A 57,671-nucleotide genomic window follows, 5' to 3' on the forward strand; every position below is an offset into this window, starting at 1 on the left:
CGATCACGCGCCAGCGCGAGTACTACCGCCTGGTGACATACGGCGTTCTCCACGCCGATTTCGGCCACCTGCTGGTCAACATGCTCACGCTGTTCTTTTTTGGCCGGGTGATGGAGCAGTACTACACCCATACGTTGGGTACGTTCGGTTTTGCGCTGTTCTATCTTGGTGGGCTGATCGTCTCGATTCTGCCGACCTATCTGTCCAACCGCGGCAACGCCAACTATCGCAGCCTGGGGGCCTCAGGCGCCGTGTCCGCGGTGCTGTTCGCGTCCATTCTCTTTCAGCCCTGGGCGAAGATCCTTCTCTACTTTGCTCTTCCGATTCCGGCCATCCTCTACGCCGTGCTTTACGTGATTTATTCGGTCTACATGGACCGGCGCGGGCAGGGCAATATCAATCACAGCGCGCACCTGTGGGGAGCGGCTTACGGCGTGGCTTTTACGCTGATGGTGCAACCGGAACGACTGTCGATTTTCATCGATCAGCTGATGCGGCCGCGCTTTTGATGTAAAACATCACAGTGCGTTGCATCGGAGAGCGTAAGATTCGCTCATTCCGGATACATCTTGCCGGTGCTAATGCTCAGTCATCTGACGTAGAGGAGACACGTCGGAGCCTTTTGTTAACCGCAGGAGTAAAGACGCATGGCAACGACCCGCAAGTCTGCCGCGAAGAAGTCCGCGGCAAAAAAAGCAGCAAAAAAGGCCGTATCTCGTAAAAATACGGCTACGGTAAAAAAGCCCGCCAAGAAAGCAGCGGCCCGCAAGAGCCCGGTAAAGAAAGCCGCCGCACGCAAGGCGCCGGCCAAGAAGGCAGCGGCAAAAAAGACCGTGGCTAAAAAGGCAGCGGCAAAGAAAGCCGTTCGCAAAGCGGTTAAGAAAACCGTAGTGCGTAAAGCTGCCGTCAAGAAATCCGTCGCGAAGAAAACCGTTGCACGCAAGGCCGTCGGCAAGAAGGCCGCCGTCAAGAAAGTCGCCGTAAAGAAGACGGTCACCAAGACGATGCCGAGCAAGCCAGCCGCCACCAAGGCGCCTGTCGCGAAGAAAGCAGCGACCAGGAACGCGGCACCGCCCAAGCCGGCTGTCGTAAAGCAGTCCGCGCCGAAGCCTGCAAAGCCCAAGCCTGCTGCCGAAGCCAAGGCCGAGCCGGTCAAGCACATCAGTCCGGAAGAGGCGGTAGCGCATATCCAGGCGCTGCTCGTCGCCAAACAAGAGCGCGTACGTCAGGGGCCCAACTGGCCCGGTGCCGATCAGCAAGCCCATCCCACGGAAGAAAGTCATCCGCCGCAAAACGGCGGCGATACCTCCGCGCAGGATTCAGGGCTTGGCCAACCCGTGCATCTGCAAGGCGATCTCAATCGGCGCAGCAAGATTTAGCGTGCGCATGGCCATCAGATAAATGGCTGTGTCTATATGGCCGGCGGGTAAATGCCCGCCGGCTTGTTTTTGTCCGGCTCAGTACCCATTCAACGGGGTGGACTTAGCGTGATGTCGTAGCGACCGGGAGGTCCTTGTATGAAACGCTTACTAGCCGGATTGATGCTTGGTGGTGCCGTCGCAACGCTTTCGGGCTGTTACTACGACCCTGGTTACAGCTACGTGCGCAGCAGCGCTTACGTAGGCGACGCGTATTACGGATCGGGCAGTACGGTGGTCTACGACGACGCCTATTACGGCGGCGTGCCGGGCTATTGGTATCCGGGTTACGGCTACGGTTATGGCTACGCGCCGGGTATCAATGTCTGGTATGGGCGCGGTTATTACGGTCGCGGCTACTGGGGCGGCCGCGGTTACTACGGTCATGGTGGTTACTACGGCCACGGTGGCTACCATGGTCGCCCCGGCGGTGGTGGGCATTGGAGCGGCGGCCATGGCGGCTGGCACGGCGGTGGCGGCGGCCACGGGCGTTAAGTAACAGGCACAATGGCGGCATGTCGAAGCGATATCGCATGCCAACCGGGTTATCCCGTATCGCAAGGCTCGTGGTGTTATCCGCCGCGGGCCTTTTGTTTGTCGGCTGCCAGACGCTGGGTTACTACGCGCACATCGCGCGTGGACAGTCGGCCCTGGTGCTGGATCGCAGGCCGGTTGCCAAGCTGCTTGGCGACCCGCAGGTCGATCCCAAGCTGAAAGCACGGCTCGCGCTATCCCAACAGGCCCGGCGATTTGCGTCGAGCCAACTGGGGCTGCCGGACAATCGCAGCTATACCGGCTATGTCGCGCTGGATCGCCCCTATGTGGTGTGGAACGTGTTCGCGACGCCGCCCTATTCGGTCGATGCCGTGCGGCAATGCTTTCCTTTTGCCGGCTGCGTGCCTTATCGGGGCTATTTCACCGAAGCCAAAGCCAAGCAACGGGCGCAGCAGCTGAAAGCCGATGGCGATGATGTCTGGGTCGGTGGTGTGGCGGCATATTCGACCCTGGGCTGGTTCGCCGATCCTATTCTCAGCAGCATGTTGCGCTGGGACGATGACGAACTGGCCAGCACGATTTTTCATGAGCTGGCCCATCAGCTGATCTACGTCAAAGGCGACAGCGCCTTTAACGAATCTTTCGCAAGTTTCGTTCAAGACGAGGGCTTGAGGCAGTGGCGCCAATCACGTGGCCTGCCCCCGCAGAAGGGGCGCAGCGAAGCGATGGACGATGGCTTCACACAACTGGTTCTCGACCTGCGCGACCGATTGCGCAAGGCGTATGCGCAAGGCGGCGATGAGACAACGCTGGCTGCGGCAAAACAGCGCGAGATCGAGGCCTTTCGCCAGCGTTATGCGCAATGGCGGGATCACGACTGGCCAGGCCAGCATGGCTACGACGCCTGGGTAGCCGCGCCGATCAACAATGCGCGGCTGCTGCCGTTCGGCATCTACGATCACTGGCTGCCTGCGTTCACCGAGCTGTTTCATCGCAGCGAGTCGCAATGGCCCGCGTTCTACACGGCAGTGCGCACGCTTGCGCAACAGCCGTTCAAGCAGCGCAACGAGTCCCTACAGACACTGCTGGATGCGGCCCAAAAGGAGCCGCCAGTGCAGGCGGCTGCCCCCTGAGACTTACGGCGCCGCCTTTCGGCCTGCCATATGCCGCAAATACGCCAGCAGATCGTCCAGGTCCTGATCCGATAGCGAGTCGCGCGAGAAGCCGGGCATCTTCGCCTCAGGCCAATGACGCAGCGACTGCGGGTCGCGCACGTAAGCGCGCAGCAGGTCGGCACGGATGTATTCGGTCGGGTTGTGCGGAATGTTCAGATCGGGGCCGAGTTTGGCGTCGCCGCTGCCATTGAGCGTATGGCAGGCCAGGCAGGTGCGCTGAAATACCGCATAGCCTCGACGAATCGGGCTGTCGGCGGGCAGGGCGGAGTCAGGCCGCATGGCGGGAAAGCGCTGGGAGACATCCGCCAGCTTGCGGATCGAGGCAACTTGGTAGGGCCATTGCTCCTGGCCGATGTGCGCCGCCTGCGGGTGCGTCCAGACGATGTAGAAAGGGCCGGCGCTGGGCTTTCCCGGGCCCAGTGCGGGCCAGGGTTGGGTTGGGGATTCGACCGCCAGCCAGGCCTCGCTGCCGCGTTCGTCCAGCAACAGGGAGGCCGGAATCTCCGCCGCGAAGCCGTCGCTGGCGACAAATTGCAGATGGTCTTCGGGGCCGATGCCGTTGAGCAGGGCGCGCAGGGGAATGGCCCGATAGTGCATGGAGCGCTTGTAGGCGACGTCGCTGGGGATATCGATCGTGCGCAGGTCCTGGCGCGCGATCAGCTGAGCGGTCTGGTAGGTCTGCGGTGCGCCCTGGCCGAGATCGATCTTGAGTTCCGCGGCTGAGGCGCCGAGGCCTAACCATCCCAAACAAAAACCAAACAAAACGCGACGCATGGATATCTCCTTTCCCATGGTGATCATTGTAGCGATGTGGCGAAAGCGCTCGGTCGCTTGAAAAATATCTGGCTGGCCCAATTAACCGACGAGAGCGATGGCGCATGTCCTCGATGAACGATTGTTCATGTAGGTGCCCTTGAACTTTTCCAAGGGAACGCCATCTAAGTTTCATGATCGCCGTGATGGCGACCCGAAGTGACCTGGCTAGATCGGTCACTGAGGGGCTGGATCTATCCTTCCCCAAGGATCCCGGCCCGACAAACCCCGGCGGCCCCTCCCCTGGCCCCCGGGGTTTTTTTTGCCTCGCGTTTACGCCTGCTCGCTTAGACGGGGACTTCCAGCTCATAATCGTTCGTCCTGTGCGCCAGAGTGTCCGATGATCATCAGCTCGTTGCTCGATACCGACCTGTACAAGTTTTCGATGATGCAGGTGGTGTTGCATCACTATCCGGCGGCGCAGGTCGAGTACCGTTTCAAGTGCCGCAACCCCGGCGTGGACCTGGTGCCGTATATCGAAGAAATCCGCGCCGAGCTGGAGGCGCTGTGCAGCCTGCGTTTCACCAACGACGAACTGGATTACCTGCGTAGTTGGCGTTTCATCAAGAGTGACTTTGTCGACTTTCTCGCGCTGTTTCATCTCAATGCGAAATATGTGCAGATCGAGCCCTCGGCGGCGGGCAACGGCGAGATTGAGATCCGTATCGTCGGCCCCTGGCTGCACACGATCCTGTTCGAAGTGCCGCTGCTGGCGATCGTCAACGAGGTGTATTTTCGCAATACGCAGCCGAAGCTCGATCTGGCGGAGGGACGTCGCCGCTTGCGCGACAAGATCGCGCTGCTGCGCGATACCGCCGATTACAGCGGTTGCCGGATCGCCGATTACGGCACGCGCCGGCGTTTCTCGCGCACCTGGCAGGAAGAGGTCGTTACCGCGTTGCGCGACGGGCTCGGCGAGCAGCTGACCGGCACCAGCAACGTGTGGCTGGCGCGTCAGCTCGATCTGCGCCCGCTAGGTACGCTGGCACATGAGTATCTGCAGGCGCATCAGGCGCTGGGGCCGCGGCTGCGCGATTCGCAGGTGGCCGCACTGGAAACCTGGGCCAAGGAATATCGCGGCGATTTGGGCATTGCGCTGTCGGACGTCTATGGACTCAGTGCTTTCCTGCGCGATTTCGATATGTACTTCTGCAAGCTGTTCGATGGTACGCGGCACGATTCGGGAGATCCGTTCGAATGGGGCGAGCGTGTGCTGGCGCACTACCGCGCCAATCGTGTCGATCCGAGCAGCAAGGTGCTCGTCTTCAGCGATGGCCTGGATATTCCGAAGGTGATGCAGCTGTACGCGCATTTTCGCGGCCGTTGCCAACTCGCATTCGGCGTGGGCACCAACCTCACCAACGACGTCGGCCCGACGCCGCTCAACATCGTGATCAAGATGGTTCGCTGTAACGGGCAACCGGTGGCAAAGCTGAGCGATTCGCCGGGCAAGAACATGTGCGATGACACCGCTTACGTGGCGTATCTGCGGCAGGTGTTTGATATTCCGGTGCTGGCTGGGGAATAGCGCTATCGCAAAATCCGAAGTCCAACACCACTGGGTCCCGGCCTACGCCGGGATGACGGCTAGATAAGTGGCAGAATTTCTTCAACCCTCATGCTCGTCATTCCGGCGTAGGCCGGAACCCAGTGACTTGGGTGTGCGGTTATCGCGATAACACCCAAAACCTCAAAACGCCGGCAGTACCGCGCCGTGATACTGCTGCTCGATATACGCCTTGATCTCCGGGCTGGTCAGCGCCTTGGCCAGTGCCTGCACGCGCGGATCGTCCTTGTTATCGGCGCGACTCACCAGGACATTCACATAGGGCGAATCCTTGTCCTCGATCAGCAACGCGTCCTTGGTGGGGTTGAGCCCGGCAGCCAGGGCGTAGTTGGTATTGATCAACGCAAGGTCGACCTCGTCGAGGGTGCGCGGCAGGATCGCCGCTTCGAGCTCACGGAACTTCAGATTCTTCGGATTGGTCACGATGTCCTTGGGCGTGGATATCGGGCTGGTCGGATCCTTCAAGGTGATCAGGCCATGCTTGGCGATCAGCAGCAAGGCACGGCCGCCGTTGCTGGGATCGTTTGGCAGGCTGACCGTGGCGCCATCCGCTAGTTGGTCGAGCGATTTGATCTTGCGCGAGTACGCGCCGAAGGGCTCGATGTGCACGCCGGTCACGACGGTCAGGTTGGTGCTGTGTTGCTTGTTGAACTCATCCAGATAGGGCTTGCTCTGGAAGTAGTTCGCATCGACGGTCTTTTCCAGCACCTGGGTATTGGGCTGCACGTAGTCGGCAAATACCTTGATATCCAGCTCGATGCCTTCCTTCGCCAGGATCGGCTTCACCTGCTTGAGGATTTCAGCGTGCGGAACCGCGGTGGCAGCGACCGTCAGCGTCTTGCTATCGGCATTACCGCCGCCGGAACCTGACGAGCAGCCGACCAGCAGGAGCAGGGCGGCGAGGGGAGCGAGAAGCTTGATCATGGAATTTGAGCCTTTTGTGCGTCGCACAAGAATAGCCGTCTATACCGCTGATGGCAAAGAACTTGATGGCTGTTCGATATGCCTTTTCAGCGTTGACTGAAATGGGCCACCACGCGGTCGCCGATCATCTGCAGCAATTGCACCAGCACGATCAGCAGAAACACCGTCACGACCATGTAGTCGGATTTGTAGCTGAGATAGCCATAGCGATAGGCCAGGTCGCCCAGGCCGCCCGCACCGATGGCGCCACCCATCGCGGTATAGGCGACCAGGGCGATCGCGGTGACCGTGATACCGGCGATGATGCCGGGACGGGCTTCGGGCAACAGTACATGACGCACGATCTGCCAGGTGGTGGCACCCATGGCCTGGCTTGCTTCGATCACGCCGCGCTCGACTTCGCGCAGGGCGGTTTCCACCAGACGCGCGAAGAACGGCGCCGCGCCGATCACCAGGGGCGGGATCGCACCGCGGATGCCCAGCTTGGTGCCCACCAGAATATGGGTCAGCGGCATCAGCACGATCATCAGGATGATGAAGGGAATCGAACGCAGGATATTCACGACCAGAGACAGCAGCCCGTAGAACTTCGGCATCTCGCGTATCTGGCCCTTGCCGGTGAGGTAGAGCAGCACACCGAGCGGCAGGCCGATCAGCACGGTCAGCGCAAGCGAGCCGCCGAGCATCAGCAGCGTATCGATGCAGGCATGACCGAGTTCGCCCCAGTCGTCGATATTGGGGAACAGTTGATGCAACGGCGTAGCGAAAGCGAATGTCATCGAGCGATTTCCTCTACGTCGATACCGGCGGCACGCAATGAACTCAAGGCCTGATCGACGCCCGCGCCCTGCATGGCGAGTGTGAGTTGGCCGTAAGGCAGGTCCTTGATGCGGTCGATGCGCCCGGCCAGGATATTGAAATCCACGCCGGTCTCGCGGGTGACGCGCCCCAGCGTCGGCGACCAGGTCGCTTCGCCACGAAACGACAGGCGCAGGATGCGTCCGGGGACCTGGGCGTAGATCGATTTTCCGCCGGCCGCTTCCTCGGGCAACGCTTCATCGACAAAACGCCGGGTGGTGTCGTGTTGTGGGTGCAGGAATACATCGGCGACGTTGCCGTGTTCGACGATGCGTCCGCCATCGAGGACGGCGACGCGATCGCATACCCGTCGTACGACATCCATTTCGTGGGTGATCAGCACGATGGTCAGTTTCAGCTCGCGATTGATCTGCGCCAGCAGTTCGAGCACGGATGCGGTGGTTTGCGGATCGAGTGCGCTGGTGGCTTCGTCGCACAGCAGGATCGATGGATGGTTGGCCAGGGCCCGTGCTATGCCTACGCGCTGCTTCTGTCCGCCGGAGAGCTGGGAAGGGTATTTGTCCGCATGTGCAGTCAGGCCGACACGTTCGAGCAACTCGTCGACCCGGCGGCGGATCGCACCCGGGTCGCGCTCCCCGGCCAGACGCATCGGGAAGGCGATATTGTCCGCTACCGTCTGCGAGGACAGCAGGTTGAAGTGCTGGAAAATCATGCCGATGTGACGACGCTGAGCCCGTAACGCGGCATCGTCCAGGGCGGTCAGCTCCACGTCCCCGATCAGGATCCGGCCGCCGCTGGGGCGTTCGAGCAGGTTGATCAGCCGTATAAGCGTCGATTTGCCGGCGCCGGAGTGGCCGATGATGCCAAAGACCTCGCCGTCGGCGATGTCCAGGCTAAACGGCTGCAATGCGGGAATGTCCTTGCCGTCGACGCGATAGGACTTGTGAACATCGACAAAGCGGATCACGGCAGGCCTGAAAAGGAAGTGGTCGGGGCGGCATTATGCCAGTCGGCGGGGTAGGAGGCTTGTCGGCGCAGGGCGAGCGGGACTGGCGTAAACTGCGGCTTCTTTACCGGAGCCTAGAGCCATGACTTCCGTTTACGACTTTTCCGCACGCGATATTGACGGTAACGAGCGCTCACTCGCCGAATGGCGCGGCAAGACCCTGTTGATCGTCAATGTCGCCTCCAAGTGCGGTTTTACACCGCAGTACAAAGGCCTGGAGGAGCTGTGGCGTCAATACGGCGGCCAGGGCGTGGCGGTGCTGGGCTTCCCCTGCGACCAGTTTGGTCATCAGGAGCCGGGCAACGAGGACGAGATCAAGAACTTCTGCTCGACCAGCTATGACGTCAGCTTTCCGATGTTCGCCAAGATCGAGGTCAATGGCGACAACGCCCATCCGCTTTATCAGTGGCTGAAGAAAGAGGGCAAGGGCATCCTGGGCAGCGAAGGGATCAAGTGGAACTTCACCAAGTTCCTGGTCGATGGCGAAGGGCAGGTGGTGAAGCGCTACGCACCGACGGATACGCCGGAGAAGATTGCGCGGGATCTCAAGCTCGGGGCGTGATTCCTCGCTTACCCTATCTTGTAGGAGCGACTTCAGTCGCGACCCACCGTGACGTCACGGCCGGTCGCGACTAAAGTCGCTCCTACAAGCTAGCTGGATTCTTGCTTAGTTGGGCCAGCATCACTGCAATCGCATCCACATCCCGGCTGGCACTCGGCGCACCTTCCGGTGGCTCGTAATTGTTGAGCATGATGGCGAAGGCCAGGCGTTCGCCGGAGGCGGCGGTGACATAGCCGGCCAGACAGTGCACCAGGCTCATGCTGCCGGTCTTGGCGCGCACATTGTTTTCCGCTGCCGTCTTGCGCATCCGCCATTGCAGGGTGCCGTCCACGCCAGCCAGCGGTACGGCGTCGTAAACCACCTTGGCATAGGGTTGCGCGGCAAGAAAGCTGAGCACGCGTGTCATGGTTTCCGGCGTGGCCAGATCGCGCCTCGACAGACCCGAGCCTTCTTCGATCAGGCTGGCCCGTGCCGGTACGCCGATGCGATCGAGCAGATTGCGCAGGGCGCGGATGCCCCAGGCCTCGGTGGTGATAAAACCAGTCGGTGGTGAAGGCTGCTGCATGGCATCGGCCTGCGCCTTGGCGCCAGCGACGAGCAGCAAATTCTGCATGTACAGATTCTGCGAGCGCTTAAGGCCCTGATGCAGAATGTCCGCAACGGCGGGCGACAGCACCTGTGCCAGTACCACGGTATCGTTGCGATACGCGGCGTCGCTTTGTGGCCAGTGCACGGTGCGCAATACGCCATCGACATGTACACCGTGACGTGCGAGCGCATCGAGCAGACGTTGGCCAGCGACACGCGCGGGGTCGACCATCGCCAGCTTGTAATTGAGCATCGGCGAACCCGCTGCGATCGCACCAAATACATGCAGGGTGTTGCCGCCAGGCGCGCGATAGAGATTGATGTCGTTGCGCGTATGCGCCGCGCCGGTTGTCATGTCGTTGGCGAGCGAGGGGGCGGCATCGGTCGGGTCGAATGCGACCTGGACGGGCTTGTCGGTGCCGCGGCCCGGGCTGATCGTGATACCGACCAGATTGTCGTCCACGCTCAGTGCCGAGGTGGGCATGCCGAACCAGCTTTGCAGGTCGATCGCTTCCCAGCCCGAGCCCATCGACGGTGTCTGAAAATACGTATCGTCGGCGATGAGGTCGCCGGTCACCTTGCGCAAACCGCGTGCGGCCAGCTGTGACGCCAGTTGATCGGCCCAGTCGGCGGTGCTGGCATCGGCGCCCAGGGTCGGGTCGCCCATCCCATAGAGCAGCAGCGGACCATCCAGCTTGCCGGCCTGGATATCGTCCTTGGCCAGCACTTGTGTGGGAATGCGGTAATCGGGCCCCAGGCTGCTCAAGGCCAGCGCGGTGGTGAACAGCTTGGTCGTCGAGGCGGGCTGGAACAACTGGTCGGCGTGATGCACATACAACATGCGACCGCTGTCGAGCGAGACCACCGCGATGCCCCAGTTGGCCGCGGCAAAGCGGGGCTGGGCGATGAACGTGTCGATCTGGACGCCCAAGGGTACGGTGGCGCTGCCATCCGGCTGATCGGCGAAGGCGGGCGCGATCCATGCCAGGGCAGGCAGGATGCCGAGCAAAAGGGCGGCGAAACGGCGGCGCCCGAGGCCTCTGAGCGAAATCATGACGGGAGTATTCCAGATCGGCCGGGGGCCTGCATGACCGGTCCTGCACATGGGGTCTGTTACGCTTAGCGTTCGCGTCGGCTCGGATGAGCCGGCACCACCAAAGATATGAACGAGAACATCATGCAGATTGCCCCCCATAGTGTCGTTTCTTTCCACTACACGCTGACCGATGACCAGGGTCAGGTCGTCGACAGCTCGGACGGCCGCGAGCCGCTCACCTATCTGCAGGGCAGCGGCCAGATCGTGCCGGGCCTGGAGAAGGCGATGGAGGGTCGTCAGGCCGGTGACCAGTTCAAGGTCGACGTGCCCGCCGCCGAAGGCTATGGCGAGCGTCACGAGGAACTGGTGCAGGAAGTGCCGCGCGAAGCGTTCCAGGGCGTGGCCGATATCCAGCCCGGCATGCAGTTCCAGGGACGTGGCCCGCAGGGCGTCATCAATGTCACCGTGACCGCCGTCGACGGCGAAACCGTGCATATCGACGGTAACCATCCGTTGGCCGGCCAGACCCTGCATTTTGCGATCGAAGTGACCAGCGTGCGTGAGTCTTCCCAGGAAGAGCGCGAGCATGGCCACGTGCATGGCGAAGGCGGCCATCACCACTAAGCTTCAGTGCCTGGTGCTTGAAAGACGCCCGGCCATGCGCCGGGCGTTCTCTATCTGAGGGGATTGAATGCAGGGACGCTTACGTATCGCCATCGTCGGTTATGGCACGGCCGGTCAGGCCGCCGCGCTTTTCCTGAGCGCGCAAGGTCATCGCCTCAGTATTTTCGAGCAGGCACCCGTGCTGGGGCCGGTCGGTGCGGGCTTCTTGCTGCAGCCGACCGGGTTGGGCGTGCTCGATCGGCTGGGCTTGAGCAAGCCGATACTCGAACGGGGTCAGCGCATCGAGCGCCTCTACGGGGCAACGCCGAAAGGCCGCAGCGTGATGGACATGAGCTATCGGGACCATGCGCCCGATTGCTTTGGCCTCGGGCTGACGCGTGGCAGCCTGTTTGGTGTACTGCACGATGCTTATGCCGACGCGTCAGAGATTGCTGTCGGTACGCGCATCGACGCCATCGATAGTGGAGATACGCTTCTCGATAGCGAGGGGCGCAAGCATGGCCCGTTCGATCTTATCGTGGTCGCCGATGGCGCCCACTCGCGTCTGCGCGGACTCCACCCGAACAACATAAAGCGACAGAAGCTCTATCCATGGGGCGCCTTGTGGTGCCTGCTTCCAGCCGAATCCTGGGCCTATCCCGATCAATTGCAGCAGCGCTACGCGGGTACGCGCGAAATGATCGGCATGCTGCCGGTCGGGCAACGTACGGAGCATGCAGGGCGCTGGTTGACGTTCTATTTCAGTGTGCCCGGCGAGCAGCTCGACCACTTCGACGCGGCCGCACTGGCGCAGTTGCGAGAGCGCGTGGCGGCACTTTGGCCTGAGGTGGAGCCCTTGCTGGCGACGATTGCGGCGCCTGAGCAGATGCATCGCGCCCGCTATCGCGATGTGTTGTTGCGCGAACCGGCACAAGGAAAGGTCGTGTATATCGGCGATGCCGCGCACGCGATGAGCCCGCAGTTGGGCCAGGGTGTGAACATGGCTTTGCTCGACGCCGAAACGTTGGCCGATGCGTTGGCGCAATCGCCAAGCACTGATGACGCGCTAATGGCGTATCGCGATCGTCGTCGCGCGCATCTGGCGATCTACCAGCGCCTGAGTCGCTGGCTGACACCGTGGTTTCAGTCCGAGCGCAACAGCCTGGCCGGGGTGCGCGATCTCGGTTTCGGTCCGCTGGGAAGGTTCGCACTGACACGCGGGCACATGCTGCGCATTCTTACGGGAACCAAACAGAGCTGGTGGCACTGACTCGCCACCAGCCCCGCACTCAGTACCAATCCAGCAACGACACGCCGACGCCCAGGTAGGTGGCATTGTGGTTGTAATCGATCAGGCTTTCGCCATAACCCTTGAACAGTTCCGTATAGCCGCGCAGGTTGCCGATCAGCGGGAAGCTCCAGGTGAACTGCCCGGCACCATGGCTGCGACTGCCGCCGCGTAGCGAGTGGCGCAACATCAGGCCAAACTCCTGGCCGTTCCATTCATGGATGATCTGCATGTCCATGCGGCCCATGTAGTCGCTGATATTGGGGTTATCGTCGGTCTTGCTGTCCTCGGGAACACGCCACCAGGGGCGGAACATCACCACCCAGTCGTCGCGCTCGAAACCGAAGTTGGCGATCACCCGATTCCAGCTGCGCGAGAGCGGATTGGATCGGCCGTTCGATTGGTGATTGAAGCCGATGCCTGCCAAGCGCCCATCCCAGCCCAGCACCGAATAATCGGTGTTGAACATCAACATGGCTTCGGGTTCGTAGTTGGTTTCGCGGAAGGGCCGCGAGATCTGCGAGTTGTAGACCTGCCAGCGCGAGGATTGTGTGTAACCCACCCACAGGTCGCCGTTCTCGCCGAAGATGTTCTGCCAGACCTTGGTCTTCAGGCTCAGCTGAAACTTCGCTTCGACATTCTGCAATTGTTGCGGCGAGGTGACGTTGTTATCCGGGTTGGGGCTGCTTGGCTGGTCGTTCTGATTGCTGGTCGCAAACACCGGCATCACATAGACCGGCTTGTAGCCGCGGATATTGAACGTGCCCAGCTTGCTGTCGGGCGATAACTCCCAGCGCGAGTCGAGCAAGGAAAGCGGCTTGGACACTTCGCTGTTGCCGCTCGCTACCACTATTTTGTGGTCGCTGCGGTCCTTGGCGAAGATGCCCGGTATCTCGGTACTTTCGTCCTTGCGCTTTTGCGCGGCCGGCAGATTGTCGCGACCGGTGGCATGGTCATAGCAGGCCAGTCGCTGTGCATCGCTTTCGATGCCGGTACAGGCACGGATATCCAGCGGATTGGGGTTTTGGGCGTGGGCGGTATGCATCGCACAGGCAAGCATCCCCGCCGATACGATGGCAGTCGTTCGCTTCATCAGCTGCTGCTCCTTGAATCCCCTCAGGGGGCGCGAGCCTCGGAGTCTAACGCGTCGTCAGCTGGTCTCACAAAGAAAGCGCCGGTATGGCCGGCGCTTTCTGTGCAGCTCATCGCATCCATCGAATCAGACGTGCATCACTTCTTCACCCAGGCTTCGTATTCGCTCTTGCTGATACGGCCGTCGTGATTGCGGTCGGCGTATTTGAAGTCATTGGCGAGCAGCGGATAGGCCGATGCCTGAGATTCCGAGATCGACTTGCCGCCATTGGCCAGCTGCTCGAAGCTCGGTGCCGGCCCCGATGCTACCGGTGGCATGGACGAATTCACCCTTGCCGGTTGACCCTTGTCGGTGATCGTCTGCGTGGTGGATTGGCCCGGTTGCGGGGGAGGCGGCGGTGGCGGCTGCATCTGCTGCTGATCGCCAGAACTCGGCGGGGGAGGAGGTGGAGTTGCCTGCGTCTCCATCTGCTGCGGATCGGTCGATCCCGGCGGCGGAGGCGGTGGCGTGACCGATTGACCCTGCGGCGGCGGAGGCGGCGGCATCAGCGGTTGAGATTGCGGCTGCGGTGGTGTCGGCGGCTGTTGCGGCATGGATTGATCCTGTGCCCACAACGTTCCGGCAAACTGCAGCGAGCCGATCGCCAGAGCCGATAAGAGCATCTTTGAATGTTTCATCGTCGTCGCTCCGTGCCAGAATGCTGGCCTGTGAACTAGAGAGTTCATGCTGACGGATCGGAAGTGCATGCAACGTGTCCTCGGCAGCGCTGGATAAACGCAAGCTCAACAAACGCATCGAGGCCACGTGAAGTCATCGTTATCGTTGCATCAGCCTTCAGCGAATTCGTTTCCTGGTTTGAGCATTCAACAGGCACGTTGCCTGCAACTTGTCGCACAGGGCCTGCTTAAACCGTTGGGAAAGCGTACGCGGCGCGAGGACGTGGTGACTGCGATCGAACGCATGCGTCTTTTGCAGATCGACAGCATTCATGTGATTGCACGCAGCCCATACATGGTGCTGCATTCGCGCCTGGGAGCCTACGATCCGCAATGGCTCGACGATGCGCTCGAGCAAGGGCGCATCGTGGAGTGTTGGGCGCACGAAGCCTGTTTCGTGCCCGCATCCGACATCGCCTTGCATCGTGACTGGCGTTCACAACGTGGCATGCATTGGGCATACAAGAACGCAGAGCGCATGCAACGCGAACATCGTGTGGGCATGGACGACGTGCTGGCACATATCCGTGCCAAGGGCGCCGTTCGTACCGCTGATTTCACCGAAGGCGAGCGTCCGAGCGGCGCCTCCGGCTGGTGGTCGTGGAAGCCGGAGAAGCGCTGGCTGGAAGCGTGGTTTGCGTTGGGTGAGTTAATGGTGACGCGGCGGGAGCGATTTCAGCGTGTCTACGATCTGGCCGAACGCGTGCTCGAAAAGCTCGATCCGCCGTTCGATGCCGCGGCTTCAGCCCTGGATCATCCCAGTTTGCGTCGACGTTTTATTCTCGACGCGGTGCGCGCGTTGGGTGTCACTCAGGCGCGCTGGATTGCCGATTACTATCGTCTGAAACCCGCGGTGACCGAGCGGGAGTTGGCGCCGCTGTGCGCCGAAGGCGAGATCATCGAAGTTCGCGTCGACGGCTGGCCGGTAGCCGGTTATGTCCATCGCGATCACGCGTCGTCACTTGAGCAAGCCAGCCGGGGCAGGTTGCGCGCAAGCCACACGGCCTTGTTGTCGCCGTTCGATCCGCTGGTTTGGGATCGCGCACGTGCCTTGGCGATGTTCGACTTCGAGTACACGATCGAGTGCTATACGCCGCCGGCCAAGCGTACCTATGGTTATTACGTCCTGCCGATCCTGCATCGGGGCAAGCTGATTGGGCGCCTGGATGCGAAGGCGCATCGTGCCGAGGAGATGTTCGAGGTCAAAGTGCTTTACCTCGAACCTGGCGTCGAGGTGGATGAACGTCTGGTCGACGAACTGGCTGAGGCCATCCAGCTGACGGCGCGCTGGCATGCAACGCCCAAGGTGCGCATCGCGCGTTCGCGGCCGGCTGGTTTTGCTGCGGCGTTGCGTCGGCGCTTGGCCGGGGCTTGAGGGATTAAAAGCCCCCCCTCACCCCAACCCTCGCCCCCGGCATAGCCAGGGGAGAGGGAGTCGACTGAGGTGAACTTCGGTATTTCGCACTTGCGTAACCTGCCCCTTCTCCCCTGGCTATGCCGGGGAGAGGGCTGGGGTGAGGGGGCACAACAGGCGATGCGAAGCGAGCCTGCAGCTTTATTGGCCGCCGCCATTTACCACAGCCCCACCGCTACAGGATTTGCCATGCAGCACCTGATGCAGCTGGTTGGCCAGGGCGACACAGCGCGTGCCCAATTGAGGCCGCATGTCGGGATCCTGGGAATCTTCGATCAGGCTATGGCGCATCTGGTCGTAGCGGCTTTCAATCTGGTCGGGCGCGTAGATACCGGCAGCCCGGTGGCAGGCGACATAGCTGGCCAGGTAGTCGTCGCAGGCGGCAATGCCCGTCTTGGCCGGCAGGTCCGAGGACATTTCCGGCTGGGCTGGTGCCGTCGGCCTCGGTCTGGTTGAGGCACCGGAACGAGCGCTCGCGCCGGTCACCGTGGTGTGTGTGCTGCCGGTGGAGGAGGTATGGCGGGCGGGTTTGTCCGCACAGCCGGCCACGGTCAGGCCAGCGATGAGCGCCAACAAGGCAAGTCGAGCTGAGGAAGTGAACATGCGCGCGCTCCTGCGTAGCGGTGGATGCTTTGGCGGCGTCAGCATACCTGTCGCCGCCCTGTCGGCCACTAAACTATGCTCGTGGTAAAGGAAAACTGAAGGAAAACCTGTCGCACGAACGTGTTTAGACCGATCTTAAGCCGATCCAAGTCTCGTTATCGCATAAATAAATTCGCAATGGCGCGAATCTGGGCTATGATTCGCTAGCTGTGTTTGCCAGGGGTCACCAGAGTTTTGTGACCCGATGCCTCAGATCTGCGATCTGCCTCATCGCCTCACCCCTAGGGTTTCCTTAGCACACCAGTAAGCCGTCCGGGCCGTATTTTGTGGTTCGGACTGAGTCTTTCTATACCTTTAGGAGTGTTTTACATGTCAGATCGTCAGATCGGTACCGTCAAGTGGTTCAACGATGCCAAGGGTTTCGGCTTCATCAGCCGTGACAATGGCCCGGATGTTTTCGTGCATTTCCGCGCGATCCAGGGCAATGGCTTCAAGAGCCTCGCCGAAGGCCAGAAGGTTAGCTTCAAGGTCGTGCAGGGCCAGAAGGGCCTGCAGGCAGACGAAGTCAACGTCGCCTGAGCTAGCTCAAAAGTTGTAAGAAAAAGCCGGGCAGCAATGCCTGGCTTTTTTTATGACCAAATGTGAAGACGATTAATTGCACAAATAATCGGCCAATACCCACTTGTAATCCGAAAATCCGTTATGCTGGGGCCACTGTGTCTGCTAGGTCACGTGCGTGCCCCGATGTTCGGTTCCACAGAATCCTCACATCGCCTCACCCGAATTCCTGCATGCCCAGTAAGTCGTCGGCCAGAGGGGAGGCTGACTTGTCTCAGTATCGAGAAGAGTCGGAGTGAGTGAGTCATGTCGGATCGTGAGAATGGCACCGTAAAATGGTTCAACGACGCCAAGGGGTTCGGATTCATCAGTCGGGAGAAGGGAGCGGATGTTTTCGTCCATTTCCGTGCTATCCAGGGCACTGGCTTTAAGTCTCTCAAAGAGGGGCAGAAGGTCAGTTTCAAGGTAGTGCAGGGACAAAAGGGCGAGCAGGCCGAGGAAGTTCAGCCGCTCTGAGCGGTAGTTTCCGAAGCTTAGGTTTGTCGTTAAAGAAAAGGCCGGCGCTAGCCGGCCTTTTCTTTAACCATAGCCATTGAAGCCGAGAGCCTGCGTGCAGCCTGCCGATTCGGACACACCGATACACGAAACTGGATTACCCGTTACTGCCGCCGACGGTGCCACCACACAGTTATTGTGGCGTGCGCCGAAGATGCCAGCACATGAAGTGCTCTACTGGATGCCAGCCCTGGGCGTGGCCGCAAAACATTATCTGCCGCTGGCCGATGCCCTGGCCGCACGCGGTATCGCGGTGGCCATTCATGAATGGCGTGGCATCGGGTCGAGCAATCGCCGCGCCGGTCGCCAGACGGATTGGGCATACCGGCAATTGCTGGAGCTGGACATGCCGGCAGGCATCGCCACGGCGCGAAGCCAATGGCCAGACGCGCGGTACTGGATCGGTGGGCACAGTCTCGGTGGCCAGTTGGCCACGGTGTATGGCGCCCTCCATCCGCAAGCTTTCAGCGGCTTGGCCCTGGTCGCCAGCGGGGCGCCTTACTGGCGCCGGTTCCCGCGATCCTGGCTGATCGGCTTGGCCTATGTCGCCGCGCCCTGGCTGGCGCGACTGGTGGGACATCTGCCCGGGCGTCGTATCGGTTTTGGCGGCAACGAAGCGCGTGGCGTGATCGACGATTGGGCGCGGACCGGCCGTACCGGGCGATACGCGGCGCGTGACATGGCCGACGATATGGAAGCGAAGCTCGCCGCATTGCATTGGCCGATCCTGACGCAGCGCATGCACGACGACTGGTTGGTGCCGGAGACGTCGCTCGACTGGTTGCTCGGCAAGATGCCGCTCGCGTCGCGTCGCTCGTATGTTCTTGCATCGAGCGAACTCGGTCATGTGCGCGCGGATCATTTCAGCTGGATGAAAGCGCCCGGCGCCATCGCTGGACATATCGCCGATTGGATCGACAGCGGCACTTGAACTGGCCGGAAACGAGGGCACTTAGCCGTGATGCCTTTCTTCTGAGATGAACGGAATGAACCTCTACGCACCTTTTGCACAACGCAGTCTCAACCTGCGCAATCGGCTGGTGATTTCACCGATGTGCCAGTACTCCGCCGTCGATGGCGTGCCCAATGAATGGCATCTGGTCCATCTGGGCAGTCGCGCCGTCGGCGGTGCGGCGGTGATCGTGACCGAGGCGACGGCGGTGTCGCCGGAAGGACGTATTTCGCCCGGAGACGTCGGTCTGTGGAATCAGGTGCAACTGGATGCGTGGAAGCCGATCGTGCGTTTCATCGCGGCGCAAGAGGCGATCCCTGGCGTGCAGTTGGCGCATGCCGGCCGCAAGGCCAGCGCGCAGCGCCCCTGGGATGGCGGTGGCGCGTTGCGCGCCGATCAGGATCCATGGACCACGGTAGCGCCGTCGGCCGTTCCGTTCGACCAGGGTTGGCACGTGCCGCAGGCGCTCGACGATGTGGGTATCGCCAAGGTGATCGCGGATTTCCGCGCGGCGGCGGTGCGCTCGCTGGAGGCCGGCTTCCAACTGATCGAGCTTCATGCCGCGCACGGTTATCTGCTGCATCAGTTCCTCTCGCCGCTGAGCAATCATCGCGACGACGGCTACGGCGGCAGCTTCGAAAACCGTACCCGTCTGGTGCGCGAAGTGATCGCCGCAGTGCGTGAAGTGTGGCCTGAGCATCTGCCGTTATGGCTGCGCATTTCCGCTACCGATTGGGCCGAGGGTGGCTGGGATATCGATCAGAGCGTGCGACTGGCCGCGATGGTGCGTGAACTCGGCGTCGATCTGATCGATGTCTCCAGCGGCGGCCTGATACCGCATGTCAAAATTCCCCTCGAGCCCGGTTATCAGGTGCCCTTCGCTGCACGTATCCGCCGCGAGGCAAAGATCGCCACTGGCGCGGTTGGCCTGATTACCGAAGCCAACCAGGCCGCCGGTATCGTCGACGACGACGCGGCCGATCTGGTGCTGATTGCACGTGAAAGCCTGCGCGATCCGTACTTCCCGCGTCGCGCGGCGAAAACACTGGGTGCGGATATCGCCGCGCCGGCGCAATATCTTAGAGCCTGGTAAGGAGTTCGATATGGAGCAACAGCCGATCTTGATCGATGGTCGCCAGCACGATCTGGGCGATGGGTTTGTAGTGCGGCGGCTGTTGCCCGTATTGCAGGCGCGGCACGTCGGGCCATTCGTGTTCTACGACCATATGGGGCCGGCCCAGTTTGCGCCGGGTCGCGGCATGGACGTACGGCCGCATCCGCATATCGGGCTGGCCACCGTCACGTGGTTGTTCGATGGCGCCATCCGGCATCGCGACAGCCTCGGCAGCGTCGCCGATATTCGGCCCGGCGAAGTGAACTGGATGACTTCCGGCCATGGGATCGTCCATTCCGAGCGCACGCCGCCGGAAGAGCGTCGCGACGGACAGACGGTACACGGCATCCAGGTCTGGGTGGCCTTGCCACAGAGCGATGCCGAGGTGGATCCGGAGTTCCATCATCACGATGCCAGCCAGCTGCCGCGGATCGAGCGCGATGGCGCGTCGCTGGTCCTGATCGCCGGTACCGCCTATGGGCAGCAGTCGCCGGTGAAAGTGTTCGCGCCGATGTTCTTTGTCCAGGCGCATCTGAAGGCGGGCAGTGAACTGGAGTGGCCGAGTGAGCATGTCGAGCGCGGTTTGCATGTGATCGACGGCGAAGTGCAATGGGGTAGCCTGACGGTGGCCTCCCAGCGGATAGCGGTGCAGTCGGGCGAGAAGGCTGCGCCGCTGCGCGCCACCCAGGACAGCCGCGTCATGTTGTTTGGCGGTGCGCCGCTCGATGGCGAGCGCCACCTGTGGTGGAACTTCGTTGCCAGCAGCCGCGAGCGTATTGAAGAGGCCAAACAGGCCTGGGCCGAGCAGCGCTTTCCGCGTATTCCTGGCGACGATCAGGAGTTCATTCCGCTGCCGGAGCGCTGAAGCTGCATCGATCGGGTCTTAGGGTTTAGGCTTGTCGCCATCGCTCCAGCGGAGGTTTGTCCCATGTCCGGCTTTGCCAGCTTTCGCCAGTTCTACCCCTATTACCTGGGCGAGCACAGCAATGTGCAGTGCCGCCGCCTGCATTTTGTCGGCAGCACACTGGTGCTGCTGATCCTGCTTGCTGCGGTTTTCAGCGGGGCGTTGGTGTGGCTATGGCTGTTGCCGGTGGTGGGCTACGGCTTTGCCTGGGTCGGGCATTTCTTCTTCGAGAAGAATCGGCCGGCGACGTTTCGCCATCCGCTTTACAGCCTGATGGGCGACTGGGTGATGTTCTGGGATGTATTGCGCGGGCGCGTCAAGCTCTGATTAGCGGTACTGCTGATGACAGGAATGGCAGGCCTCGCCGATCGGCTTGAGTGCGGCGGCCAGGGCAGGGCAGTCGGCCGGCGCGGCCACCGCAGCGGCCTGAACGGCCGCATGCAGCTTGTCGGCAGCATCCAGGAACGGTTGGTCTACGCCAGGGAAAGCCGGCCCGATGTCTTGCGAAATCGTCAGCAGGCTGCCGAGTTGGGCATGCGTCTTGGCGGCGTCGCACTGCTTGGCCTTGACCGCGTTACCCAGTTCGCCGAAGTGATGGGACATCACCACCATCACCGAATGCGGCATCGGGTTGCGATCGCGCAGCGCATTCATCGAGAAAACGGTACCGATGACGCCGATCACCAGGCCCAGCACAATCAATAAAGCGGCACGCATCGTCGGTTCCCTTCTCGATTCGAATCAGTGCGGGAGGGTAGCACAGGCTTTGCGACCGCTTCCCGGATAAAATGACACGCTGGTTTTCAGGAATTCGTTCACATGTCCCGCCGTACCCGTTTCTTCATCCAGGCTCGCGCATGAGCACCCAGGCGCAACAGAATCAGGCACAGCATGCCGAACGCTTTGCCGGTGTGGAAAGGCTCTATGGTGTCGGCAGCCTGGAGAAATTTGCGCGCAGTCATGTCGCTGTCATTGGCGTCGGCGGCGTGGGCTCGTGGGCGGCCGAGGCACTGGCCCGAACCGGCGTGGGTCGATTGACGCTGATCGACGCGGACGAAGTGTGCGTGTCCAATACAAATCGTCAGCTGCATGCGCTCGATGGCGAATACGGCAAGCCGAAGGTCGGCGTGGTCGCCGCGCGTGCGCACGCGATCAATCCGGGTATCCACCTGGAAGCGATCGAACGGTTTCTTACGCCGGCGACCATGGATGAATTGCTCGATCGCGACTACGACGTGGTGCTCGACGCCTGCGACGCGTTTCGCGTCAAGCTCGAAGCGATCGCCTGGTGCCGGCGTCGCAAGCTGCCGATGGTGACGGTGGGCTCGGCCGGTGGCCGCACCGACCCGACCCAGATCCGCGTGCGCGATCTGTCGCGCACCGAACACGATGCGATGTTCAGCCTGATCCGGAAAAAGCTGCGCCAGGATTTCAATTTTCCGCGCAACCCTGATCGTTACTTCGGCGTATCGGCCGTGTACTCGCTGCAGAACGTGCAGTATCCACAGCCCGATGGCACCGTTTGCGGCACACGCCCGCCAGGCGGCGATGCATTGAACCTGGCCTGCGGCGGCGGCCTCGGCGCGGCGACCCATGTGACCGGGGCGTTTGCGTTTGCGGCGGTGGGGAAAGTTGTCGAAAGAATTCTTGAGAAGAAGTGAAGCCGGCGACTTTGTCGCATGTAAAGTCGCTCACTTTGTTCGCTGGAAAGGGTAAAGAGAAAAAGCACGGTTTTACGGCTTTCCTCTTTACCCTTTACAGGTCGCGCTAGCGACCGGCTTCACAGCGAGCGCTGCGAGCGGCTTTACCAACCCATGTAGTGACCGCCATTGATCGCCAGATTCGCCCCGGTGATCCAGCTGGCTTCTTCACCGGTGAAAAACGCCACGGCATGCGCGATTTCCTCGGGCTTGCCCAGGCGTCCCACCGGAATCTGCGCGATGATTTTCTCGCGGACTTCTTCGGGCACCGCCATCACCATATCCGTACCCACGTAACCCGGTGACACCGTGTTCACGGTGACGCCGAAGCGTGCGTTCTCTTGCGCAAGCGAAATGGTGAAGCCGTGCATGCCGGCCTTCGCCGCCGCGTAGTTGGCCTGACCGTACTGGCCTTTCTGGCCGTTGATCGAGCTGATCTGCACGATGCGGCCCCAGCGCTTGTTGCGCATGTTTTCGATCACCGGGCGCGTGACGTTGAAGCAGGCATTGAGGTTGGTGTTGACCACCTCGGTCCACTGCTCGTAGGTCATCTTGTGGAATGTGGTGTCGCGCGTGATACCGGCGTTGTTGACCAGGATCTCCACCGGGCCCAGCTTGCTGTTGATCGCCTCGACCATCGTTTCGCAGGCGGCGGGCTCACCCACGTCACCGGGAACCAGCAAGACCTCGATGCCTTCGCGGTTCATCGCATCGCGCCATGCTTCGGCCTTGGCCTGATCGCGATAGTTGGTGGCGACCCGATGGCCTTGGCGAGCCAGATAACGAATGATCGCGCTGCCGATGCCGCCAGTACCGCCAGTGACCAATGCCGTGCGTTGCGTCATACCTCGTCTCCTCAACTGTTTGGATGTCCATTTCGCAGCACCGTCTACGCGGTGAAACTCCGACGCAAACAGCCTAGCGATGGATCATGGCAGAACGTTGGCGTTCCGGGAACGCTGTTTGTGCGTAAAGATCGTGCTTAGTTCATCGAAGCAAGATTACGCGTGACGTTCGCTGCAGTGCGGTAAGGCGCTAGGGTCGAAATGGCGCAGCGCATCTTGCAGCAATGTGTCTACGTCATGGCTGATGTTCGACGTGTCGACATCGAGAAAAGCCAGTGCGCGACGCAGCGCGGGCAGTGGATTCATGGGATCGACAGGCAGGGCGCCATCGGATTTGGACAGCTTGCGGCCTTCATCATCCAGCGCCAACGGCAAATGCAGATAAGCCGGTGTCGTCAGGCCCAGGCAGCGTTGCAGCCAGATCTGTCTGGCGGTCGAATCAAGCAGGTCATGGCCGCGTACCACTTCGGTAATGCCTTGATCTGCATCGTCGACCACACAAGCCAGTTGATAGGCGTAGAAACCTTCCACACGCTTGATGACGAAGTCGCCGGCGGCCTCTCGCAGGTGCTGGCGTTGCTCGCCCTGCAGGCCATCGGTAAAGACGATCTCGATATCCGGGACGCGTATCCGCCACGCCGGCGGTCGCAAAGGGTCCGATGCTGCGACGCAATATCCGTCGCGGTGCATGCCGCCGCTAGCCGCCAGATCGCTACGGCTGCACCAGCAGGGGAACACCAGATCGGCGGCACGAAGACGCTCAAAAGCGACGTCGTACGCTGCACTGCGTTCGGATTGGTACATGGCGGGTCGATCGGCCAGCAATCCGAAGGCGGGTAGCGCGGCCAGGATGCTTTGCGCCGATCCGGGCACTTCGCGCGGCGGGTCGATGTCTTCCACCCGCAAGAGCCATTGCCCGCCGGCATGCCGCGCGCAAAGCCAGCTGCCCACCGCGGCCACCAGGGAACCGAAATGCAGCCGGCCGGTCGGAGAGGGGGCAAAGCGTCCGCGGTAACTCATCGGTGCGATTTTAGAAGATCGAACCCCGGAGTTCGCAACGCTTTTTGAACGGCCGGTGGGACCAGGTCGCTGCGGCTACCCTTGAAACTCACCGGTATAGCCACGATTCTTGTTAGGGTTACACCCCCTTTCATGACTGCCCGAGAGACAGCCATGCGACGCATCGCATTATTCCTGCTTACCAATATCGCCGTTCTTTTCCTGCTGAGCATCGTCTGCCATCTGTTTGGCATCGATCAGTGGGCTGCCTCCCGTGGTTACGGTGGCATGACCGGGCTACTGATCTATGCCGCCGTCTTCGGCATGGGGGGCGCTTTCATTTCGCTGGCCATGTCCAAATGGATGGCCAAGATGTCCACCGGCGCCCGGGTGATCGAGCAGCCGCAGAACGAAGGCGAGCGCTGGCTGGTCGAGACCGTGCGCCGCCACGCCCAGGCTGCCGGTATCGGCATGCCGGAGGTGGCGATCTACGACGCCCCGGACATGAACGCCTTCGCCACCGGCATGAGCAAGAACAGCTCGCTGGTGGCAGTCAGCACCGGCCTGTTGCAACAGATGGACCGCGAGCAGGTGTCGGCCGTGCTCGGCCACGAGATCGGCCACATCGCCAACGGCGACATGGTCACGCTCACCCTGATCCAGGGCGTGGTCAATACCCTGGTGATCGTGGCGGCGCGCGTGGTCGGTCGAATGGTCGACAGCTGGCTGTCGGGTGGCCGCGACAATCGCGATGGCGGCGGCATCGGTTATTTCGTGACGGTGATGGTGCTGCAGCTGGTTTTCGGCCTGTTCGCCTCGATGATCGTGATGGCGTTCTCGCGCTGGCGCGAATTCCGCGCCGACGCAGCCGGCGCCAGTCTGGCCGGGCGCGCGTCGATGATCTCCGCGCTGCAGCGCCTGCAGGCGGGTCACGGTGAGACCACGCTGCCGCAGACGATTGCCGCGTTCGGTATTTCCGGTCATCTGGCCGGGGGCTTCAAGCGCCTGTTCATGAGCCACCCGCCGCTTGAAGAGCGCATCGCGGCGCTGCAAAAGCAGGTCTGAACATTCCGGTAGCAAGGCGGGCGCCTGACTAAGGCGCCCATTCGCTTTTTCCCTTTTCTCACTCCATCGACTTTCAAGTTGCCATGACCGCCGAAACCCATAAGTTCCAGGCCGAAGTCGCTCAGGTGCTCCACCTGGTCACGCACTCGCTTTATTCGCACAAGGAAATCTTCCTGCGCGAGCTCATCTCCAATGCATCGGACGCGTGCGACAAGCTGCGCTTCGAATCGATCGCCCAGCCCGACCTGCTGGGCGGCGACGGTGAATTGCATATCGATGTCAGTTGGGACCCGCAGGCACGCACCGTCACCGTGCGCGACAACGGCATCGGCATGACACGCGATGAAGTGGTCGCCAACATTGGCACGATCGCCAGCTCCGGCACCCGTCGTTTTCTCGAAGCCATGTCCAGCGAGCAGAAGACCGACGCACGCCTGATCGGCCAGTTCGGCGTGGGCTTCTATTCCGCGTTCGTGGTCGCTGACCGCGTCACTGTGTTGACCCGCCGCGCCGGCGCTACCGAGGGCGTGAAGTGGGAGAGTGACGGCAAGGGCGAGTACTCGCTCGAATCGACCGAATTGTCCGAGCGCGGCACCCAGGTGATCCTGCATCTGAAGGCCGACGAAGACGAGTTCCTGAAGCCCTGGACCTTGAAGTCGCTGATTACGCGTTACTCCGATCATGTCGCCTTCCCGATTCGCATGCCCAAGGAAGAAGACGGCAAGCCGGGCAGCGAATGGGATACGGTCAACGCCGCCTCCGCGCTGTGGACCAAGCCGAAATCGGAGATCAGCGACGAGGACTACCAGAGCTTCTACAAGTCGCTCGGTCACGACTTCAACGATGCGCTGGCCTGGACGCATAACCGCGTCGAGGGCAGCCAGAGTTTCACCACGCTGCTTTATCTCCCGGCGCAGCCACCGTTCGATCTGATGATGGGCGGGCGCGACGAGCGCAAGGGGCTCAAGCTCTATATCAAGCGTGTTTTCATCATGGATGCTGCCGAAGAGTTGCTGCCGAACTATCTGCGCTTCGTGCGTGGTGTGGTCGACGCGGACGATCTGCCGCTCAACGTGAGCCGCGAAATCCTGCAGCAGAATCGTCAGCTCGATCGCATCAAGGCGGCCTGCGTCAAGCGCGTGCTGGACCTGATCGAAAAGCTGGCCCGCGACGAGCCGGAGAAATTCGCGACCTTCTACAAGGCCTTCGGCAACACGTTGAAGGAAGGCATCGCCGAAGATCACGCCAACAAGGAACGCATCGCAAAGCTGCTGCGTTTCGCTTCGACCAAGGGCGATGGCGCGGCACAGACCGTGTCGCTTGACGATGTCGTCGGCCGGTTGCCGGTGGGCCAGGACACGATCTGGTACATCACCGCCGACAGCTATGCGGCGGCGGTCGGCAGCCCGCAGCTAGAGGCCTTCAAGGCCAAGGGCGTCGAAGTCCTGCTGATGTTCGATCGTATCGACGAGTGGATGCTTGGCAGCCTCAACGAGTATGCCGGCAAGAAGCTCAAGAACGTCGCCAAGGGCGAGCTGCCGCTGGACGAAGCCGACAAGAAGCAGCAGGAGGAAGCCACCAAGGCCGCCGAGCCGTTGCTGGTCAAGCTGAAAGAGCTGCTCGGTGATCGCGTGGCCGACGTACGCGTTTCCGCCCGCCTGACCGACTCACCGTCGTGTCTGGCATTGAGCGATTACGAAATGGCCCCGCATCTGGCGCGCCTGTTGCGCGAAGCCGGTCATGACATGCCCGAAAGCAAGCCGACGCTGGAGATCAATCCGCAGCATGCCTTGCTTAAGCGCGTCGAGGCGGAGGCTGATACCGGCAAGGCGAAGGATCTGGCCAACCTGCTGCTTGAGCAGGCGGAGATTTCCGCGGGGGCACAGTTGCCGGATCCGGCGGCGTTTGTGCAGCGGATGAATCGCGTGCTGTTGGGCTGAGGCGTTTAAAGCCCTTTCCTATTCGTCATCCCGGCCTACGCCGGGATGACGAGTAGGAGTGGATTTGGGAGTTGGTTGTACGTAGGCCTCCGGCATGTGACGGAGGCTTTTTTTGTCATGCTATGTTGTCCCAAGGCCAAGGGGACAACCGCCTATGTCATGGCATCAACTCAATGTTGGCGCACATATAGCGATGGGCGTACTCGGTCTGTTGGCAGGCCTGATCCCGCTTTGCTCAAGCAAGGGTTCCACCATTCATCGGCGCGCCGGTCGCGTGTTCGTTTACCTTGCTGGCGTCGTATTGGCCACGGCCGTGATTGCCGATGTATTTTTTCCGGTGCCCATGACGCTGGTGGCGGTAACCCTGTCGGCAAGCTATCAATACGTCAGCAGCCTGCGCGCGTTGCATCTACGTACGTCGCCACCGGGCCTGCTCGATGCCGCCCTTGCAGGAGCGACCCTGCTGGCCTGCGGGTTTTTCATCATGTCGATGGGGAAGGGCAATGCGTCCTTCACGCCGGCGATCGGCTATTCCACCATCGGTTACGTGGCGATCGTGGCCATCTACGATCTGTCTCGTGGTTTCTGGGGTGAGCTCTGGCTTCGTCGCGTGCGCCCGCTCGATCACGGCCTGAAGATGACCGGCGTGTATTTCGCCATGCTATCGGCTGGTGCAGGTAATCTGCTGCGTGGGTTGCAGCCGTGGAGCCAGATACTTCCCTCGGTGGTTGGCACACTCGTGCTCATCGCGCTCGCCGTCCGTTATATCCGCCGATGGCATGCTGTCACGGCCAATGCCATGCCGATCGTGGAATAAACGACTAATGAGTGCCTTGCTGCTGCTTTTTACCTGTCTGCTCCTGGGCATCGCTGTTGCGCGTTGGGCAAAGCCGCCGACGGGCATCGTGCCCGGCATTAACTGGTGGGTGATCAACGTCGCGCTGCCCTCGCTGGTGCTGGGGCTGATTCCCAAGATCCACTTCGATCCGCAGCTATGGTTTCCCGTGGCGGCGATGGCGATAACGTTCGGTGGCTCCTGGCTGGTGTTTGCCACGCTGGGCGCATGGCTGGGCTGGTCGCGCCAGCGTGTCGGCGGGCTGATCCTGGTGTGCGGCTTGGGCAACACCTCGTTCATGGGCTACCCCATGATGCAGGCCCTGCACGGCAAGGAAGGCCTGGCGGTTGCCGTGGTGGCCGATCAGCTTGGTTGTTTTCCCTTGCTGGCATCCGCCGGGGTGCTGGTAGCGTCGCTTTACGCGGGGCGCCGCCCTCCGATAGGCCTGATAGCGAAACGCATCCTCAGCTTTCCCCCGTTCATTGCACTGGTGGTCGGCGTGCTCGTAGGTCTATGCGGTGGCTGGCCACCCATGGTCGATGACGTACTGGCGCCGTTGGGCGCAACCTTGACCCCGCTCGCTTTGTTTTCGGTCGGCTTGCAGTTCAAGCTGCATCCTGGCGAAGGGCAGATCAAAGTGGTGGGATTGGGCCTGGCATGGAAGCTCGCGCTTGCACCACTGGTTTGCTGGCTGCTCGGCATCGCAACCGGCGTACATGGATTGACTCTGACCGTTGGCGTTCTGCAGGCCGCGATGGCACCGATGATTTCCGCGGCAATTCTTGCCGACGAATACGAGCTCGAACCCACGTTGGCCAACACCGTGCTCGGGGCCGGTATCGTGCTGTCGCTGGTGACAATTCCTCTCGGGAATTGGCTGTTGTCAGCGTAGATCGAGATGGCGTCGAGCGGCGATCGCCTCGACGGTGTCCTTGGCTTCGCGTAAACCCACGCCGGTGTGTTCGCGATACAGCTTGATCGCTTCGATCTTGCTGCGCTGGCTTAACAGCAGCACGACCTGGGTCTCCAGGTCCCTGTCCATAAGCGGTGCTGCCGGCGGTTTGTAGCTGGCTTGAATGGGCTTGGGACGCCTCTCGTGCTGCGGACGCTGGCGCGCGGTAACGCGGCCGATAACAAAGCCCAGAACCAGCAGCAAGGCGTAGACGGTATAAGTCTGCGTTTGTTGATCCATAAACACCTCGCCGGGAATCGATATACGGGATAATGCGCCCATGTTGACAGATCACGCCAACCCGCCAACCCAGGTGCGTGCCGACCAATGGTTATGGGCCGCCCGCTTCTTCAAGACGCGCAGCATCGCCAAGCAGGCGATCGAGGGCGGCAAGATCGATGTGAACGGTGCCGGCTGCAAGCCGGCCAAGACGTTGCACATCGGCGACAAGCTGAAGATCAGCCGCGGTGAGGAACGCCTCGAAGTCGAAGTGCTCGCGTTGTCCGCACAGCGCGGCCCGGCATCGATCGCGCAGACGCTCTATCGTGAGAGCGAAGCCAGCATCGCGGCCCGCGAAGTTGCCCGTGCCGAGCGCGGCACACGCAACGGCGGCCTGCTGCGTCCGCCTTCACGGCCGAACAAACAGGAACGGCGACAGCTGATGCGCTTCAAGGATCAGGATCAAGGCTGACGCAAAACCCCACGCATCGTGGGCTGCTGACTCACGATGCGCGGGGAATGCGGGTGGAGCGTTTTACAACGTCAGGCCGAGCGCTTTGGCCACGCCTGCTGCATAGGCCGGGTCGGCCTTGCCAAAATGCCCCAGCTGACGGCGAACAATGGTTTCCGGCACGCCCTGCATGGCGGCCGCAATATTGCCGAACAGCTGTTGCTTCTGGTGCTCGTTCATCAGGCGGAACAGATCGCCGGCCTGAGTGTAGTCATCGTTGCCTTCGCGGTGGTCGTAGCGATCGGCATCGCCCGAAATCTTCAACGGTGGTTCTTTAGCCGAGGCATCCTGTACCGGACCGTTGAATGAATTGGGCTCGTAATTGACGCTGCCGCCACCGTTGCCGTCGAAGCGCATCTGACCGTCGCGGGCATAGTTATGCACCGGGCAGCGCGGGCGATTGACCGGTAGGGCATCATGATTGACGCCCAGGCGATAACGCGCCGCGTCGGCATAGGAGAAGATGCGAAACTGCAGCATCTTGTCTGGGCTGTGGCTGATGCCGGGCACCACATTGGCCGGCGAGAAACTCGATTGCTCGACCTCGGCGTGATAGTTCTCCGGGTTCTGGTTGAGTTCCATCACGCCCACTTCGATCAGCGGATAGTCCTTGTGCGGCCAGACCTTGGTGAGATCGAACGGGTTATAGCGGGTTTTCTCCGCATCGGCCTCGGGCATCACCTGCACATACATGGTCCAGCGCGGGAACTCCTTGCGCTCGATCGCTTCGTACAGATCGCGCTGATGTGACTCACGGTCTTCGCCGATGACCTTGGCCGCTTCCTCGTTGGTCCAGTTCTTGATGCCTTGCTGGGTCTTGAAGTGGAACTTCACCCAGTAACGCTCGCCTTGTTCGTTCCAGAAGCTGTAGGTATGGCTGCCGAAGCCATGCATATGGCGCAGACTGGCAGGCAGGCCGCGATCGCTCATCAAGGTGGTGACCTGATGCAGCGATTCGGGCGATAGCGACCAGAAATCCCACATGGCCGTGGCGCTGCGCATATTGGTGCGCGGGTCGCGCTTCTGGGTGTGGATGAAGTCGGGGAACTTGTACGGATCGCGCACGAAGAACACCGGCGTGTTGTTGCCGACCAGATCCCAATTGCCTTGTTCGGTATAGAACTTCAAGGCGAAACCGCGCACGTCGCGCTCGGCATCGGCCGCGCCGCGCTCACCTGCCACGGTGGAGAAGCGCAACAGCAGCGGCGTCTTGCTGCCCGGTTTGAATACCTTGGCCAGGCTGTAACGGGTAATGTCATGGGTGATGGTCAGCGTGCCGAATGCAGCCGAGCCCTTGGCGTGAACGACGCGTTCGGGAATGCGCTCGCGATTGAAATGGGCGTGCTTCTCGAACAGTTGGTGGTCCTGCACCAGCAGCGGGCCGCGCGGGCCGGCGGTGAGGCTGTTCTGATTGTCCGGCACTGGCGCGCCGGAGTCGGTAGTAAGCGTTTTACGGTCGCTCATGGGCTGATTTCATCCTAGCTGGGCGTGTGGGGAGTGGGCTGACGATGCCCTGCCTGGATGAAATCTACGGAGGTTTGTCGATTAGGGGAATTTGATTGATTTGATGCTCTTCATAGGTTGTGTCTATGAGCAAGGGCTTAGAGCTCCCCCTCACCCCAACCCTCTCCCCCGGCAGCGACGGGGGAGAGGGAGCTAAAAGCGCGCACGATACAAACTCGCCTCAGTGTGCCCCCTCTCCCCCGGCTTCGCCGGGGGAGAGGGCTGGGGTGAGGGGGCGCTCTCGCCTCAACCCTTCAAATGCTTCAACCGATAAAGCGCCTCAAGCGCCTCACGCGGCGAAAGTGCATCCGGATCGATATCTTCCAGCGCGAGCTCGACAACCGAAGGCGCAGCAGCAAACAAACCCAGCTGCGGCGATGCATCGGTCGACGCGGCCGGCTTCGCCACATGCGCGTGCATGCCGCGTTCAAGCTCGGCCAGGGTGCGCCGCGCATCGGCAATCACGCTCTTGGGCAAACCAGCCAGCGCCGCTACCTGCAAACCGAAACTGCGATTGGCGGGCCCTTCCTTGACCGCATGCATGAAGACCAACTGCTCGCCGTACTCCACTGCATCCAGATGCACGTTGGCGATGGTCGAATACTCGGTGGCCAGCTCGGTCAGTTCGAAGTAATGCGTCGCGAACAAGGTATAGGCGCGACTGGCCGCAGCCAGATGCACCGCGGCGGCGCGTGCGAGTGCCAGGCCATCGTAAGTGCTGGTGCCGCGGCCGACTTCGTCCATCAGCACCAGGCTGTGTTCGGTGGCGTTGTGAAGAATGTTCGCCGTCTCGCTCATTTCCACCATGAAGGTGGACTGGCCGCGCGAGAGGTCATCGCCGGCGCCGATACGCGTGAAGATGCGATCGACCGGGCCGATCGTGGCGCTGCTGGCCGGCACGTAGCTGCCGATATGCGCGAGCAGCACGATCAGTGCGTTCTGGCGCATATAGGTCGATTTACCGCCCATGTTCGGGCCGGTGATCACCAGCATGCGGCGTTCGTTGTCGAGCTTCAGATCGTTCGGCTCGAAGGGTTCGTCGCGAACCTTTTCGACGACCGGGTGGCGACCGCGCTCGATGGCGATGCCGGGCGCATCGATCAGCTTTGGTTCGCTCCAATCCAGCGACGCCGCGCGCTCGGCCAGCGTGGCGAGCACGTCGAGCGCGGCCATGGCGGATGCAGCGGCTTTGAGCGGTTCGAGTTTTTCGATCAGGCTGTCGAGCAGCGCTTCGTACAGCGCCCGCTCGCGCATCAGCGAACGTTCCTTGGCCGACAGCACCTTGTCTTCGAAGGTTTTCAACTCTTCGGTGATGTAGCGCTCGGCGTTCTTGGTGGTCTGCCGGCGTGTGTAATGCGTCGGTGCCTTGTCGGCCTGCCCCTTGCTGATTTCGATGTAGTAGCCGTGTACGCGGTTGTAGCCGACTTTCAGCGTGCTGATGCCGCTGGCGGCTTTTTCGCGTTCTTCCATCTCGACCAGATACTGGTCGGCATTGGTGGCCAGTCGACGCAGCTCGTCCAGTTCCGCGTCGTAGCCATCGGCGATCACGCCGCCGTCGCGCTGCAGGACCGGCGGCTGTTCCACCACGGCGCGCGCCAGCAGGGCAGCGATATCGGCGTGGTCGCCGATGCTCTCCACCAGTGTGTGCAAGAGCGGACTGTCGAGCGTGGCGATCCGCTCACGCAAGTTGGGTGCAGCAGCCAGACCGTCGCGCAAGGTGGAAAGATCGCGTGGCCGTGCGGAACGCAGCGCCACGCGAGCCAGGATGCGTTCGAGATCGCCGATACCGCGCAACGGTTCGCGGAGGTTTTCGTAATGGCGATTCTCGATCAGCATGCCGACCGCCTGATGACGGCGGCGCAAGATGTCCTGCGAACGCAAGGGACGATTGAGCCAGCGGCGGAGCAGGCGTGCGCCCATCGGCGTCACCGTCTCGTCGAGTACGCCGAGCAGGGTGTGTTCGACGCGGCCGCTCGGGTGCGTGTCCAGCTCCAGGTTGCGGCGCGTGGCCGCGTCCAGCGCGATCGTTTCGCTGGCGCTTTCCACCGCCATGCCCGAAAGATGCGGTAGTGCGCTTTTCTGCGTCTCTTCGACATAGCCCAGCAGGCAGCCGGCAGCGGCGATTGCCAGCGGCAGGTTGTCGACGCCAAAGCCATCGAGGCCGCGTGTGCCGAAGAAACGATTGAGTTCGCGTCGCGCCGCATCGCCGTCGAAATGCCACGGCGGGCGCTTGCGCACGCCGGGCAGGGCGGTGACCAGGCGAGGCCAGGCGATATCTTCGCTGACCAGGGTTTCGGCCGGCTGCAGGCGCGCCAGCTCCGCGGCCAGGGCTTCGGCGGTCGGCACTTCGCTAAGCAGAAAGCGACCACTGGAAAGATCCGCCCAGGCCAGTCCGTAGGCACCTTGGGCACCGGCGGCGATGGCCAGCAGCAGGTTGTCGCGGCGTTCTTCCAGCAGCGCGGCATCGGTCACCGTGCCGGGAGTGACGATGCGGACCACCTTGCGTTCGACCGGCCCCTTGGACAAGGCCGGGTCGCCGATCTGCTCGCAGATCGCCACCGACTCGCCCAGCCGCACCAGCCGAGCCAGATAGTTCTCGGCGGCGTGATAGGGCACGCCGGCCATCGGAATCGGTTGCCCGGCCGACTGGCCACGCTGGGTCAGCGTGATATCCAGCAATCGCGCGGCCTTGCGCGCATCGTCGTAGAACAGCTCATAAAAATCGCCCATCCGGAAAAACAGCAGCACGTCCGGGTGCTCGGCCTTGGCCGACAGGTACTGGCGCATGAAGGGGGTGTGGGCGGCGTGGTCTGGTCTATCCATCGAGCGCTTGGCTTGTCTTGAAGGCGGGCACGGCAGCGCCGCGCGGAACGAGCGATTGTGCGCTGGACCGGCTTTTATCTCCAGCCTTGTCAGGTTTCAGTGCCGCTCGGGCTACCGCAGGGCGTGCGTTAGAACCTGCTGCCCTGGCCGACGCAAACGTCGGCCAAAAGTCGATTTAACTCGTGGAAAACCGATTTGAACGGCCAAATATGACGTAACAAATTACGTGAGTGATGTCGGTCACGAAAGCGCAGCGCAAGCTTGACGGCCTCCTGGGGCGGGCGCAATCTCGTGAAGCTGCGGGTAGGGGGCTCCTCGCGCGTTGGATCCGGTGCATCGAAGCACCGGAGCATTTCCGCCACTGCTGGGAGGCTGTGCGACGATGCTTGCGTCTGTGCCCTTATCTTCTTCGACTGTGCCGCCGATGGAGGCCGTACCTCCGGCGATGCACGTGCTGGTGCTCGAAGACGACGATTTATTACGTGATCGTGTCCTGGTGCCGCGGCTGCGGCAGTTCGGTTTTGACGTCGTCGCGATCGGCCAGGCGGCGGATCTACCCGGTCAATTGAGCCGTCGTCGTCCCGATATCGTGTTGCTCGACGTGGGCCTGCCCGATGCCGATGGCTTCGACGTGACGCGGCAGTTGCGCCGCGATACGTCCGAGATCGGCATCGTCATGTTGACGGGTCGCAGTCGCAAAACCGATCGTGTGCGCGGCCTCAGCGAAGGCGCCGATGCCTATCTGGCCAAGCCGATCGATCTGGATGTGTTGGGCGCGACACTTTTCAGCCTGGCGCGACGGCTGCGTAGCGCCTGCACCTTGCCCGAATCCCTGACGCGAGGTTGGCGTCTAGGTGCCGACGGCTGGTGTCTGATTTCTCCGGCGGGCGGCACGGCGGCGTTGACCAAGACGGAGGGGCGCCTGATGGACAAGTTCCTGAAGAACATCAATCGGGTGATTTCGCGCGAGGAGTTGATTGCGCTGTTTACCGCCGATGCGTACGACTTCGACCCGCATCGTCTCGATTCGCTGATTCACCGGCTGCGCAAGAAGGTCCTGACCGTGCTTGGCGAGCCGCTGCCGTTGAATGCGGTGCATCGCGAGGGGTATGTGATGGTGCGGGTGTAGGAGCAAGTAGTGAGTGAAGAGGAGTGAGTAGTTAGAGAAAGCTGCGGTGGTCACTCCTTTCTCGCTTTCACTACCAGGTCAGGTCGTCCGGTACCTGGAACTGCTTGTAATACTCGTCGTCTTCGCTAGTGCTGTCGGCGGTACTCGCGCGCCCATGATCCAGCACGATCATCGACGCGTCGCGCGCATAGACCTTGTCTGCTGCGGCGCGGGGCAGCAGTTCGTAGCCCGCGTCGTGACGTGCAATCACCAGTGCGCCAGCCGCCAACTGCTTGCGTAGCGCATCGTTGACCAGCAGGCTCTTGATCGCGTTGCCGTCGGAAAAGCGGTAGTCGATCTCGCCTTCGCGTTTGACCTTGTTGGTTTCCACGATCTGACGGATCTGCGCGCGCAGTTCCTTGGCATGTGCCTGCGCGTTGCGCTCGGCGGCAATCGCACGATCGCGCTCGGCTCGCTCGGCCTGTACGCGCTGAGCATCGATGCGCTCCGCGTCAGCCGAGACCGGCGCTTTTCCCTCGCGTTGCTTGGTCTGTTCGCGTACCACCTGGGCGACCTTGCCCTTTTTGACGAGGCCGGCTTTAAGTAGCTGTTCTTGCAGGGGATTACGCATATGGATAGAGAGGGTGCGCGGATTTGACCGGGTAATTGTACCGCCGACGAAGGCAAGAGCGAGCCAACTGCCGCTCTTACTCACTCCTCTCCACTAACAACTGCTCTCTGACCTGCCACCTTCAACACGCGCGCCAGCAAATGGCTCGGCGCAAAGGGCTTGGGGAGCCTCTCGGTAAAGTCATCTTCGCTTCGAAACGGTTGCCCGTCGCTTTCCAGATAAGCGGAAATCAGGATGACCGGGACGTCCGGAAGGTGCGTGCGCAGCTTCCTGAGCAAGGTGATGCCGTCGGTATCCGGCATGCGGTTGTCGCAGACAATGATCTGCGGCGCGTGCCGCGCTGTCTGCACCAGCCACTCGGCCTCGCTGCCGGAGGCTGCCATGCTCACGTCGCAGCCGCCTTGCTCAAGCGCGTTGGCAAGCAGGGCGCGCAGATCTTCGTCATCGTCGATCAACAGCACGCGCACGCGTTGACGCGCCGCCGCCAGTTGGGTGCGAGGAGCTACCGTGGCCGGTTCGCTTATCGGCAGGATCAAGGTCAGGCTCGTTCCATGGCCGGGCGAGCTGTCGACGTCGATCGAGCCACCGGCGCGCTCGATCAACGCATACACCACGGAGAGGCCCAGACCGGTGCCACTGTCCGCGGGTTTGGTGGTGAAGAACGGCTCGAAGATGCGTCGGCGAACCGATTCGGACATGCCCGCGCCGGTGTCGCTGAGCGTGATGCTGATGGCAGCCGGGGCATGGCGCGTGGCGCAGATGGTGAAGCTGCCGCCGTCGGGCATGGCGTCGCGCGCGTTGGAGGCGATGTTGAGTATGGCCAGTTCGAACTGGCTGCGATCGAAGCTGATCGGTAGCGGCAACGGCGACGATTCGATCAGCAGCCGTATGTCCGGCGGCAGCAGCTGGCGCAGCAAGGGCACCAGTTCGCGCAAGGCTTCGTCTGCGTCGAAGGTTTCGATATGGGTCACATCGTGGCGCGAGAAGTTCAGCAGCTTGCCGCTGATCGAGGCGCCCCGTCGCGCCGCCATCTCCACGCCTTCAAGCGCATCGGCCAATGCCTGCGTGTCGGCATTGACGGCGGCATCGGGCTCGTTGAGCCGATGGCGTTCCATGCTGAAGCCGAGAATGATTCCCAGCACATTGTTGAAGTCGTGCGCGATGCCGCTGGTGAGGCGGCCTACGGCATCCATCTTCTGCGCGTGCAGCAGTTGTTCCTGCGCATGCTCTCGCTCGATCATCTCGTGTTGCAACTGGCGTCGTTGCAGGTTCGACTCTTCCAGGCTGCTGCGCAGCGCGCTGGTGCTTCGGTCGAGAATGATCACCACCAGAAGGTAGCTCAAGGCCAGCGAGATCAATCCGTCGTACGAGGCCAGCAACGGCTGCAACGAATGCGTATGACGAAACTGGTCGCGGGTCATCCCGGCCACGAAGACCAGCATCACGATTCCGTAGATGCTCCACAGGGCAGTGCGCCCAAGCATCAAGCCACCCAGCGCCAATGCAACGATCGCCACCAGATCGTGCGGCCAGGCCACGTAGCCGAAGGTGCTGTAGGCAATGGCCGAAGACAACAACAGCACAGCCAGGAACTGCGCGACAGCCGGGCGGAAGCGCCCGCGGCGCAACAAGTAGAAACCGAACCATGCCGAAAGCGTGATGACCAGGTCGGTACCCAGGTCGATTTCCAGCGCAAAACGTGGCCACGCGGCGATATTGCCCTGGCGAAGCAAGGCATAGGTGGCGTTGTAGCAAAGCAGGTACAGCTTGTTGAGCGGGATTTCGCATCCTTCGTAGATCATCAGCAACTGCATGAAGAATGCATTGCGTAGATCGACCGGATCGTCGATAGGCAGCCGCTTGAGCCACCCGATAAGGCGTTGCCACATACATCCCCCTGCCCAAGCTCGCCTGTACGCCGCGGTTCGACGTGCCCCTGTCATTAGACGGCTGGCCGTCCGAATGCCGCGGTGACTTTTGGTGAGTTTAGCGAAGAACTCGTGCGTGACGAGCGATATCGGTACTCACTAATTTCGAAAAGGCGATGACCGCCACATGACGGTTGTCCACAAACGAGTCGGCGAGATCACTGTCTTTCTTGGGGAGAGGTTGCCTTGAACACGAAAGCTTTCAAATTGAATGCATTGGCGGCGGTTTTGGCACTGGCTTTGGGCAGCCAGGCGTCTTTCGCAGCTGATGTCACAGCGCCGTTGTCGGCGCGTATCAACGCCAGTGCGATGCAGGAGAACGGTTCATACGATCGTTTCATCATCACCTACCGCGACGGCTCGACCCAGCGCCGCGACCACGCCGCCGCCACGCAAGCGGTCAGCGCAGCCATCGGGCGTGCCGGTCTGGCGACGCGCGCGGCGGCTGGCAAGGCGTCCGTGCGCACAAGTACTGTCAATGCCGTCTACCAGCGAAAGCTGGCTATCGGTGCCGATCTGGTGAGCGTCTCGCGCAAGTTGAGCCGTGCGGAAGCGGTCTCGCTGATGCAGCAACTGGCAGCCGATCCGAACGTGGCCCACGTGGAGCCGGACGTGATGCTGCGCGCCATTCGCGATACGCGTGCGTCGGCGATGCTGGCACCGGCAGCGTTCACGCCGAATGACCAGTACTACGCGGCCTATCAGTGGCATCTGCGCGCCGGTGACGGCACCAGCGAAAAGATCGGCGGCGACAGTTCCAGCTATGCCAACAAGGGCGGCGCGGATGTCGCCGCAGCCTGGGACCTCGCCGATGGCACCGGCGTGACCGTGGCGGTCCTCGATACCGGCCTGACCCATCATCCGGATATCGATACCTCGCTGGGCGATGCGGGCTACGACTTCATCAGCAGCGGTTTCGTTTCCGGTCGCTCCACCGACGATCGCGCGGCGGGCGGCTGGGACACCGGCGACTGGACCACCGGCGACGAATACCTGGCCACCAACGGCGGTTGCGTGGATGCGACCCATCCGGCCGAGGACAGCTCCTGGCACGGCACGCATGTGTCAGGCACGGTGGCCGAGTTGACCAACAACGGTACCGGCATGGCCGGTTCCGCGTTCAACGCGAAGGTGTTGCCGGTGCGTGTGCTCGGCCATTGCGGCGGCTTCAACTCCGATATTGCCGATGCCATCGAATGGGCCTCGGGCGGCCATGTCGACGGTGTGCCGGACAACCAGAATCCCGCGCAGCTCATCAACATGAGCCTGGGTGGTGGCGGCAGCTGCTCGGCCACCGACGTGCTCGGCCAGGCGATTGCCGACGCCAACAGCCGCGGCACCGTGGTGGTCGTGGCTGCCGGTAACAACAATGCCGACGTGTCCGGTTTCTCGCCGGCCAGTTGCCCGGGCGCCATTGCCGTCGGTGCGATCGGTATCTCCGGCAAGCGTGCTTTCTACTCCAACTTCGGCTCGGGCATCGCGGTCGCCTCGCCAGGCGGTGGCATTTACGCCAACGACGCGTCCAGCGGCACACAGGTGCAGGCCGGCTTCGTATGGTCGGCGATCAACGATGGCACCACCGTGCCGGACGAGAGCGGCTACACCTATGGCGGCTACGCGGGTACTTCGCAGGCCACGCCCCATGTCACCGGCACCATCGCGCTGGTGATAAGCGCCTTGAAGGCCGCCAGCCTGCCGGCATTGAGCCCAGCCGATGTGCGCACGCTGATCACCTCCACTGCACGTAGTTTCCCCAGTACGCCGGACCAGACCCTCGGTGCGGGCATCATCGATGCGGCCGCCGCGGTCAACAAGGCATTGGGTAACGATGGCAATCCTGGCGGTCCCGGCGGCGATGCCACCGCGCTGACCAATGGTGCCGCGGTCGTAGTCAGTGGCAACGCCGGCGATACGAAGCTGTACAAGATCGACGTGCCAGCCGGTGCACGCGCATTGGTACTGCGCACCTTCGGCGGCACTGGCGACGTATCGCTGTATGTGAAGAACGGCGATGTGCCGACCACCAGCAGCTTCGACAAGTCGTCGGTGCATGTCGGCAACAGCGAGTCGGCCGTGTATGCGGTGCCGGCCGCCGGGACCTACTACCTGCTGGTCTCTGGTGTAGCCGACTTCAGCAACGTCTCGGTGCAGGCGACCTTCGTGTCTCCGTAACAGCTCGTAAGCAACACCGGCCGCGCGATCGACGGGAGCGATCGCGCGGCCACCTGGCTTGACCGACACCAGTACGCAGCGATGACGCAGCGGGCCGCTTCGAAGTAGTGGCCCGAAGGCGAGTGTCGCGCGAGCGCTCAATTCAACGCATCACTGCTGCGGCGCGCGCAGTGAGCATGGGGAATGTCATGAACAAGATTTACAGCAAGGTATGGAGCAAGTCGCTGGGCATGCTCGTTGTGGCATCCGAGATGGCCAGGGCGAACGGCAAGGGCGGTACGGCACGCCGCACGCGCGCCGGTGTCGTAGCACGAACGCTCATGGCCTCGACACTGCTGGCCGCTACTGCCGTTCTGGCACAGCCGGCATTGGCTGCCGATGCAGCGCAACCCGCTAAAGCTGCGACGACTCAAGCCAAGACCACGCAAAAAGCCAAGCCGGACAAATCGGCGACCGCGCTGGGCGACAGCGCCAATGCGTCGGGACAATCGTCCACCGCTATCGGTTCGGATACGCAGGCCGCGGGTGACTACAGTTTTGCCGGTGGCAACGCTTCCACCGCGTCGGGCACCGATTCGCTCGCCATCGGCGGCTACGGCGCCAATGCAAGCGGGCAGGGTGCGGTCGCGCTGGGCACGCAGAGCGCGGCGGCGGGCAAGGATGCGGTGGCACTCGGCAATAGCGCCGATGCGCGCGCAGCCAACAGCATGGCGCTGGGTGCCGACAGCCAGAGCACGGCCAAGAACAGCGTGGCGCTCGGCGCCGGTTCGGTAGCCAACCGCGCCAACACGGTGTCGGTCGGCAGTGCCGGCAATGAACGTCAGATCACCAACGTCGCCGCCGGTACCAAGGGCACCGACGCGGTGAACGTCGATCAATTGAACACACTGGCCGACGCGACTTCCTCGGCTGCACATTACTTCTCCGCCAATGGTGCGGCCGATGGCAGCGATGATGCGTCGGCGACGGGCAAGAAATCCGTGGCCGCCGGTCCCGATGCCAAGGCATTCGGCAAGGATTCGGTGGCGATCGGCAACAAGGCCGTGGCGCGCAAGCAGGGCGCGACCGCTGTCGGTAACCAGGCGACCGCCAAAGGCCAGGAAGCTACCGCGCTAGGCGACGGCGCGCAGGCGACCGACAACTTCGCCATGGCGTTGGGCGGTGGCGCGCTGGCTAACAATGTGGGTGCTACGGCCATCGGTACGTTCGCCTCCGCGGTGGGCGACCAGTCCACGGCGATCGGCAATTCGGCGCGCGCTTCTGGCGACAACACGCTGGCGATGGGCACCGGCGCCTATGCCGCAGGCGTCAACAGCATGGCCCTGGGTGCTGACAGTTGGTCCGATGGCGAGGAATCGATTGCCATGGGGCAGTTTGCCACCGCAACAGGCGCCAACTCGCTGGCCATCGGCGACAACAGTTCCAGCACCGGGCAAGGCAGCGTGGCGCTCGGGTCCGGCGCATGGGCGTTGGCCGACGGCGCCACCTCGATCGGCATCAACAGCCAGGCTAGCGGCAATCTGAGCACGGCGCTGGGTCAGACCGCGTTCGCTAGCGGCCTGGGTGGCACCGCGCTCGGTGCGCAATCGCATGCCACTGGGACGCAGGCGACTGCAGTCGGTTCGGCAGCGGCGGCACAGGGCGATTTTTCTTCGGCGCTCGGAAGCGGAGCTACGGCAGTCAACCTCAACGACGGCAGCGACGCGACCAACGGCACCGCCGTTGGTGGCCAGGCGCTGGCCGGTAATCAGAACGCGACCGCCATCGGCGCCTTCAGTCAGGCCACCGGCAGCAACAGCACGGCAACGGGCGAAGGCTCTTCGGCATTCGGCAACGACAGCACAGCGACCGGCGCCAACGCCATCGCCAATGGCAACGAAAGCGCAGCCTATGGCGCCAACTCGGTAGCGTTCGACGACAACAGTACGGCGACCGGTGCGAATGCGATCGCGCAGGGCGTCGGTTCCACTGCGCTCGGTAGCGGCGCGGCCACCAACGGCAACTACGCTACGGCGACGGGCTATGGCGCGGCGGCAAGTTCGATCAATGCAGCGGCCTATGGCGCCGGTGCGCAAGCCAGCGGCAGCAGCGCGGTGGCGATCGGTGGCCAGGCGGTGGATGCCGATGGCAACCCGCTGATCGTCTATACCGCGACCGGTCAGGCGGTCGGCCCGGCATTGGCCAGCGGCATGGCAGCAACGGCAGTAGGTCCCAGTGCGCAAGCGACGGGAGATCTGAGTGCCGCACTGGGTACGGCGGCACTCGCTTCGGGTACGCGCTCGGTAGCCACCGGCTCCCTGGCCGATGCCTCGGGCAATTTCTCGGTGGCAAATGGCTACGGCGCACAGGCCACCGGCGAGGAGAGCGTCGCGGTCGGTGGTGCGGCGTTGGGCTTGGTCAGCGCGCAGGCCAGCGGTCTGGGTGCGGCAGCGTTCGGTGCGGGTGCCTTTGCCACCGGAGATCTCTCGACCGCCAGCGGCTGGATCAGCACGGCCTCCGGTTATCAGTCGTCCGCGTTTGGTTCGGCCTCGACGGCCTCCGGCGATAATGCCACCGCCATCGGTGGTGCTTCGCAGGCTACCGCCGTTTTCAGCTCTGCTATCGGTTCGGGCTCGGCCGCGGAGGGGCAGCTGTCGACCGCGGTTGGCGCCGGTGCCTTTGCGCAGGCCGACAGTTCCACCGCTATCGGCACCGCCAGTTACGGTGCCGGAGAACAATCGACCGCGGTCGGCCTGGCTGCCAGCAGCCTCGGCGACAACAGCACCACGGTCGGCGCGTACACCACCGCTTCGGCTGCCAACAGCACGGTTGTCGGCGGCAACTCGCAAGCGACTCAGGAAGGCGGCACCGTGACAGGTGCGAATGCCGCTGCATTTGGCAGCAGCGCCACCGCCAATGGTGTCAACGCTGTGGCCAACGGCAACGAAAGTACGGCTGTCGGCGCCAACACGGCAGCGTTCGCCGACAACAGTACGGCGGTGGGCGCGAATGCGACCGCGCAGGGCGAACGCGCGTCGGCGTTTGGTAGCGGCGCGGCCACCAATGGCGACGATACGACCGCAGGTGGTTATGGCAGCGTGGCTGCAGCGAACAATGCCACCGCCTATGGCAGCCAGGCGCAAGCAGGCAATACCTTTGCCACAGCGGTTGGTGCGAATGCGCAAGCCCTGGGCAACCAGGCACTCGCTTTTGGTGCGTCCTCGCAGGCGTCGGCCGATTACTCCGGTGCGATCGGTTACAAGAGCGAGGCGACCGGCGAATCGAGCCTGGCGATCGGTGGTCAGGCCAACATCTTGCACGGCATCCCCGGCGGTGCCGCCTTCCTGCACACGCAGGCGCTTGGTTATGGCGCGACATCCATCGGTGCGGCAGCGTATGCGCGCGACTACGGCACGGCTGTCGGACTGCTGGCGGCGTCGGGCGGTACGCAGGGCACTGCGGTGGGTTGGAGCGCATCGGCGTATCAGGAAAATGCCACGGCGCTGGGCGAGTTCGCGATCGGCTACGGCGTCAACTCGACGGGCGTAGGCGGCGAAGCGACGGCGTACGGCAATAACTCCATCGCGCTGGGTTATCAGTCGGGCACGGATGAGGCCGACACCATTTCGATCGGTTCGCACAGCACCGCGGTGTTCGACGGCGCGGTCGCACTGGGTACCAATGCCTACGCGAACAACACCAACTCGGTAGCGTTGGGCACCAACTCCATGACCGTGCGCGACAACACGGTGTCGGTCGGTGCATCGCAGGAATGGGTGGATCGTAACGGCGTGGTGCACGAGCCCTTTACTCGGCAGATCACCAATGTCGGCGCGGGTACGGAAGCGACCGACGCGGTGAACGTCAGCCAGCTCGATGCGCTCGCGCAGCAGACAGCTTCGGCATCGCATTACTTCAATGCCAATGGCGCGGCCGACGGTAGCGACGATGCCTCGGCCACCGGCGAACACAGCGTGGCGGCCGGCTCCAACGCTATCGCCAATGGCACGGAAAGCAGTGCGTTCGGCGCGGGTGCGGTGGCGTTCGACGACAACAGCACGGCGGTGGGCGCGGGCGCGATTGCGCAGGGTGTCGGTTCGTCCGCCATCGGTAGCGGCGCCAACACGGCAGCCGATTATGCGACGGCGGTCGGTTACGGCTCGGTGGCGTCAGGCGGCAGCAGTGCGGCATTCGGCGCGAATGCACAGGCGATCGGTAGCGGTGCTGTGGCGATCGGCTCGGCGACATCGGCCAACGGTGCGGCAAGTACGGCCATCGGTGCCAATTCGGTGGCCGGTTCCGATAACTCGATTGCTATCGGCGGCGCATCGGTGGTCGGCACCAATAACTACAACAGCATTGCCGCGGGTTTCTTCACCAGCATCGGCGATGGTGCGGGTAGTTCGATCGCCATGGGTGTGGATGCTTCGGTGGCCGCGGGTGCGGCCAATTCGGTGGTGTTCGGTTCGTTCGCGCATGCAGGCGATCAGAACGCGATCGCGATCGGTCCGTTTGCCTATGCAAATGGTTTCCACAGCATCGCCATCGGTGCGCTGTCGAGCGCGTTGACGCAATCGTCAGTGGCTGTTGGTGGCATCTACGATGGCCCGACGCTGATCCGCGGTACCAATGCCGGCGGTGCGCAGTCGGCGGCGTTTGGTGCGGGCGCCTGGGCGACCGGTGCCAATACCACGGCATTGGGCACGGCAAGCCAGGCCGACGGCGCCAATTCGGTGGCGCTCGGTGCGCTGTCGGTGGCCGATCGTGCGAACAGCGTGTCGGTGGGCAGCGTCGGCAACGAACGTCAGATCACCAATGTGGCGGCCGGCACGCAAGGTACCGATGCGGTCAACGTGAATCAGTTGAACGCCCTGGCGGCATCTACCGCATCGGCTTCGCACTATCTGCAAGCCACTGGCGCGGGCGATGGCAGCGACGATGCGGCGGCGAGCGGCGACAACAGCGTGGCAGCCGGTTCGAACGCGATAGCCAATGGCAAGGAAAGCTCGGCCTACGGTTCGGGTTCGGTCGCATTCGACGATAACAGCACGGCCGTCGGTGCGGGTGCGATTGCGCAAGGTGTCGGTGCATCGGCCTTGGGTAGCGGTGCGAACACCAACGCCGACTACGCGACAGCCAGCGGTTACGGTGCGAGCGCATCGGGCGTGCATTCGGCGGCCTACGGTGCGGGTGCGCAAGCCAACGGCGAGTCGTCGACGGCGCTCGGTGGGCAGAGCGTGCAGATCGATCCGATGACTGGCAACCCGGTACTCGATCCGAACGGCAATCCGGTACTGCAATCGACGACCGCAGGCACGTATGCAACGGCGGTCGGCGGCGGTGCGCAGGCGAACGATGCATCCACGGCGGTGGGCAATCTTGCTCAGGCGTCCGGCGTGCAATCGACGTCGGTGGGCTTCCAGAGTGGGGCGTCCGGACAAGGTGCGTTGTCAGTCGGCGCGTATAGCCATGCGAGCGCCGACTATGCCGCCGCTGTCGGTTACCAGGCACAAGCCAGTGGCCAGTTCGGCATCGCGATGGGCACGGCGGCCAACGCCGCGGGCGTCGACAGTGTTGCCATCGGTGGCGTCGATACCTTGAGCGGCAGCAATGCGTTCGCCATGGGTACCGGCTCGACCGTAGTCGGCGCGGCGGCGTACGACTATCAGGACTACGGTACGGCGATCGGCTACTTCGCCGGTGCCGGTGCGCAAGGTGTGAGCGTGGGTGCGGCGGCGCGCACGTTCGGTACGGGTGCCACGGCTGTCGGTGCGTTGGCTCGTTCGGAAAACGATGGCGACACGGCGCTGGGCTACCTCTCGCATGCCTATTGGACCAACAGCACGGCGGTAGGCTTCCAGGCCCAGTCGATCGGTGACAATGCTGTCGCTATCGGTGCCGGTTCTTATGCACAGGGCGAGAACAGCATCGCCATCGGCAACAAGTCGCAGACGGGCGACGGTGCTGGCGGCACCTATGGCCCCGAAGCGGTCGCATTGGGCGATTCGGCCTGGGCTTCGCAGCAGAACAGCATGGCTTTGGGCGCCAACGCCAATGCATCGGCGGTCAACAGCGTTGCGCTCGGTGCCGGTTCGGTGGCCGATCGGGCCAATACAGTGTCGGTGGGCAGCGTCGGTAGCGAGCGCCAGATCGCCAATGTGGCTGCGGGCACGCAGAACACCGATGCGGTCAATCTCAGCCAGTTGAATCATGCCGTCGCCAACGTCAACGGTGTGGTGGGTGCGGAGTACTCCGCGCTGGGCGAAGACGTTGCCGCGGCGATGGGCGGCGGCGCGATGATGACGCCCGGCGGCTTTGTCGGTCCGTCGTACAGCATCCAGGGCTCGAGCTATAACAACGTTGGCGCTGCGTTCCATGCGGTCGATGGCGTGTTGACCGGCGCGCTGCAAAGCATCAACCAGTTGCAGAACGACGTCGCGCAGTTGCAGAACGGTGGTGGTACCAGCGGCTCGGGCGGGACCGGCGGCGGCAAGGTCGGCACGGGCGATCCGCAGAACGGCGGCCACGTACTGGCGACTACCGCCAAGGTTGCGATGGCACCACAGGCGCCAGCCAATGCGCCGGCTTCTGGCGGTGTGGTCACGGCGGCGGCTGCCGCTGCACCGGTAACCGCGGCCAGTCCGGCGCAGGCGGCCGCACCGCTGGCCAGTGGCGATGCAACCACTGTGTCGGCAGCCAGCACGACCGGGGGCACTCGCCGCGTCACCAACGTCGCGGCGGGTACGGCGGCGACCGATGCCAGCACGGTCGGTCAGGTCAACGACGCTCTGCAAACCGCCAAGACTTATTCCGATGCGGGTGATCGCACCACTTTGAGCTCGGCGCAGGCATACACCGACGCCAAGGTGGCCGGCATGGTCAGCAGCAGCGATTTCGACAACTTCCGCAACCAGGTTTCCGATCAGTTCCATAGCGTCAACCAGCGCCTGGATCGCGTCGGTGCCATGGGTACGGCGATGGCACAGATGGCTGCCAACACCTCGGGCCTGGCTGGCAACAACCGCGTTGGGGTGGGCGTGGGCAACTACGGTGGTCAGTCCGCCTTGTCGGTGGGCTACCAGCGGGCCTTTGCCAATAACCACGCCAGCATTTCGATCGGCGCTTCGGCATCGGGGTCGGAAAGCAGCGTGGGCCTGGGCGGTGGTTTCAGCTGGTAAGCATTAGATGAGGTAAACGGGCCGGCGGCGCGCGCCGCCGGTCCGTGCAGGTGGGCGCAAGCTCTTGCCGTCAAGTCTTGGCGGCGCGCGGGCGAAAGAGTAGAAAGCCCTCGATGGACGCCTCTACTACGACCCAAGATATCCATGGCCCGAACGATGCCGAGCTCAATCGCCTGGCCCGCGAGGTTGCGGCCGCCGTCCAGTTGCGGCGCATGATGGCGGTGACCGCCGAGTCATGCACCGGCGGCTGGATCGCCAAGGTGTTGACCGACCTGGCGGGCAGCTCGGCCTGGTTCGACGCCGGCGTGGTCACCTATAGCTACGAAGCCAAGCAGGCACTGCTGGGCGTCAACCCGCGCACGCTCGAGCGTACCGGGGCGGTCAGCGAAGAAACCGCGCTGGAAATGGTCTCGGGAGCCCTGTCGCGCTTTGGCGCCGGCATCGCCGTGGCGGTTACCGGCATCGCCGGCCCCAGCGGGGGCACGGTCGACAAGCCGGTCGGCACCGTCTGGATCAGCTGGAAGTGTCGCGGCGGCTATCCGCGTGCGCAGCTTTTTCATTTCCCCGGCGACCGGGAAGCGGTGCGGCGTCAGACAGTTGCGGCCGCTTTGAGCGGCATGCTCGAGATGCTGACGCATGGACCGGGAAAGTCCTGACCGACTTGACCGGTGTGGGATACTCGAACTTCACCTGATCAGATCGCAGCCCGTGAGACATGACACGGGCATCATGCATTTCATTCACAGCCAAACCGGGATTCAAGACGATGGATGACAACAAGCGCAAGGCGCTCACTTCCGCCCTCAGCCAGATCGAAAAGCAGTTCGGCAAGGGTGCCGTGATGCGTCTGGGCGACCGCGCCGACGAGGCCATCGAAACCGTATCCACCGGTTCGCTGGGCCTGGACATTGCCTTGGGCATCGGCGGCCTGCCGCGTGGCCGCGTGGTCGAAATCTACGGCCCTGAGTCCTCGGGCAAGACCACGCTGACCCTGCAGGCCATCGCCAACTGCCAGAAGAACGGCGGCACGGCGGCCTTCGTCGACGCCGAGCATGCGCTCGACCCGACCTATGCCGAAAAGCTCGGCGTCAATGTGGCCGATCTGCTGATCTCCCAGCCCGACACTGGTGAACAGGCGCTTGAAATCGCCGACATGCTGGTGCGTTCGGGCGCCGTGGACATGGTCGTGGTCGACTCGGTCGCCGCGCTGACGCCCAAGGCCGAAATCGAAGGCGAGATGGGCGACTCCCACGTCGGCCTGCATGCCCGCCTGATGAGCCAGGCGCTGCGCAAGCTCACCGCCAATATCAAGAAGTCCAACTGCCTGGTGATCTTCATCAACCAGATCCGCATGAAGATCGGCGTGATGTTCGGCAGCCCGGAAACCACCACCGGTGGTAACGCGCTGAAGTTCTACGCTTCGGTGCGCCTGGATATCCGCCGCATCGGCGCGGTGAAGAAGGGCGACGAGGTGATCGGTTCGGAAACCCGCGTCAAGGTGGTCAAGAACAAGGTCGCGCCGCCGTTCCGCCAGGCCGAGTTCGAGATCCTCTACGGCGAGGGCACCTCGCGTGAGGGCGAGATCATCGAGCTGGGCGTCGCCCAGAACCTGATCGACAAGTCCGGCGCCTGGTACAGCTACAAGGGCGACCGCATCGGCCAGGGCAAGGAAAACGTCCGCCAGTTCCTGCGCGACAACCCGGCCATCGCCAATGAGATCGACGCCGAGCTGCGCGTGCGTCTGCTGACCAACGGCAAGGGTGCCTCGCCGGCGGCCTCCGCCGCCTCGGAAGAGGCGCTCGAAGAGGTTTGATGGGGAAGCGGCCTGACGACCGCTGGAGATGGGAGACGGGTAGCGGGGGCGCGATAACCGCATCTTGAGGCATTCAACATGCCTCTATGATTCGGGCTTGCGCCCCCACCACCCATCTCCCATCTCCAAGCAATCCCTTTGCAATCCCTTTCGTCATGAAGCGTCGCGACTCCAACCCCGACGACAAAAAGCCCAAGCGCAGCGCCTACGACAAGGCGCTGGGCCTGTTGGCGCGCCGCGAACACTCGCGTCGCGAACTGGGCCTGAAGCTGCGCCAGGGCGGCTACGAGGGCGACGAAGCCGGTGCCGCGCTCGACCGCCTGGGCGAGCAGCAGTACCAGGACGACGACCGCTTCGCCGAAGTGCTGGTGCGCAGCCGGGTGGGACAGGGCTACGGCCCGCAGCGCCTGCGCGCGGAGCTCAAGAGCCACGGCCTGTCCGATGCGCGTATCCGCGAATGCCTCGATCAGGCCGAGGTCGACTGGAATGCCTCGGCGGCGACCCAATTGCATCGGCGCTACGGCACAAAACCCCCGGCGGACCCGTCGGAGCGGGCCAAACGGGCGCAATTTCTCTTGCGCAGAGGCTTTTCCGCCGCCACAGTACGGAGTGTTACCCACGCCGAAGTGGACGACGCAGCCGACGGAGACGACTGATCCTCGAAGCTGGAGCGTTCGAATGGCGTGTCCCCGCAGCTTGACGCCACGAATCCATGAAAACCGCTGAAATCCGCTCCGCTTTCCTCGATTACTTCCGTTCCAAAGGCCATACCATCGTGCCGTCCAGCTCGCTGGTTCCCTCCAGCGATCCGACCCTGTTGTTCACCAACTCGGGCATGGTGCAGTTCAAGAACGTGTTTCTTGGCAGCGAAAAGCTGTCCTATGTACGCGCGGCCGACGTCCAGCGCTGTCTGCGTGCCGGCGGCAAGCACAACGACCTCGATGCCGTGGGCTATACCGCCCGCCACCATACGTTCTTCGAAATGCTCGGCAACTGGTCGTTCGGCGACTACTTCAAGCGCGACGCGATCGCCTTCGCCTGGGAGCTGCTGACCGACGTCTTCAAGCTGCCGAAAGAAAAGCTGTGGGTGACCGTCTATCACACCGATGACGAAGCCTTCGATATCTGGAACAAGCAGGTCGGCATTCCGGCCGAGCGCATCGTGCGCATTGGCGACAACAAGGGTGCGCCGTTCGCCTCGGACAACTTCTGGCAGATGGCCGACACCGGCCCCTGCGGTCCTTGCACGGAAATCTTCTACGACCACGGCGCGGAGATCGCCGGTGGCCCACCCGGCTCGCCGGATGAAGACGGCGACCGTTACATCGAAATCTGGAACCTGGTGTTCATGCAGTTCGACCGTGCGCCGGACGGCACGCTGTCGCCGCTGCCGGCGCCCTGCGTCGATACCGGCATGGGTCTGGAACGCCTGGCGGCCGTGCTGCAGCACGTGCATTCCAACTACGAGATCGACCTGTTCGCGCACCTGATCAAGGTCGCCGCCGAGCTCACCAGCACCGCCGATATCGGCAACAAGTCGCTACGCGTGATCGCCGATCACATCCGCGCCTGCTCGTTCCTGATCGTCGATGGCGTACTGCCGTCCAACGAAGGCCGCGGCTATGTGCTGCGCCGTATCATCCGCCGCGCCTTGCGCCATGGCTGGATGCTCGGCGTGCGTGGCGACTTCTTCTGGAAGATGGTGCAGCCGCTCGTCGAGGAAATGGGTGAGGCTTATCCGGAGCTTGCCACCAAGCAGCGCTTTGTCGAAGAGGCCTTGCGTACCGAAGAGCAGCGCTTCGGCGAAACGCTCGAGCACGGCATGCGCGTGTTCGACGAGGTGGCCGGCAAGTCTGGCAAGACCATTCCCGGTGCCGACGCCTTCCGCCTGTACGACACCTACGGCTTTCCCGTTGACCTTACCGCCGATATCGCGCGCGAACGCGGCCTCGATGTCGACATGGCCGGTTTCGAGCAGGCCATGGAAGAACAAAAGGAACGCGGCCGTAAGGGCAGTAACTTCCAGGCCAAGGGCCTGATGCCTGCCGAGCTGGCCAGCCAGCTCAAACCCACCGAATTCCTCGGCTACGACGCACTGAGTACGCAGGGCGGCAAGGTCGTCGGCATCGTGCGCGACGGCAAGCAGTTCGATCAGTTGAACGATGGCGAAGACGCGCTGGTGATTCTCGATCGCACACCGTTCTACGCACAGTCCGGCGGTCAGGTGGGTGATATCGGTACGCTGGTCAGTACGGCGGGCCGCTTCGACGTAGGCGATACGCTGAAGATGGGCGGTGTGTTCTTTGGTCATGCCGGCCAGTGGCATGGCGGCCAGCCGCTGCGCGTGGGCGACGAGGTCGCCTCGCATGTGGACGCCAAGCGCCGCCAGGCGATCGTGCTCAATCATTCGGCCACCCATCTGTTGCATTCGGCCTTGCGCAAGCTGCTGGGCGAGCACGTCGCACAGAAGGGCTCGGAAGTCGCGCCCGAACGTCTGCGATTCGACTTCTCGCACTTCAAACCGCTCAGCCGCGACGAACTCGCGCAGATCGAGGCGATGGTCAACGAAGAAGTCCGCCACAACGACACCGCCGAAATCCATCACATGGGCTACGACGAAGCGATCGACTTCGGCGCCATCGCGCTGTTCGGCGAGAAGTATGGCGATGAAGTGCGTGTGTTGAAGATGGGTGATTTCTCCACCGAGCTTTGCGGCGGTACACATGTGGGCCGTACCGGCGACATCGGCTTGTTCAAGATCGTCAGCGAGTCCGGCGTCGCCTCCGGCGTGCGCCGTATCGAAGCGGTCACCGGTGCGGGCGCGCTGGCCTATGTGGCCGAGGAAGAGCGCCGCCTGGGCGAGTTGTCGCAACTGCTGTCCAGCAGCGGCGATGACGCCGTGGAGAAGCTGCGCCAGGTGTTCGACAAACAGAAAAGGCTCGAGCGCGAGCTGGAATCCCTGCGCTCCAAGGCGGCCGGTTCGGCCACCGCGGACCTGGCTGCTTCGGCCAAGAACGTCGACGGTATCCGCGTCGTTTCGGCCCGTCTGGAGGGCTTCGACGCCAAGGCCCTGCGCGACAGCGTCGACCAGCTCAAGCAGCAGCTTGCCGACTGCGTAGTACTTTTGGCCGGTGCCGCCGACGGCCGTGTGTCGCTCGTGGCGGGCGTGCATGGCAGCGCCATGGGCCGGATCAAGGCAGGGGACGTGGTTGCCCACGTAGCCGCGCAGATCGAAGGCAAGGGCGGCGGCCGGCCGGATATGGCCCAAGGCGGCGGTAACGATTCGGCACAATTGCCTGCACTTCTCGCAGGTTTGCCTGACTGGATCGGTGCCCGTTTGAGTAGCGCCAAAGCGTGAACGGCCGGTTTACACCGGCCCGTACGCATTGCGCACGGTACTTCCGCTCGGCTAGTATCGTTTGAATGTTGGTCCCGCCGGTAGCGGTGGGGCCAACGAGGCGAAGCGTCTTTAACCCGGAACGCGCCGCCTCGTTGCGCCGGGGAAGGCAGTGGGCCTTCGACGGTCGTAATCGTCGAACTACCAGCGGTGATGCTCAGGGGTGAGGCATCGCAGGTGGCTGGCCTGTGACCATAGCATTCATGGAGTGGCAAACATGTTGATTCTGACCCGTAGGGTCGGCGAAACCTTGATGATCGGTGACGAGGTGACCGTCACCGTTTTGGGCGTGAAGGGCAACCAGGTGCGTATCGGCATCAACGCGCCCAAAAACGTAGCCGTGCATCGCGAAGAGATTTACCAGCGGATCAAGAACGAACACGATCCCGAAGGTGGTCCTTCCGGTGACACAGGTGAGCGCTGACATACATTAAAAGCTTTACCTCGACCGCGCCGGTTTAGTATCCTTGCCGGCTCCGCAGAGATGCGGAACAAAAACGGAGAGATGCCCGAGAGGCCGAAGGGGCTCCCCTGCTAAGGGAGTATAGGGTCAAAAGCCTTATCGAGGGTTCGAATCCCTCTCTCTCCGCCAGATACGCAAAAAGCCCCGCAAGGGGCTTTTTGCGTATCTGGCGGAGAGAGAGGGTCAAGAAGAACCCTCACGGTTATTCGGCACATCCTGTGCCTCACCCTTCGGGCCATCGGCTGCGCCGATGTTCGCTCCGGCATTCTGCCTCCGCAGTCGACAATTTTGTCTGGAACAATTTTGGACAGCCGAAGGCTGGCCCCGAAGCGCGCAGCGCGTAGGGGTGAGGTCCATGGATGGACCTCACAATCCCGAGCGTCACGTAACCGAACGCACAACGAAGCCCGAGGGGCTTTTTGCGTATCTGGCGGAGCGTGGATGAGTGCTTGGCAACACCTCCAACTCGTCATTCCGGCGAAGGCCGGAATCTACTCCTCAGCGCTTTCGCTTGAGAAATCCTGTCTGACGAGCGAGGTCTGAGGGATAGATTCCGGCCTTCGCCGGAATGACGAATAGGGGAAGGAGGCAAAGGATGGAGGCAGCGTGTCAATTGCCAGAGCGTTTGTCAGCTCGATCGAGTTACGCGCCTGACGCCACGCTCAACCCACGCAACTCCGCCATATCGGCATCCACACGCAACACCGACCCATGCTCGTACCAATCCCCCAGCACGATACGCTCGGCGGCTTTACCGTCGACATCGAACCGATGAACCGCGGGCCGATGCGTATGCCCATGAATCAACCGATCGACGCCAGCCGCACGCATCGTCTGCGCGACGGCATCGGCATTGACGTCCATGATCGTTTCCATCGTGCTGCCGGTATGCGCACGGCTGTCCTCTCGCGCCTTGGCGGCAAACGCACGACGGGCTGCCAGCGGCATGGCGAGAATATTGGCCTTCCATTCGGGCGTGCGCACCTGCTTGCGTACGGTCTGGTAGGCAACGTCATCGGTACACAGCACATCGCCATGCATCAGCAGTGTCGGACGGCCATACAAGTCGTGCACGGTGCCATCGTCCAATAGCGTAAGGCCGGCGCGCTTGGCGAAATCCTCGCCCAACAGGAAATCGCGATTGCCGACCATGAAGTAGACCGGCACGCCGCTATCACTCAGCGCGCGTGTCGCACGCGCGATGCGTTGCGGCAGTTCCGCATCGTCGTCGTCGCCGATCCACGCTTCGACCAGGTCGCCGAGTATGTACAAGGCATCTGCCTGCCGTGCTTCGTCGCTGGCAAGATAGCGTTCGAACAGCTCGGTGATCTGCGGACGCGCGTCGTCCAGATGCAGGTCGGCGATGAACAGCGTAGTCATGCGGCCGTTAGCCTTTGCTCTTGGTCTTGGCGGGCTTCTTGGCGGGCGGTGGCGGCGTGGGCGTCGATGCCGGGGCGGCCGGTGCGGTCACCGGCGTGGCAACGGGTGCGGCAGCTTCCTCGCCCACGACGTTGGCGCTGTTGATGACGACCAGCGGATTGGGCACGTCGCTGGCAAACGGTCCCTGGCCGCGGGTGGGCAGGGCGGCGATCTTGTCGACCACATCCATGCCCTTGATCACCTTGCCGAAGACCGCATAGCCCCAGGTCAGGCCGCTCTGGTTACCGGCATAGTCCAGCCGACGGTTGTCGACCAGGTTGAAGAAGAACTGCGCCGTGCCGGAGTTCGGATCCGCACCTCGCGCCACCGCCACGGTGCCACGCAGGTTGGACAGGCCGTTATCCGCCTCGCTGGGAATGGCCGAGTGCGTGCGTTTGGGCTGCAACTCGCGCGTATACAGGCCGCCTTGCACCAGATAGCCGGGAATGGCGCGATGCAACACCGTGCCGCTGTAGAAGCCATCGCGCACGTACTGCAGGAAGTTGGCCACGCTTTTCGGCGCTTTGTCCGGGTAGAGCTCCAGGGTGATATCGCCCTGTGAGGTGTGGATCGCCACCTGCGGATGCGGCTGGGTATCGAGGGCGGTCGCCGCGGGTTTGGCGGTTTGCGCGGCCAGGCCAAGCGGCAGCATCAGCGATAACGTGGCAAGCAGGAGTCGGTGCATAACGGATCGGGCGGCGTGAGACATCCGTCCATGATACGCGGCACTGAGCGCGATGTGGCTTAAGCGCACTTTAAGAGCGCGTTGGCACGGCTCAGAACGTGTCGAGCTCCAGCCGCGCGCCCAGGTCGGCCATCGGCGCACGTTCCTGCTCCAGGTCGGCTTCGGTCAGCGGGTGCTGCTCCAGCCAATCGGCGGGCAGGCTCAGGCGCAAGCGCTGACTGGTCGCGGCCAGGCGCATCTGTGGCAGGGATTCGGCGCGCCGCGCGCGGCGGAACAGCACTGCCAGGCGTAGCAGGGCCGTGACATGGCGGGCCAGCACGCGATAGCGCTGGGGCAATGCCGAGAACAGCGCCTTGTCCGGTTTGCGCCGATGCGATTGCACGACCGCCGCAAGCAATTGCTGCTCCTGCCGCGAGAAGCCGGCCAGGTCGGCGTGACGCAGGATATAGGCGCCGTGATGATGGTGTTGGCTATGGGCAATCGCCAGACCGATTTCGTGCACGCGCGAACACCAGGAAAGCCATTCGCGCGCCTCGCCGTCGAGCTTCCACGCCTTGGCCACCTGGTCGAACAACAGCAGCGCAGTCGACTCGACGCGCCGCGCCTGCGCCCGGTCCACGCCATACCGCGCCGCCAACGCATCGATGCTGGCCGTACGCGGATCGCTGCCACCGGCACGGCCAAGCAGATCCCATAGTAGCCCTTCGCGCATCGAGCTTTCGCAGATGCGCATGCGCTCGATACCCAACGCGGCAAACGCGGCCTCGAAAATCACTACGCCACCGGCCAATACCGGCGCACGGTCCTCGGCCAGTCCGGGCAGCTTCAAGGCACTGATCTGGCCTTGGGCGAGCAAAGCCTCGCGCAAAGAAGCCAGCGAGGCCGGCGTGATGCCGTCATCGGAAAACTTCATGGCCTGGACTACCGAGCCGATGGCCTTGGCGGTGCCTGATGAGCCATAGGCGTCGAGCCAGCCCGCCTCGCGGTATTCCTCGGCAAACTGTTGCAGCAGCACGCCAATCTCGCCCAGCGCCTTCTGCCAGCGCTTGCGATTGAGCTTGCCGCCAGGGAAGAAACGCATGGTGGAGGCGATACAGCCGGCCTGCACGCTTTCGGTCTGCATTGGCGCCAGGCCGCGGCCGATGATGAATTCGGTACTGCCGCCGCCGACGTCGATCACCAGCCGGTTTTCGCGTGAAGAGGGCAGGTCGTGCGAGGCGCCGAGAAAGATCAGGCGGCCTTCTTCGCGGCCGGAGACGATTTCCACCGGATGCCCCAGCGCGCTTTCGGCGGCGGTCAGGAAGGCTTGCGGCGAAGCGAGACGGCGCACCGAGTTGGTGGCCACGGCGCGCACGCGCATCGAGGGCACACCGGCGATGCGCTGGCCGAAGCGCGCGAGGCAGTTGAGCGCACGGGCACGGTGCTCGGCGTCCAGGGTGCCATCGGCACGCAGGCCGGCGGCCATGCGCACGGTTTCACGCAGGCGGTCGATCACGCGGGGTTCGCCATGTTCCACCCGCGCCACCACCATGTGATAGCTGTTCGAGCCCATATCCACGGCGGCGATCAGTTCGCCGTCTTTGATCTGAATCTGATCGCCTTGGCTCATACGTGGCTCTTGTGGCTACAAGTTGCCGATTCTCGCACGTAGGCGAGTGAAGACGAAGCTCACACTTTGGTCGTGGGGCAAATCTTTTCCAGCAAGATCTGCTGCGCGTTGTGCGGTATGGCATCGCCGGGCTGTGCACGTTGGTAGTGCCCATCGCTGCCGAGCAGCCATGCCTGGGTGTTGTCGCTCAGGTAATTGGCCAGCGTTTCGTTGTAGACACGTGCCGCCAGCTCGGGATCGAGGATCGGGAAGGCGATCTCGATACGGCGCATGAGATTGCGTTCCATCCAGTCCGCACTGGCGCAATAGATTTCCGGCGCGCCATCGTTGGCAAACCAGTACACGCGGCTGTGTTCGAGAAACCGCCCGACGATCGAACGCACCCGAATGCGCTCGGAGACACCGCGCAGACCGGGGCGGAGCGTGCAGGCACCGCGCACGATCAGGTCGATTTCCACGCCGGCCTGCGACGCGCGATACAGCGCCTCGATCACATGCGCCTCGTTGAGCGCGTTGAGCTTGGCGACGATGCGGGCCGGCTTGCCTTCCTGCGCGTGCCGGGTCTCGCGCTCGATTTTTTCCATCACGCTCTTGTAGAGCGTGAACGGCGAATGCAGCAGGCGCTTGAGTTCGATCATCGGGCCCAGGCCCGAGAGCTGCTGGAAAATCTTGTGCAGGTCTTCGCCGATATCCGGGTTGGAAGTCATCAAGCCGATGTCGGTATAGGCGCGGCTATTGGCCTGGTGATAATTGCCCGTGGACAAGTGCACGTAGCGGCGCAGCGTGTCGCCCTCGCGACGCACGATCAGCAGGGCCTTCGCGTGGGTCTTGTATCCGACCACGCCATAGACGACCTGCACGCCGGCTTCCTGCAGACGCGTGGCAAGCCGGATGTTGGCCTCTTCGTCGAAGCGCGCACGCAGCTCAATCACTACGGTGACGTCCTTGCCGTTGCGCGCTGCCTCGACCAGCAGGTCGACCAGCGGCGTATCCACGCCGGCGCGATAGAGTGTCTGCTTGATCGCCAGCACGTTCGGGTCCTGCGCCGCCTGCCGCAGCAGGTCGACCACCACGGCGAACGATTCGTAGGGGTGATGCATCAGGACATCGCGCTGGCGCAGCACGTCGAACTTGCATTTGACGTCGTCGAAGGCGTGCGGTAACTGCGGGGTAAAGCGTGGGAACTTCAGTTCCGGGCGGTCGAGCTGGTCGTAGATGATGCCGGCACGAATGATATTGACCGGGCCGTTGCAGCGGTAGACGTCGGTGTCTTCCAGTTCGAAGTTGGCCGTCAGCATGGACACGATCGCCTTGGGGCAATCGCTGCCGATCTCCAGCCGCACCGGCCGCGCATAGCCGCGGCCGAGCAGTTCCTCGCTGAGCGCGCGCGCCAGGTTGTCCACCTCGGCCTCTTCGACCACCAGCTCGCTGTTGCGGGTGACGCGGAACTGATACGAGCCGGCGACCTTGAAGCCGGGGAAGACCAAGTCGACGAACGCCTGCAGCAACTCGGCGAGAAACACGTAGTTGTCGCCGGTATCGCAGACTTCATCGGGCATGCGGATGATGCGCGGCAAGGAGCGCGGCGCGCGCAGCAAGGCCATATGGCCTTCGCGCCCGAATGCATCGCGGCCTTTCAGCACCACGGCAAGGTTCAGCGTCTTGTTGAGAATGCGCGGGAAGGGATGCGCGGG

At 62.7% G+C, this 57,671-nt stretch carries 49 protein-coding genes and 1 tRNA gene (2 of these 50 only partly in view); 30 read left to right on the forward strand and 20 right to left on the reverse strand.

Translation table 11 applies throughout. The annotated features are described in order from the left end of the window. From QMG46_RS11885 to QMG46_RS11900, 4 genes are all read left to right on the forward strand, one after another. On the forward strand, nt 1-509 hold the 3' portion of the coding sequence (locus QMG46_RS11885) for a rhomboid family intramembrane serine protease (RefSeq protein WP_281852734.1). The gene continues 100 nt to the left of window position 1, outside the view; only the last 509 of its 609 coding nucleotides appear in the window; its start codon lies beyond the left edge, outside the window; it ends in the stop codon at nt 507-509. Between the two features lie 138 nt (nt 510-647). Next, entirely contained in the window at nt 648-1,379 is a 732-nt protein-coding gene (locus QMG46_RS11890; protein WP_281852735.1) for a histone H1-like repetitive region-containing protein, read from the forward strand. A gap of 138 nt (nt 1,380-1,517) precedes the next feature. Next, the gene (locus QMG46_RS11895) at nt 1,518-1,913 is read left to right on the forward strand and encodes a hypothetical protein (protein ID WP_281852736.1); all 396 of its coding nucleotides are present in this window, start codon (nt 1,518-1,520) and stop codon (nt 1,911-1,913) included. Between the two features lie 20 nt (nt 1,914-1,933). After that, a complete protein-coding gene (locus QMG46_RS11900) occupies nt 1,934-3,046 on the forward strand; it encodes an aminopeptidase (protein WP_281852737.1) in 1,113 nt (370 codons plus the stop codon). A gap of 3 nt (nt 3,047-3,049) precedes the next feature. Here QMG46_RS11900 and QMG46_RS11905 read toward each other — a convergent pair whose 3' ends face one another. Continuing rightward, on the reverse strand, nt 3,050-3,862 hold the full coding sequence (locus QMG46_RS11905) for a c-type cytochrome (protein ID WP_281852738.1): 813 nt from the start codon (nt 3,860-3,862) through the stop codon (nt 3,050-3,052). Nucleotides 3,863-4,241: 379 nt separating this feature from the next. Here QMG46_RS11905 and pncB point away from each other — a divergent pair, with 379 nt between their 5' ends. Beyond that, complete coding sequence (gene pncB / locus QMG46_RS11910) at nt 4,242-5,429, forward strand: nicotinate phosphoribosyltransferase (RefSeq protein WP_281852739.1); 1,188 nt, start codon at nt 4,242-4,244, stop codon at nt 5,427-5,429. 162 nt (nt 5,430-5,591) lie between these two features. On the opposite strand, the gene QMG46_RS11915 is transcribed toward pncB, so the two are convergent. From QMG46_RS11915 to QMG46_RS11925, 3 genes are all read right to left on the reverse strand, one after another. Further along, nucleotides 5,592-6,392, reverse strand: coding sequence for a MetQ/NlpA family ABC transporter substrate-binding protein (locus QMG46_RS11915; RefSeq protein WP_281852740.1), 801 nt, complete (start codon nt 6,390-6,392; stop codon nt 5,592-5,594). 86 nt (nt 6,393-6,478) lie between these two features. Continuing rightward, nucleotides 6,479-7,171 carry a methionine ABC transporter permease gene (locus QMG46_RS11920; RefSeq protein ID WP_281852741.1) on the reverse strand — a complete coding sequence of 231 codons (693 nt, stop codon included), beginning with the start codon at nt 7,169-7,171 and terminating at the stop codon, nt 6,479-6,481. Beyond that, on the reverse strand, nt 7,168-8,178 hold the full coding sequence (locus QMG46_RS11925; RefSeq protein WP_281852742.1) for a methionine ABC transporter ATP-binding protein: 1,011 nt from the start codon (nt 8,176-8,178) through the stop codon (nt 7,168-7,170). Before QMG46_RS11925 ends, QMG46_RS11920 begins: the two co-directional genes overlap by 4 nt. 121 nt (nt 8,179-8,299) lie before the next feature. Here QMG46_RS11925 and QMG46_RS11930 point away from each other — a divergent pair, with 121 nt between their 5' ends. Next, nucleotides 8,300-8,779: a glutathione peroxidase gene (locus QMG46_RS11930; RefSeq protein WP_281852743.1), complete on the forward strand. Its 480-nt coding sequence runs from the start codon at nt 8,300-8,302 to the stop codon at nt 8,777-8,779. Between the two features lie 82 nt (nt 8,780-8,861). Here the strand turns inward: QMG46_RS11930 and dacB are convergent, their stop codons facing one another. Then, on the reverse strand, nt 8,862-10,421 hold the full coding sequence (gene dacB, locus QMG46_RS11935) for a D-alanyl-D-alanine carboxypeptidase/D-alanyl-D-alanine endopeptidase (RefSeq protein WP_281852744.1): 1,560 nt from the start codon (nt 10,419-10,421) through the stop codon (nt 8,862-8,864). A gap of 123 nt (nt 10,422-10,544) precedes the next feature. Between dacB and QMG46_RS11940 the strand changes: the two genes are divergently transcribed. Together QMG46_RS11940 and QMG46_RS11945 are read left to right on the forward strand one after the other, a co-directional pair. Next, nucleotides 10,545-11,027, forward strand: a complete 483-nt coding sequence (locus QMG46_RS11940; RefSeq protein WP_345781796.1) for an FKBP-type peptidyl-prolyl cis-trans isomerase — start codon at nt 10,545-10,547, stop codon at nt 11,025-11,027. A 67-nt stretch (nt 11,028-11,094) separates the two neighbouring features. Next, complete coding sequence (locus tag QMG46_RS11945; RefSeq protein ID WP_281852745.1) at nt 11,095-12,276, forward strand: FAD-dependent oxidoreductase; 1,182 nt, start codon at nt 11,095-11,097, stop codon at nt 12,274-12,276. Nucleotides 12,277-12,295: 19 nt separating this feature from the next. On the opposite strand, the gene QMG46_RS11950 is transcribed toward QMG46_RS11945, so the two are convergent. Next, nucleotides 12,296-13,387, reverse strand: coding sequence for a phospholipase A (locus QMG46_RS11950; protein WP_281852747.1), 1,092 nt, complete (start codon nt 13,385-13,387; stop codon nt 12,296-12,298). 137 nt (nt 13,388-13,524) lie between these two features. After that, entirely contained in the window at nt 13,525-14,064 is a 540-nt protein-coding gene (locus tag QMG46_RS11955) for an EF-hand domain-containing protein (protein ID WP_281852748.1), read from the reverse strand. 127 nt (nt 14,065-14,191) lie between these two features. Here QMG46_RS11955 and QMG46_RS11960 point away from each other — a divergent pair, with 127 nt between their 5' ends. After that, a complete protein-coding gene (locus tag QMG46_RS11960; protein WP_281852749.1) occupies nt 14,192-15,478 on the forward strand; it encodes a winged helix-turn-helix domain-containing protein in 1,287 nt (428 codons plus the stop codon). A gap of 180 nt (nt 15,479-15,658) precedes the next feature. On the opposite strand, the gene QMG46_RS11965 is transcribed toward QMG46_RS11960, so the two are convergent. Further along, entirely contained in the window at nt 15,659-16,120 is a 462-nt protein-coding gene (locus tag QMG46_RS11965) for a hypothetical protein (RefSeq protein ID WP_281852750.1), read from the reverse strand. Between the two features lie 369 nt (nt 16,121-16,489). Here QMG46_RS11965 and QMG46_RS11970 point away from each other — a divergent pair, with 369 nt between their 5' ends. The 6 genes from QMG46_RS11970 (at nt 16,490) to QMG46_RS11995 (ending at nt 20,530) form a co-directional block, all read left to right on the forward strand. Further along, on the forward strand, nt 16,490-16,699 hold the full coding sequence (locus tag QMG46_RS11970; protein WP_281852751.1) for a cold-shock protein: 210 nt from the start codon (nt 16,490-16,492) through the stop codon (nt 16,697-16,699). 285 nt (nt 16,700-16,984) lie between these two features. Then, nucleotides 16,985-17,194 carry a cold-shock protein gene (locus tag QMG46_RS11975; RefSeq protein WP_281852752.1) on the forward strand — a complete coding sequence of 70 codons (210 nt, stop codon included), beginning with the start codon at nt 16,985-16,987 and terminating at the stop codon, nt 17,192-17,194. A gap of 94 nt (nt 17,195-17,288) precedes the next feature. Then, nucleotides 17,289-18,164: an alpha/beta hydrolase family protein gene (locus tag QMG46_RS11980; RefSeq protein ID WP_345781797.1), complete on the forward strand. Its 876-nt coding sequence runs from the start codon at nt 17,289-17,291 to the stop codon at nt 18,162-18,164. 55 nt (nt 18,165-18,219) lie between these two features. Next, nucleotides 18,220-19,278, forward strand: a complete 1,059-nt coding sequence (locus QMG46_RS11985; protein ID WP_281852753.1) for an NADH:flavin oxidoreductase/NADH oxidase — start codon at nt 18,220-18,222, stop codon at nt 19,276-19,278. 10 nt (nt 19,279-19,288) lie between these two features. Further along, nucleotides 19,289-20,164, forward strand: a complete 876-nt coding sequence (locus QMG46_RS11990) for a pirin family protein (RefSeq protein WP_281852754.1) — start codon at nt 19,289-19,291, stop codon at nt 20,162-20,164. 63 nt (nt 20,165-20,227) lie between these two features. Further along, nucleotides 20,228-20,530, forward strand: a complete 303-nt coding sequence (locus QMG46_RS11995) for an Mpo1-like protein (RefSeq protein ID WP_281852755.1) — start codon at nt 20,228-20,230, stop codon at nt 20,528-20,530. On the opposite strand, the gene QMG46_RS12000 is transcribed toward QMG46_RS11995, so the two are convergent. Next, the gene (locus QMG46_RS12000) at nt 20,531-20,920 is read right to left on the reverse strand and encodes a cytochrome c (protein ID WP_281852756.1); all 390 of its coding nucleotides are present in this window, start codon (nt 20,918-20,920) and stop codon (nt 20,531-20,533) included. Nucleotides 20,921-21,060: 140 nt separating this feature from the next. Here QMG46_RS12000 and QMG46_RS12005 point away from each other — a divergent pair, with 140 nt between their 5' ends. Beyond that, entirely contained in the window at nt 21,061-21,864 is an 804-nt protein-coding gene (locus QMG46_RS12005; RefSeq protein WP_281852758.1) for a tRNA threonylcarbamoyladenosine dehydratase, read from the forward strand. Nucleotides 21,865-22,007: 143 nt separating this feature from the next. On the opposite strand, the gene phbB is transcribed toward QMG46_RS12005, so the two are convergent. Continuing rightward, nucleotides 22,008-22,748: an acetoacetyl-CoA reductase gene (gene phbB / locus QMG46_RS12010; RefSeq protein WP_281852759.1), complete on the reverse strand. Its 741-nt coding sequence runs from the start codon at nt 22,746-22,748 to the stop codon at nt 22,008-22,010. Nucleotides 22,749-22,904: 156 nt separating this feature from the next. Continuing rightward, on the reverse strand, nt 22,905-23,768 hold the full coding sequence (gluQRS, locus tag QMG46_RS12015; RefSeq protein ID WP_281852760.1) for a tRNA glutamyl-Q(34) synthetase GluQRS: 864 nt from the start codon (nt 23,766-23,768) through the stop codon (nt 22,905-22,907). Between the two features lie 153 nt (nt 23,769-23,921). Between gluQRS and htpX the strand changes: the two genes are divergently transcribed. The 4 genes from htpX (at nt 23,922) to QMG46_RS12035 (ending at nt 28,479) form a co-directional block, all read left to right on the forward strand. Next, on the forward strand, nt 23,922-24,812 hold the full coding sequence (htpX, locus tag QMG46_RS12020) for a protease HtpX (RefSeq protein ID WP_281852761.1): 891 nt from the start codon (nt 23,922-23,924) through the stop codon (nt 24,810-24,812). A gap of 83 nt (nt 24,813-24,895) precedes the next feature. Beyond that, complete coding sequence (htpG, locus tag QMG46_RS12025; protein ID WP_281852762.1) at nt 24,896-26,752, forward strand: molecular chaperone HtpG; 1,857 nt, start codon at nt 24,896-24,898, stop codon at nt 26,750-26,752. A gap of 154 nt (nt 26,753-26,906) precedes the next feature. Beyond that, nucleotides 26,907-27,569: a hypothetical protein gene (locus QMG46_RS12030; RefSeq protein WP_281852764.1), complete on the forward strand. Its 663-nt coding sequence runs from the start codon at nt 26,907-26,909 to the stop codon at nt 27,567-27,569. Nucleotides 27,570-27,576: 7 nt separating this feature from the next. Next, the gene (locus tag QMG46_RS12035) at nt 27,577-28,479 is read left to right on the forward strand and encodes an AEC family transporter (RefSeq protein ID WP_281852765.1); all 903 of its coding nucleotides are present in this window, start codon (nt 27,577-27,579) and stop codon (nt 28,477-28,479) included. Here the strand turns inward: QMG46_RS12035 and QMG46_RS12040 are convergent. Then, nucleotides 28,471-28,779, reverse strand: a complete 309-nt coding sequence (locus QMG46_RS12040; protein ID WP_281852766.1) for a ribosomal protein L7/L12 — start codon at nt 28,777-28,779, stop codon at nt 28,471-28,473. The two genes, QMG46_RS12035 and QMG46_RS12040, sit on opposite strands and share 9 nt — an antisense overlap. A gap of 40 nt (nt 28,780-28,819) precedes the next feature. On the opposite strand from QMG46_RS12040, the gene QMG46_RS12045 reads away from it, so the two are divergent. After that, nucleotides 28,820-29,230: an Hsp15 family ribosome-associated heat shock protein gene (locus QMG46_RS12045; RefSeq protein ID WP_281852767.1), complete on the forward strand. Its 411-nt coding sequence runs from the start codon at nt 28,820-28,822 to the stop codon at nt 29,228-29,230. Nucleotides 29,231-29,293: 63 nt separating this feature from the next. Here the strand turns inward: QMG46_RS12045 and QMG46_RS12050 are convergent, their stop codons facing one another. Beyond that, the gene (locus QMG46_RS12050; protein WP_281852768.1) at nt 29,294-30,733 is read right to left on the reverse strand and encodes a catalase; all 1,440 of its coding nucleotides are present in this window, start codon (nt 30,731-30,733) and stop codon (nt 29,294-29,296) included. 285 nt (nt 30,734-31,018) lie between these two features. Continuing rightward, nucleotides 31,019-33,595 carry a DNA mismatch repair protein MutS gene (mutS, locus tag QMG46_RS12055; protein WP_281852769.1) on the reverse strand — a complete coding sequence of 859 codons (2,577 nt, stop codon included), beginning with the start codon at nt 33,593-33,595 and terminating at the stop codon, nt 31,019-31,021. Between the two features lie 424 nt (nt 33,596-34,019). Between mutS and QMG46_RS12060 the strand changes: the two genes are divergently transcribed. Further along, on the forward strand, nt 34,020-34,724 hold the full coding sequence (locus tag QMG46_RS12060; protein ID WP_281852770.1) for a response regulator transcription factor: 705 nt from the start codon (nt 34,020-34,022) through the stop codon (nt 34,722-34,724). 70 nt (nt 34,725-34,794) lie between these two features. Here the strand turns inward: QMG46_RS12060 and QMG46_RS12065 are convergent, their stop codons facing one another. After that, the gene (locus QMG46_RS12065) at nt 34,795-35,334 is read right to left on the reverse strand and encodes a DUF2058 domain-containing protein (protein WP_281852771.1); all 540 of its coding nucleotides are present in this window, start codon (nt 35,332-35,334) and stop codon (nt 34,795-34,797) included. Between the two features lie 80 nt (nt 35,335-35,414). Next, the gene (locus tag QMG46_RS12070) at nt 35,415-37,223 is read right to left on the reverse strand and encodes a hybrid sensor histidine kinase/response regulator (protein ID WP_281852773.1); all 1,809 of its coding nucleotides are present in this window, start codon (nt 37,221-37,223) and stop codon (nt 35,415-35,417) included. Nucleotides 37,224-37,448: 225 nt separating this feature from the next. Between QMG46_RS12070 and QMG46_RS12075 the strand changes: the two genes are divergently transcribed. The 8 genes from QMG46_RS12075 to QMG46_RS12110 all read left to right on the forward strand — a co-directional run bounded on the left by QMG46_RS12075 (nt 37,449) and on the right by QMG46_RS12110 (nt 52,393). Beyond that, complete coding sequence (locus QMG46_RS12075) at nt 37,449-39,434, forward strand: S8 family serine peptidase (protein ID WP_281852775.1); 1,986 nt, start codon at nt 37,449-37,451, stop codon at nt 39,432-39,434. A 188-nt stretch (nt 39,435-39,622) separates the two neighbouring features. Continuing rightward, on the forward strand, nt 39,623-46,591 hold the full coding sequence (locus tag QMG46_RS12080; protein ID WP_281852776.1) for an ESPR-type extended signal peptide-containing protein: 6,969 nt from the start codon (nt 39,623-39,625) through the stop codon (nt 46,589-46,591). A gap of 113 nt (nt 46,592-46,704) precedes the next feature. After that, nucleotides 46,705-47,247 (forward strand): CinA family protein, encoded by a 543-nt coding sequence (locus tag QMG46_RS12085; RefSeq protein ID WP_281852777.1) that lies wholly within the window; start codon nt 46,705-46,707, stop codon nt 47,245-47,247. A gap of 110 nt (nt 47,248-47,357) precedes the next feature. After that, nucleotides 47,358-48,404, forward strand: a complete 1,047-nt coding sequence (gene recA, locus QMG46_RS12090) for a recombinase RecA (RefSeq protein WP_281852778.1) — start codon at nt 47,358-47,360, stop codon at nt 48,402-48,404. A gap of 155 nt (nt 48,405-48,559) precedes the next feature. After that, the gene (locus tag QMG46_RS12095; RefSeq protein WP_281852779.1) at nt 48,560-49,060 is read left to right on the forward strand and encodes a regulatory protein RecX; all 501 of its coding nucleotides are present in this window, start codon (nt 48,560-48,562) and stop codon (nt 49,058-49,060) included. 56 nt (nt 49,061-49,116) lie between these two features. Next, nucleotides 49,117-51,762, forward strand: coding sequence for an alanine--tRNA ligase (gene alaS / locus QMG46_RS12100; RefSeq protein ID WP_281852780.1), 2,646 nt, complete (start codon nt 49,117-49,119; stop codon nt 51,760-51,762). Nucleotides 51,763-52,018: 256 nt separating this feature from the next. Beyond that, nucleotides 52,019-52,225: a carbon storage regulator CsrA gene (gene csrA, locus QMG46_RS12105; protein ID WP_281852782.1), complete on the forward strand. Its 207-nt coding sequence runs from the start codon at nt 52,019-52,021 to the stop codon at nt 52,223-52,225. A gap of 75 nt (nt 52,226-52,300) precedes the next feature. Further along, nucleotides 52,301-52,393: transfer RNA gene (locus QMG46_RS12110), tRNA-Ser, on the forward strand. A gap of 513 nt (nt 52,394-52,906) precedes the next feature. Here the strand turns inward: QMG46_RS12110 and lpxH are convergent. The 4 genes from lpxH to ppk1 form a co-directional block, all read right to left on the reverse strand. Then, nucleotides 52,907-53,644 (reverse strand): UDP-2,3-diacylglucosamine diphosphatase, encoded by a 738-nt coding sequence (lpxH, locus tag QMG46_RS12115; RefSeq protein ID WP_281852783.1) that lies wholly within the window; start codon nt 53,642-53,644, stop codon nt 52,907-52,909. 7 nt (nt 53,645-53,651) lie between these two features. Beyond that, a complete protein-coding gene (locus QMG46_RS12120) occupies nt 53,652-54,368 on the reverse strand; it encodes a peptidylprolyl isomerase (RefSeq protein ID WP_281852785.1) in 717 nt (238 codons plus the stop codon). A gap of 91 nt (nt 54,369-54,459) precedes the next feature. Beyond that, nucleotides 54,460-55,977 (reverse strand): Ppx/GppA phosphatase family protein, encoded by a 1,518-nt coding sequence (locus QMG46_RS12125; protein ID WP_281852786.1) that lies wholly within the window; start codon nt 55,975-55,977, stop codon nt 54,460-54,462. A gap of 59 nt (nt 55,978-56,036) precedes the next feature. After that, nucleotides 56,037-57,671: the 3' portion of a polyphosphate kinase 1 gene (gene ppk1, locus QMG46_RS12130; protein WP_281848093.1), read on the reverse strand. Its footprint extends 471 nt past the window's final position; 1,635 of the gene's 2,106 nt are visible here — the last part of the coding sequence; its start codon lies off the right edge, out of view; its stop codon occupies nt 56,037-56,039.

It is taken from the genome of Dyella sp. GSA-30, from assembly GCF_027924605.1.
Taxonomy (GTDB): Bacteria; Pseudomonadota; Gammaproteobacteria; order Xanthomonadales; family Rhodanobacteraceae; genus GSA-30.

Excerpts from the sequence above, each read along its gene's own strand:
- QMG46_RS11890 (WP_281852735.1), top strand. The coding sequence starts at position 648 with ATGGCAACGACCCGCAAGTCTGCCGCGAAGAAGTCCGCGGCAAAAAAA.
- QMG46_RS11895 (WP_281852736.1), top strand. The coding sequence starts at position 1,518 with ATGAAACGCTTACTAGCCGGATTGATGCTTGGTGGTGCCGTCGCAACG.
- QMG46_RS11900 (WP_281852737.1), top strand. The coding sequence starts at position 1,934 with ATGTCGAAGCGATATCGCATGCCAACCGGGTTATCCCGTATCGCAAGG.
- QMG46_RS11905 (WP_281852738.1), bottom strand. The coding sequence starts at position 3,862 with ATGCGTCGCGTTTTGTTTGGTTTTTGTTTGGGATGGTTAGGCCTCGGC.
- pncB (WP_281852739.1), top strand. The coding sequence starts at position 4,242 with ATGATCATCAGCTCGTTGCTCGATACCGACCTGTACAAGTTTTCGATG.
- QMG46_RS11915 (WP_281852740.1), bottom strand. The coding sequence starts at position 6,392 with ATGATCAAGCTTCTCGCTCCCCTCGCCGCCCTGCTCCTGCTGGTCGGC.
- QMG46_RS11920 (WP_281852741.1), bottom strand. The coding sequence starts at position 7,171 with ATGACATTCGCTTTCGCTACGCCGTTGCATCAACTGTTCCCCAATATC.
- QMG46_RS11930 (WP_281852743.1), top strand. The coding sequence starts at position 8,300 with ATGACTTCCGTTTACGACTTTTCCGCACGCGATATTGACGGTAACGAG.
- dacB (WP_281852744.1), bottom strand. The coding sequence starts at position 10,421 with ATGATTTCGCTCAGAGGCCTCGGGCGCCGCCGTTTCGCCGCCCTTTTG.
- QMG46_RS11940 (WP_345781796.1), top strand. The coding sequence starts at position 10,545 with ATGCAGATTGCCCCCCATAGTGTCGTTTCTTTCCACTACACGCTGACC.
- QMG46_RS11945 (WP_281852745.1), top strand. The coding sequence starts at position 11,095 with ATGCAGGGACGCTTACGTATCGCCATCGTCGGTTATGGCACGGCCGGT.
- QMG46_RS11950 (WP_281852747.1), bottom strand. The coding sequence starts at position 13,387 with ATGAAGCGAACGACTGCCATCGTATCGGCGGGGATGCTTGCCTGTGCG.
- QMG46_RS11955 (WP_281852748.1), bottom strand. The coding sequence starts at position 14,064 with ATGAAACATTCAAAGATGCTCTTATCGGCTCTGGCGATCGGCTCGCTG.
- QMG46_RS11965 (WP_281852750.1), bottom strand. The coding sequence starts at position 16,120 with ATGTTCACTTCCTCAGCTCGACTTGCCTTGTTGGCGCTCATCGCTGGC.
- QMG46_RS11970 (WP_281852751.1), top strand. The coding sequence starts at position 16,490 with ATGTCAGATCGTCAGATCGGTACCGTCAAGTGGTTCAACGATGCCAAG.
- QMG46_RS11975 (WP_281852752.1), top strand. The coding sequence starts at position 16,985 with ATGTCGGATCGTGAGAATGGCACCGTAAAATGGTTCAACGACGCCAAG.
- QMG46_RS11985 (WP_281852753.1), top strand. The coding sequence starts at position 18,220 with ATGAACCTCTACGCACCTTTTGCACAACGCAGTCTCAACCTGCGCAAT.
- QMG46_RS11990 (WP_281852754.1), top strand. The coding sequence starts at position 19,289 with ATGGAGCAACAGCCGATCTTGATCGATGGTCGCCAGCACGATCTGGGC.
- QMG46_RS11995 (WP_281852755.1), top strand. The coding sequence starts at position 20,228 with ATGTCCGGCTTTGCCAGCTTTCGCCAGTTCTACCCCTATTACCTGGGC.
- QMG46_RS12000 (WP_281852756.1), bottom strand. The coding sequence starts at position 20,920 with ATGCGTGCCGCTTTATTGATTGTGCTGGGCCTGGTGATCGGCGTCATC.
- QMG46_RS12005 (WP_281852758.1), top strand. The coding sequence starts at position 21,061 with ATGAGCACCCAGGCGCAACAGAATCAGGCACAGCATGCCGAACGCTTT.
- phbB (WP_281852759.1), bottom strand. The coding sequence starts at position 22,748 with ATGACGCAACGCACGGCATTGGTCACTGGCGGTACTGGCGGCATCGGC.
- gluQRS (WP_281852760.1), bottom strand. The coding sequence starts at position 23,768 with ATGAGTTACCGCGGACGCTTTGCCCCCTCTCCGACCGGCCGGCTGCAT.
- htpX (WP_281852761.1), top strand. The coding sequence starts at position 23,922 with ATGCGACGCATCGCATTATTCCTGCTTACCAATATCGCCGTTCTTTTC.
- htpG (WP_281852762.1), top strand. The coding sequence starts at position 24,896 with ATGACCGCCGAAACCCATAAGTTCCAGGCCGAAGTCGCTCAGGTGCTC.
- QMG46_RS12030 (WP_281852764.1), top strand. The coding sequence starts at position 26,907 with ATGTCATGGCATCAACTCAATGTTGGCGCACATATAGCGATGGGCGTA.
- QMG46_RS12035 (WP_281852765.1), top strand. The coding sequence starts at position 27,577 with ATGAGTGCCTTGCTGCTGCTTTTTACCTGTCTGCTCCTGGGCATCGCT.
- QMG46_RS12040 (WP_281852766.1), bottom strand. The coding sequence starts at position 28,779 with ATGGATCAACAAACGCAGACTTATACCGTCTACGCCTTGCTGCTGGTT.
- QMG46_RS12045 (WP_281852767.1), top strand. The coding sequence starts at position 28,820 with ATGTTGACAGATCACGCCAACCCGCCAACCCAGGTGCGTGCCGACCAA.
- QMG46_RS12050 (WP_281852768.1), bottom strand. The coding sequence starts at position 30,733 with ATGAGCGACCGTAAAACGCTTACTACCGACTCCGGCGCGCCAGTGCCG.
- mutS (WP_281852769.1), bottom strand. The coding sequence starts at position 33,595 with ATGGATAGACCAGACCACGCCGCCCACACCCCCTTCATGCGCCAGTAC.
- QMG46_RS12060 (WP_281852770.1), top strand. The coding sequence starts at position 34,020 with ATGGAGGCCGTACCTCCGGCGATGCACGTGCTGGTGCTCGAAGACGAC.
- QMG46_RS12065 (WP_281852771.1), bottom strand. The coding sequence starts at position 35,334 with ATGCGTAATCCCCTGCAAGAACAGCTACTTAAAGCCGGCCTCGTCAAA.
- QMG46_RS12070 (WP_281852773.1), bottom strand. The coding sequence starts at position 37,223 with ATGTGGCAACGCCTTATCGGGTGGCTCAAGCGGCTGCCTATCGACGAT.
- QMG46_RS12080 (WP_281852776.1), top strand. The coding sequence starts at position 39,623 with ATGAACAAGATTTACAGCAAGGTATGGAGCAAGTCGCTGGGCATGCTC.
- QMG46_RS12085 (WP_281852777.1), top strand. The coding sequence starts at position 46,705 with ATGGACGCCTCTACTACGACCCAAGATATCCATGGCCCGAACGATGCC.
- recA (WP_281852778.1), top strand. The coding sequence starts at position 47,358 with ATGGATGACAACAAGCGCAAGGCGCTCACTTCCGCCCTCAGCCAGATC.
- QMG46_RS12095 (WP_281852779.1), top strand. The coding sequence starts at position 48,560 with ATGAAGCGTCGCGACTCCAACCCCGACGACAAAAAGCCCAAGCGCAGC.
- alaS (WP_281852780.1), top strand. The coding sequence starts at position 49,117 with ATGAAAACCGCTGAAATCCGCTCCGCTTTCCTCGATTACTTCCGTTCC.
- csrA (WP_281852782.1), top strand. The coding sequence starts at position 52,019 with ATGTTGATTCTGACCCGTAGGGTCGGCGAAACCTTGATGATCGGTGAC.
- lpxH (WP_281852783.1), bottom strand. The coding sequence starts at position 53,644 with ATGACTACGCTGTTCATCGCCGACCTGCATCTGGACGACGCGCGTCCG.
- QMG46_RS12120 (WP_281852785.1), bottom strand. The coding sequence starts at position 54,368 with ATGCACCGACTCCTGCTTGCCACGTTATCGCTGATGCTGCCGCTTGGC.
- QMG46_RS12125 (WP_281852786.1), bottom strand. The coding sequence starts at position 55,977 with ATGAGCCAAGGCGATCAGATTCAGATCAAAGACGGCGAACTGATCGCC.